Source organism: Corynebacterium sp. Marseille-Q2823, from assembly GCF_903645345.1.
Taxonomy (GTDB): Bacteria; Actinomycetota; Actinomycetes; order Mycobacteriales; family Mycobacteriaceae; genus Corynebacterium; species Corynebacterium hiratae.
The window spans coordinates 171637-228649 of record NZ_CAHJXS010000003.1 but is presented as its reverse complement, the minus strand read 5'-3'; the positions used below and the strand labels follow the sequence as shown (position 1 = coordinate 228649).

Sequence of the window (57013 nt, the reverse complement as noted above, 5' to 3'; positions counted from 1 at the left end):
CTTCAGCCCGCATCCGCGCCATCAATTGGAACCGGGTGAGCGATGACAAGGATCTTGAAGTGTGGAACCGTCTCACCGCCAATTTTTGGTTGCCAGAGAAGGTCCCGCTTTCTAATGATCTCCCGGCGTGGCAGAAGATGACACCCGAGGAACGCAACCTCACCATGCGGGTGTTCACGGGACTCACCACCCTGGATACTGTCCAGGCCACTGTGGGAGAAATCTGTCAGATTCAAGATGCCCGCACCGAACACGAGGAGGCCGTGTATACCAACATCGCCTTCATGCAGTCAGTCCATGCCCGTTCTTACTCTTCAGTGTTTTCTACCCTGAGCAGTACAAAGGAAATTGATGAAGCATACCGCTGGGCGGTGAATAACGACCTTCTCCAGGCACGCGCCAAGAAAGTGCTCGCGCACTATTTTGGGCCGGATCCACTCAAACGCAAGGTGTCATCGACGCTGCTTTCCTCGCTGCTTCTCTACGCGGGTTTCTATCTTCCCTTGCACTTTTCTGTCCACGCCACCCTGACAAATACGGCAGACATGATTCGCCTCATTCTGCGTGACAAGGCAGTGCACGGCTACTACTCGGGTTACAAATATCAGCGCGGTCTGGAATCCACGACCCCGCTACGGCAGAAGGAGATGCATGATTTCACCATTTCTTTGCTCGAAGAGCTTTATGCACTAGAGCTGGACTATTCCGGCGAGCTATATGAGCCTTTGGGACTCATGGATGATGTAGCCGTGTTCGTTCGCTATAACGCCAATAAGGCGCTCATGAATTTGGGCTACCCGGATTATTTCCCGCCCGAAGAAACGGAAGTGAACCCAGAAATCCTCGCCGCCCTAGCCCCCGGAGCAGATGAGAACCATGACTTCTTCTCTGGATCTGGTTCCTCCTATGTCATTGGTACTGCTGAAGAAACGAGTGATGATGACTGGGATTTCTAAACCTTTTCCGCGACCGGACCAAGGAAGCTGGCTTGAGACCATCGCGCTGTTTGAAGCCATCCGCGAAGGAAACCAACCCGCAGCCATGCGGCTGTTGAATACATCCGCCGCACGAGAGGCCGTCCTCGGGGGGCTTCTAGGGCTCATCGAACTGTACTTCCGCCATGAAGAAGGAGACAAAGTAGATGGCTTCCTCACTGCCGCCCACGCTGCCGGCCCACCACCGGCCTTTGGCTGCAAGCCTTTTCTCCCTTGACCACGTCTCCCTACACCCAACTAAGAAAGAAGGTTTACCATGACCACCCCACGTATCAGCGTTATCGTCGGCAGCCTGCGCCGAGAGTCATTTGCACGCAAGATTGCACACGAGGTGCTCACGATGATCCCTGAAGACTACGAGGCAAACATTGTGGAAATCCGTGACTTGCCGCTCTATGACTTCGACTACGATGACCCCGCCGTCACGGACAAGCCCACTCCGGCTGAGTACACCAGCTTTCGCGAGACCATCAAGAACTCGAGCGGGATCCTCTTCATTACGCCAGAGAACAACCGCACTATCCCTGCCTGCCTCAAAAACGCAGTGGACATCGGCTCTAAACCCAACTCAGATGTGGCGTGGAAGAACCTTCCCGCAGGTATCATTAGCCACTCTGTAGGCCGCATGGGCGGCTACAGTTCACAGAAGAACCTTCGCCTCGCCCTGTCCTACTTTGATATGCCGCTCCCTGGTCAGCCCGAAGTATTTCTGGGCCAATCCCCCACCCTTTTCGAAGAGTCCGGACATCTCAATCAACGCACCGCAGACTTTGTCAAGGATTACGTTATGCGCTTCCTGCAGTTGACCGACGACGCCTTTAGAGCCACGAACGGCTAGCGGTATCCCTAGCCAACACCCATCACGCCCTCTACGAAGTACTCAAAGACTCCTAGAGGGCGTTCACAATGACACAAACCCCGGATTCAGGCTCATCCTTGAGTTACCTGAATCCGGGGTTTCATGCGCGCTCGCCACCACACATGTGGCAGCAGCGCGTTACAAGCGGGAGACTACTTCTCCTCGGAAGCTTCAGCAGCGTCCTCTTCTTCGATCTCACCGAAGTACTGGTCAACGTCAACCTTGTTGCCCTCTTCATCGCTGACCTCGGCACGGCAGATAGCCATAGCCAGGGCCTTGCCGCGGCGCACGTCGGAGAAGAGGTTGCCCAGCTGGTTGCTGGACTGCAGCTGCTGGATGAACTGGTTCGGGTCCATGCCGTAAGACTGCGCGGTGAACAGGATGTGGTCAGTCAGCTCCTGCTGGGACACCTCCGGCTCCTCAATCTCAGCCAGGGCGTCGAGGAAGAGCTGGGTGCGGACGGACTCCTCAGCAGACTTGCGAGCATCAGCGTCGAACTCCTCGCGGGTCGTGCCTTGTGCCTCAAGCAGCTGGGCCAGAGCCTTCTCGTCGTGAGCCAGCTGACCCATGACCTGGTGCAGCTGAGCGTGAACCTGCTCATCAACGATGGAGGACGGCAGCTCGAAGGAAACCTCTGCCAGAGCGGCCTTCAGGACCTCATCGCGGATGGCGGCAGCCTGCTCGGACTTCTTGGACTCTTCGACGCGGGTCTTAGTGTCCTCACGCAGCTCGTCGATGGTGTCAAACTCGGAGGCCATCTGTGCGAACTCGTCGTCGAGATCCGGCAGCTTGCGCTCCTTGGTCTGCTGGACGTGGACCTTCACGGTGGCCTCGTCGCCCTCGTGCTCACCGGACTGGATGGTGGTGGTGAACTCGTTGTCCTCATCGGTCTTCATGCCGCGCAGTGCGGTATCGAGACCCTTAATCAGGTTGTCGTCACCGATGCGGTAGGTCATACCCTCGTGGGAAGCCTCATCGAGCTTGGTGCCATCAACCTCAGTGGTGATGTCGATGATGGCGTAGTCACCGGTCTTCATCTTGCGCTTGGTGTCCTTGAGCTCACCGAAGCGGGAAGCCAGATCCTCAAGCGCCTTGTCGACGTCCTCTTCGGAGGTCTCCAGCGCCGGCACCTTAACGGAGATCTTGGAGAAGTCCGGTACCTCAAACTCGGGGCGGATATCTACCTCAGCGGTGAACTCGACAAAATCGTTGTCCTCCAGCTTGGCAATGTCGATCTCCGGCTGACCAATGACCTTGAGATCGTTTTCGGTAACAGCCTGCTCGTAGCGGGACGGCAACATGTCATTGACTACCTGCTCGAGGATGGGGCCACGACCAAAGCGGGCGTCGATAAGCTGGCGCGGAGCCTTGCCCTTACGGAAGCCCGGGATGGAAACCTGCTGCGCGATCGCCGCGTAGGCCTGATCGATTTCCTTGTCCAGCTCAGCGAACGGAACGTTGACGGTGAGCTTGACGCGGGTATCGCTCAGCTTGTCTACGGTGGTCTTCACGAGAAACTCTCCTGATTGTGATCGTTCAAAGATGAAATTAAGGGGCCTGGATGAGTGTCCAGGCCCCCATACGTCGGGGCGACAGGATTTGAACCTGCGACCCCCTGCTCCCAAAGCAGGTGCGCTACCAAGCTGCGCCACGCCCCGTATGGAAAGCCTCTGCGCCCGGAAGTTCCGCACGCAGCTGCGCTTCATACTGGGGCTAGTGTACCGATAGCCGCTTGACTATCCCAACACCGGCCCCAATTAAACTTTGTTTCCGCATGTCAGAGGCGACTTTAGCTTTAGAAGTCGAAGTCGAAATCAAACATTCCACCATCGCCTCCGTCGCCACCAAAGAGGCCATCGAAGAAGCCGCCTTCCTCACCTCCCCCAGCCTCACCGGCACCCATGTCTCCGGCTCCATCCATGGCGCCGCCGTCCATGCCGTCGGCGCCGCCCATGTCTCCGCCCCAGTCGCCGCTTTCAGCCGCCGCCGCGGAGTAGCCGACGCCGGACATACCCGCGAACATCGCATTGAACATCATGGAGTAGCCCACCATCCACACGCCGGTGGTCAGCGCATCGGCCCACCACGGGCGGGAGTACCAGCCGGCCGGGACCGGGCGTCCAGCCACGACACCACCCGGGTAGTAGTTGGGGGTTTCTGCAGATGCGCTTGGCGACGCCGTCAGCGTCTCCCCGTTGGCCTCCACCGTACGGGTCTCCGTCACCTTGCCGGCCTGGCGCTGACCTTCCAGCGGCGGCAGCTCAGGACCCGGGTCCATGCCCATAATCTCGCGGGCGGCCGCAACATAGTAAAGACCCTCCAGCGCAGATTCGCGCGCTAGGTGCGCTTGCTTGACCGTCGTGGCCTGGGAAATCGCGGAGTTAGCGGCGGTAAAACGCTCGGACGCATCCGCCATGGCCTGCTGGGAGGCGGTGTCCGTTCCGCTTAAGTTCATGACCTGGCCACCAAGGCGCTCGGTCCAGCGGCGCGCATCCGCCATCGCGTCCTCAAAACGCTGGGATTCACGCAGCTCTTGCTGCTTCTTCCCGTTGCGCGAGGACAGGAACCATGCGCCGCCACCGACGACGAGGATAAGGAGCAATAACGAGCTCACGAAAGCACCACTTTCATCTCAGAGTTGAATTGCGTGTTGAACTATGTGTTGTTTTGCTTGTACACCTACTCAAAGTAACGCGCTTTACCCCGCTTAAGTTCCCATTTTCCTTTCAGCGACCACGTGCGCTAAAGTAATCGGCACGCCGATTCAACGGCTTTCAAAGTCAAGGCCTTGAAAGTTGAAGATTGCCGGTTGTGGGAATGTCGTATAGTGGCTAATACCTCAGCCTTCCAAGCTGAAGACGCGGGTTCGATTCCCGTCATTCCCTCCAAGAAAAGCTGCACTGAGTACCTCTTTTAGGTAGCCGGTGCAGCTTTAGTCGTTTTCGCACCCGCTGGGGATGACCGCTCGGATTGCCGCCGCATCATGCCTGGCCATGCATCTTTTCTGTCAGAATGCGCCGCCCCTACGTAGAGTGGGCCGCATGACTGTACCCATTATTGAACTCAACGACGGCAACACCATCCCCCAGCTCGGCTACGGTGTCTTCAAGGTAGAACCCGACAAGACCGAGGAACTGGTCCTCGAAGCCCTCAAGGTGGGCTACCGCCACATCGACACCGCTGCCATCTACGGCAACGAGGAAGGTGTGGGCCGCGCGATTGCCAAGTCCGGCATCCCCCGCGAGGAGCTGTTCATCACCACGAAGCTGTGGAACGACCGCCAGACTGATGCGGCCGCAGCTCTCGACGAGTCTTTGGAGAAGCTAGGTCTCGATTACGTGGACCTCTACCTCATCCACTGGCCCTGCCCAGATAACGGCCACTACGTCGAGGCATGGAAGCAGCTCATTGAACTAAAGAAGGCCGGCAAGGCCAAGTCCATCGGTGTTTCCAACTTCGAACTCGAGCACCTGGACCAGCTAGAAACCCAGACTGATGAGACCCCCGTGGTCAACCAGGTGGAGCTGCACCCCTACCTACAGCGCTGGCGTGAGCTCGATGCCTTCCGCGCCCACCAGGTGCACATCGAAGCCTGGGGCCCACTAGGCCAGGGTAAGACGGACCTTTTCGAGCAGCCGGAAATCACCGAGCCTGCCGAAAAGTATGGCGTCTCCCCCGCCCAGGTGATCATCCGCTGGCACCTGCAAAATGGCGTCATCGTGTTCCCGAAGTCCGAAAACCCGGAGCGCATCGCGCAGAACTTCGATGTATTCGGCTTCGAACTCGATGAATCCGAGATGGCTGCGATTACTGATCTTGACCTCGGGGAAGAGGGCCGCGGCGGCACTCACCCCAAGGACATGAACTAGGCCTCCGGAAGCTCCGGCGGAATGTTGGTGCGCTCGTACTCAGCAAGAATGTCGATGCGGCGCTGGTGGCGCTCAGCACGGGACCATTCCTGATCCAGGAAGGCATCCACGATCGCGAGTGCCTCCTCCTCGGAGTGCATGCGGCCACCGATACCGATGAGCTGGGCGTTGTTGTGCTCGCGGGCCAGGCGTGCGGTCTCCGGGGACCACGCCAGGGCGCAGCGCGCGCCCTTCACCTTATTCGCGGCGATCTGCTCGCCGTTGCCGGAACCGCCCAGTACGATGCCGAGCGAGCCCGGATCGTTGACGGTTCGCAGCGCGGCCTCAATGCAAAATGCCGGGTAGTCATCCTCGGCGTCGTACTCGTGGGCACCGCAGTCAATGACGTCGTGGCCCTGCTTCTTCAGGTGCTCGGCGATGATGTTTTTCATCTCGAACCCTGCGTGGTCTGCTCCTAAATAAACGCGCATGGCCCACATCCTACCGGCCTGTGGGCCATCCCACGCACTAAACCTGCGGGGATTCGGTGCGGGAGCGCTTGAGTTCGAAGAAGTACGGGAACTTGGCGAGGCGCACGGAGGCGTCGAAAAGCTCGCCGGCTTCCTCGCCGGTGGGAACGCGGGTAATGACCGGGCCGAAGAAAGCGGTATCGCCGAACTTCACCACCGGGGTGCCGACCTCATCGCCAACCTCAGAGATGCCGCGGTTGTGGAACTCGGTGAGCTTCTCATCCATCTCTTCGGTGTTGGCCACGGAGGCGAAGGTGGAGGGGAGGGAGACGTCGTCAAGCGCCTGCTTGATGATGTCGTCGTAGGCGCCGTAACCCTTCTTGCCGCCCTGGCCCTCCGTGTGGATGCGGGTGCCCATGGCGGTGTAGAAGGCGTCGACCTTGTCCGGGGCCTCCACGGCAATCTTGGCTGCTACGCGGGCAGGGCCCCAGTTGGCCTCCATCATCTTCATGTACTCCGGGTCCAAGTCGCGGCCCTTGTTGAGCACCGAGAGGGACATCGGCTGGAAGGTCACCTCGATATCGCGGACCTTCTCCACCTCTTTAATCCAGCGCGAGGTCAGCCATGCGAAGGGGCAGGAGCAGTCGAACCAGAAGGTTACTTGTTGGGCCACAGTAAATCTCCTTTGCTTGTGTAGTCTGTGGCACCCCACCCTAGGCGTGTGACTACGCTGGTGCAGAGACTTAATCACCGACGAAGAGGAGTAACCTACATGACCTCGATTAACCTCACCCGCGAGGAAGCCCAACAGCGCTCCGGCATGCTGGAGGTAAGCCACTATGACGTTGCCCTCGACCTCACCGGGGAGGAGTTTTTCACCTCCACCACGGTGGTGACGTTCCGCGTGAAGGAAGCTGGCTCGACATTTATTGATCTGCGCGGTGACGAGCTTCTCGAGGTCCGCCTCAACGGCGCTCCCCTGCCCACCAGTGCTTATGACCCGACCTACGGCATCCCCCTGTCGGGTCTGCAGGTGGCGGAGTATGAGCTGAAGGTCGTGGCGAAAATCCGCTATTCGCGCACCGGCGAGGGCCTGCACCGCTTCGTTGACCCGGTCGACGGTGAAGCTTACCTCTACACCCAGTTCGAGACTGCCGACGCCAAGCGCGTCTTCGCCTGCTTTGACCAGCCGGATCTGAAGGCTACGTACTCGCTGGCTTTTGAGGTCCCAGAGCACTGGACGGTGATTACCAACTCCCCCATCAGGCGTTCAGGCAACACCGTGCGCGCGGCGGTGGATTACCCGCTGTCGACGTACCTGATTGCTCTGTGTGCGGGCCCGTATGTGGGCGTGACGGATACGTGGACGGGCACGCTGGCGGAGCACCCGGAGGGCTCGCCTGCTAAAACCGTTGAGGTGCCGTTGGGTATTTATTGCCGCCCCTCGCTGCTGGATTCGCTCGACGCCGAGCGCCTGTTCACGGAGACCAAGCAGGGTTTTGATTTCTACCACCGCAACTTCGGCTTTGCCTACCCCTTTGGCAAGTACGACCAGATTTTCGTTCCGGAGTTCAACGCCGGCGCAATGGAGAACGCCGGCTGCGTGACCATCCGCGACGAGTATGTTTTTACGTCGCAAGCCTCGCACTACAAGTACGAGCGCCGCGCGGACACCATTCTGCACGAGCTGGCGCACATGTGGTTCGGTGACCTCGTGACCATGCAGTGGTGGGATGACCTGTGGCTCAACGAGTCCTTCGCCACCTGGTCGGCGGCGATTTCCCAGGCGGAGGAGACCCAGTACGACACCGCGTGGGTGACCTTTGCCAACGTGGAGAAAGCCTGGGCCTACCAGCAGGACCAGCTGCCCACGACGCACCCGATTTCCACGGATGCCTCCGATATTGAGACTGTGGAGCAGAACTTCGACGGCATCACCTACGCCAAGGGGGCGTCGGTGCTGAAGCAGTTGCAGGCGTACGTGGGCCGCGAGAATTTCTTCGCTGGCGTGCGCCGCCACTTCCAGGAGCACCAGTGGGCCAACGCTACTTTCGGGGATTTGCTGCGCCACCTCGAGGAGGCCTCGGGGCGCGACCTGTCCTTCTGGGCACAGCAGTGGCTGAAGACCACGGGAGTGAACACTCTGGGTGTGGCGTTGGAGACGGACGAGTCCGGCACCATCACACAGGCCTATCTCACCCAACGTGGCGATACTCTGCGCACCCACCGCGTCGCCGTCGGCGTCTACGCCCTGCAAGGAGAGAAGGTGGTGCGCACCGAGCGCATCGAGATGGATATCGATGGCGCCTTTACCGAGATTCCGGAACTCATTGGCCGCAAGCAGGCGGACATCGACTTTGTGCTGCCTAACGACGATGACCTGACCTACTGCCTCATCGAGCTGGACGCCGGTTCCTTGCAGTTCCTATTGGAGAATGTCGACAAGTTCGAAGACCCCATGGCCCGCACTTTGTGCTGGTCCACCGCCTGGGAGATGACCCGGGCAGGTACCATGCGCGCCCGCGATTTCGTGGCGCTCGTGGCCCGCGGTGCGGCGGCGGAGACGGAGCTCGCCGTGCTGGAGCGAATCCTCTCCCAAGCTGCCATGGCCCAGTCCACCTATACGGACCCCGAGTGGGCACAGGAGGACACGCAGCTTGCCGACGCTCTCCTTGACGGCGCCCGCTCCGATAACGCCGAGCGCTCCATCGTCTTCACCCAGGCGCTGGCCGGCATCAAGCTTCACGACGCCTCCCGCACCTTCTTCCAAGAGCTCCTTAAGACCTCCTCGGATGCGGGCCTGCGCTGGAAGGCACTCACTGCGCTCATCGCCGATGGCTCGCTTGCCGACGTCACCGGCCCCGAAGCCGCCGGCGCCGCCATGACGGCGGTGGCTGAGGAACTCAACCGCGATAACACCGCGACGGGTTACCAGGCCTCGCTTAAGGCGTTGGCCGCCGTAAACACCGAGGACAACAAGCGCGCGGTGTGGGACGAGATTGTCGCCGGTGAGCTGGGCAACCGCGACTTGGAGTCGAAGCTGGCGGGCCTGACGTTCGTAGGCGCCGACGAGCTCCTGCCGAGTGCAGAGTTCTTCGACGTGGCGGAAAAGATCTGGTCCGCGCAGTCCAACGAGATTGCCTTGACCACGGTGACCGGCTTGTTCCCGCGCTGGGATGTCAGCCAGGAGACCCTCGACCGCGCCGACGAGTTCCTCTCCCGCGACCTGGCCGGTGGCCTGCGCCGCGCCGTGACCGAGCAGCGTGACCGCCTCGCCCGCGCCCTGCGCAACCGCGCCGTCGACCGCGGTTAACACCGCGTCTAGCCCCTCCTGTTGAGGGGCTTTTCTCGTACCAGCCCCATTACCCTTTTACCCAGGGATTTTGTTCCTCCGGTTGCGGGGTTGCGGGTGCTGGTTTAATCTTCGTGCCCATGGGGGATATTGAAACCTACCTCCGCCTCCGCAACTCGGGGATTGCGCTGGTGGAACACATACCTGGCACACCCGATGAGCTCCGCGCGCTCGGCGCTGACCCAGCCGACGCCACCGAACTTGCCGGTCTGCACCAGGTGTACTTCGGCCCCACCCGCTACACCGGCAAACAGAAAAAGGCACGCGCTGCCGCCATTCAACAACGCCACAGCCTAGGCACCCTCACACTCATTGAAACCTACGTTTCAAAAGTAAAGAAAACCCTCGACGCCTGGAACCTGAGAGTCAGACTTACCGCCACACCCGCACACCGCATCCCCACCGTCGCCGCCACACGCCTGAAAGAACTGCGTTCCAAACGCATAGCCAAACCAGGGGTGCGCATCACCTACCGCGCACAAGGCCCCAACACCCTTTCCATTACTGACGATGCCACCACGATTGCCAACATGCGCGGTGTCCTCGAATCCACCAACACCACCGACCTGCTTCAAGCCGCCAACGACGTCTTCTTCAAAGAGGGCACCGGTTCCAAGCCTGCGGTGCGTACCCAAGTCATCGTCACGTTAAACGAGTTGGACCAGATCATCAACGGCGACGGGGACGAAATAGAGCTCAACCTGACCAACGGTGGGCGCATGACAGGGGCCGAGTTCTTAACCCACAAGTTTGCCGAAATAGGCTACGCCACCATCGTTCACCCCATTGAAGGGCCCATTAACACCTGGCGGCTAGAACGAGGGGCAAACTTCAAACAGCGCCTTACCCTGCACGCTGAATTCCACACGTGTTCAAGACCTGGGTGTAATAAGCCAGCTGATTACTGCCAAATCCATCACCTCATCCCCTGGCAAGCAGGCGGCTACACCAACATTAAGAACCTGACCTTCCTGTGCGCCTACCACAACGGTATTAACGATGATGACCCTTTAAAACCCACCGGGCGCGGCTACATGTACCGGCTGAATACCGGGGTTAGTTTCATCCCACCCTGGGGAACACCGATAACCGCGATGCCCGAATACCAGGAAGCAGTCGCCAGACTCAACACCGAACAAGCAGGACAACCACCAGAGGAACCACCCGACAGCAGCTAACACCCACAGCCACCACACGCAGCAACGGCAGAAAGGAAACAGCTAACCACCAGTGACAACACTGCCACCCGCAGACCACATCAAGGCACGCGGGCATATCGGCGATCCTTGAGCACGATTCACGCGCTTCCCGCTGAGGGTTAAGCCCTTAAAGAACGAAACCCGCCAACCGAAAGATGGCTGACGAGTTGGCGTGCTTTAACGCCTCCCCAAAGGGACACACCTAATGACGGCTGCCCCCGCAGGGTCGCAGACTCATAGTGATTAGTCGAGGGTCGGCGTGGGGTCCTCGCCGATGACAACTTCCACCGTGACCGCATCGGGGCGCAGGGTCTCTTCCAACTGGGCAGCTACGACACCGCCCTCTGCCTTGACGGTTCGCGTAATGCGCAAGACCGGTTGGTTGCGTCCAACGCCCAGGGCTTTCTGCTCCTCCGTGCGCGCGGTGGCGGCCACGAGAGAATCCCGCTTAAATACGGGTGCCAGGTCAAGCTCCGTCAATAATTCAGTCAGCGGCTTCTGCATTTCCTCTTCCGTGAGGCGCGGTGCCAAGGCCTGCGGGATAAGAAGCGTGGAGGCCATGATGGGCGATCCTTCAGTCATCTGCACCGTGCGGCATTCCCACACGGCATCGCCTTCTTCAATCCCAAAGGTGGAGGCGAGGTGCCCGGGTGTTTCAATAAGCGTCAGCGACAGCACCCGCACCTCAACCTCAAGACCATGCTCCCGTAATTGGTCAAGCGCGCTGCGCCCGCTCGTCAGGCTCAACGTCGGCGGGGTGGCACGCACGAAGGTGCCGCCGGTGCGCCCGCGCTTGCGGTCGATAAGTCCCTCGATCTGGACGATGTCCAGGGCGTGGCGCACTGTCATGCGCGCCACCTTGTATTCCTGAACCAATTCCCGCTCCGTGGGGAAGCGATCACCCGGCTTCAGTTCGCCGGATTCAATCTTGCTCCGCAGCGAATCCGCGATCACCAAATAGGCGGGGCGGCGGCGTTGAGAGGTGGACACGCCTCATAACTGTACCGTGTGCTGGGTTTTTCGCATCTTGAGAGAAAACGCGCCACCTACTTGCGCTGGTTTAGCTCAATGCGTGGGCGCACGCGGATCTCAGTGAGCTGCGTGGTAGGGCCGGCATCAACGGTGGCGCGGATAGCCTTCGCCACCTCGACTGGGGCGATGACATGCTCCGGGTTGTAGTCCTGCAGGCCCTGCAGCATCGGGGTATCCGTCGGGCCCGGCGCGACGGTGGACACGCGGATGCCGAGCTCGCCGAGGCGCAAGCCGTCGGCAAGCGCGTACAAAGCATGCTTCGTGGCGGCGTAAATGACGTTGTCACCATAGGAGTGAATGCCGGCACCGGAGTTAATGAACACCACAAGCCCTTCCGCCGCACGCAGCGCGGGCAGAAGCTGGCGGGTCAGCTCGGCTGGCACGTGCACGTTGAGGTCCATCTGCGCGCGCCAATCCTCTGGCCTAGCGCTTTCCACAGAGCGCTTATCCGCCCGCGCCGCCGCATGCACGAGCACGTCGACGCGTTCAAGCGAAGCCAGTTCGGTGGGGAGCGCTGCGCCGTCGAGAAGCGACAGCAAGTCGATTTCCACCGGCACGATGTTCTCCGCCTCCGGCAGCTCCCCGGCGCGCCGGCCCAGGGCATACACGCGGTGGTCCCGGGCAAGATCCTTGATGATCTCCGCGCCCATTCCACCCGTCGCACCAGTTACAACGGCAGTTTTCACCATGGTTGTTCCTCCTTCTCGTTAGCGGAAACGCTTCGGTACATCCGGCTCCCCCAGCGTCAGCATCAGGCGGTTGGCCCAGTTGAAGAACGCGGAGGAATTGATGACATCGATGATGGCTAGGGTATCGAATCCCACGGCCTCGAGGCGCTCAACGTGGGAGGCGTCGAACGCAAAGGGAGACTCGGTCAGGGCCAGAGCGGCATCGCGGATGGCAGACCACTGCGCCGAGCCCAGGTCAGCATCTACGCCTTCCTCGAGCAGGCGGTCAATCGCCGCGGCGTCACCGCCCTCCTCCTTCGCGCGCTGCTGGTGCACCGACGCGCAGTACTCGCAACCGTTGAGGCGCGAGACTACCGTGGCGGCCAGCTCACGCTCGGCGCGGCCGAGGCCGCCGTCGGTGTTGTAGAAGATGTCCAGGTCCGTGAGCGTGCGCGCCTTGAGCGCTGCTGGGTCGCGGGCTAGCAGGCGGAAGTACTCCATGTCGATGCGCTCGGGCTTAATCAGCGCATCACGCTGCGCGTCCGTGAACTCCTCCTTCGGCTGCGGCGGCACCCAGGGCTTCCAGCCCAGCGAGTGCGCCACGAAGCCCTGCGGCTTGGCGACGTCCGGCACCAACGTCCCCTCCCCCGGCACCCACTCCGGGGTCTGGGTGGGGCGCGGCGCCTCAGTCACGGGCGCGGGCTGCGCGGCACCGGCAAGCACGGAGAGGCCGTACACCACGCGCAGCTGGAAGGATAGGAAGCTGACCAGCTGCGCCAGCGTCACGATGTCATCGTTGGACCACCCGGCCGCCTGCAGGTGACCAATCGCAGCCGGGGAGGCGTCCTTGGGGTGGAAGACCAGCAGGTGGGCGAAGTCAAGGGCGGCGGCGAGGCGCGGTGGGCCCTCGAAAAGCGTGAAACCGCCCTCGATGTACGGGCCGGTGGTGATGCCGTGCTCCACCGCGCGGGCTATCGCGGCGGCGAGCTCCTCCGACTCCTCCGCCAGCAGGTCAGAATAAAAGGCGACGGCAGGAGCCGCCTGATACACGCCTGCAACGAAGGTGGCGATGGCGTAGCGCTCCGCATAGCTGAACGTGCCGGGCGCTGAAGGCTCGAGGAGCGCGGCGAAGGAGGCCTGTGCGTTCTCCTTTGCTTCGGGCCGGCGCTCGCGCAGCTGAGCCACATCTCCTTCAACACCCGCCAACAGGTTAATGATGTCTGCCATGAATGAATCCTTTCTTGTGTTCGCCCCAGGCTACAGACCCAGGTTGAGGTCGCCGGCGCGGTAGCGAGAGCCGGGGATGGCCTCGATGAGCTTCCGGGTAAACGGTGACTGCGGGTTGCTAAATACCTCTGCCGTAGGCCCGCACTCCACCTGCTGGCCTTTGGAGAGCACCGAGACGGTATCGGAAATCTGGTTGACCACCGCGAGGTCGTGCGAGATGAAAATGTAGGTCAGGCCGAGCTCCTCCTGCAGCCGCGCCAGCAGCCGCAGGATCTGGGCCTGCACGGTGACGTCGAGGGCGGATACTGCCTCGTCGAGGATGACCAGCTCCGGTTCCACGATCATGGCGCGCGCAATGGCCACGCGTTGGCGCTGGCCGCCGGAGAGCTCGCGCGGGCGGCGGTCGTAGTAGTCCGGGTTCAGCGCCACCAGGTCCAAGAACTCCTTAGCCTTTTCCTTGGCCGCACTTGCACGCGCCCCCTTCAAGTTCCTCAGCGGCTCCGCTACCGTCTGGCCGATGGACTGCTTGGGGTCCAGGGAGCCGTAGGGGTTCTGGTAGACCAGCTGGATGTTGTTACGCTCTTCACGCAAGGCCTTGCCGCGCAGGCCCACGATGTCACGCCCGCCCACGGTGATGCTGCCCGATGTCGGGGTGTTGAACATGGCGATGCTGCGCCCAGTCGTGGTCTTGCCGGAGCCGGACTCGCCCACGATGGCGTGGGTCGAGCCCTTGGCCACGGTGAAGGAGATGTCATCGACCGCGGTGAAGTCGCCGAAGCGCTGGGTCAGGCCTTCCACGCGCACCAGTGGTTCGCCGGCATCCCGAGCAGTCGCCGCGACGTGGGGAACAGAAGAAGCGCGTTCAGCGGTTGCGCCAGCCTTCGCAACAGCGCCGGTGGTTGCTGTGCGGGCGTCGGCGACGGTGAGGGAGGGGGCGTCGGCAAGCAGGCGTTTGGTGTAGTCGTGGCGCGGGTTCGTCAGCACCGTGGCGGCCAGGCCCTCCTCGCGCAGCTGGCCGGACTCCATGACCACGACGCGGTCGGCGCGGTCACCGGCCACGGCGAGGTCGTGGGTAATGAAGAGGATGCCCATGCCGAGCTCTGCGCGCATGTCGTCGAGGAGGTCGAGGATGATCTTCTGCACGGTGACATCCAGCGCGGAGGTGGGCTCATCGGCGATGATGAGGTCGGGCTCCAGCGCCACGGCGGCGGCGATGAGCACGCGCTGCTTCATGCCGCCGGACAGCTCGTGCGGGTACTGGTGATAGCGGCGCGCAGGGTCATCGATGCCGACGCGCTCCAGCAACTCCAACGCCTTAGCCTTGCGCTCGGCCGCAGTACCAACCTTGTGGATGCGCAGCCCCTCCTCCACCGAGGCGCCGATGGTCTGGACTGGGTTGAGGGAGTTGTTCGGGTCCTGCGGGATCAGCCCGATGCGTCGCCCTCGCAACTCACGCCACTGGCGCCGGCGCAGCGAGGTGATATCGCGTCCATCGAAGGTGATGGTTCCGGCATCGATCGTGGCATTCGAGGGCAGCAAACCGATGGCTGCCATAGCCGAGGTGGTCTTGCCGGAACCCGATTCGCCCACGATGGCGGTCATCTGCCCCGGGTGCACCTCGAGGTTGACGCCTTGCACGGCGGAAACGTCACCACCTGCGGTCGAATAGGACACGTTCAGATCCCGCACGCTGAGCAGGGGCTGCGCTGCATTTTTTATAACAGTCATGTTAGGCCTCCACGGGGAAGTTCTGGGACAGGCGGTTGGCGGACATCACCACGGCGACCAGCGCAATGCCGGGCAAGATGATGAGCCACCAGGCGGTGGCCATGAAGTCGCGGCCCTCGGCGATAATGAGGCCCCATTCCGGAGTGGGTGGCGGGGCGCCGTAGCCCAGGAAGCCGAGGATGGACAGCTGCAGGATCGCGGTGCCGAACTGCAGGGTAGCCAGGGCGATAACCGGAGTGAGTGAATTGGGAAGGATGTGGCGGAAGAGCACGGTGGCGTGGGTGGCGCCAGCGCCGTATGCGGCCTCGATGTAGTCCGAGCTGGCCACGGTGATCACCTGGGAGCGAGCTAGGCGCGCGAAGGTCGCGACCGAGGTCGCGCCGACGGCCACAGCCGCTTGCACGGAGCCGAAGCCCAGCACGATGATGATCGACAGCGACAGCAGGATGCCGGGGATGGACAGCAGCACGTCGACGACGCGCATGAGCACGCTATCCACCGCTCCTCGCAGGGAGCCGGCGAGAAGACCGATCAGCGTGCCGACGACGAGGCCAACAGCCACGGCGATCAGCGCGCCAAGCAGCGACTGGCGGGCACCGTAGACGATGCGCGCATACAGGTCGCGGCCCACCGCGTCCGTGCCCATCAGGTGGCCGGACTCCCCCGGCGCCAACAGGGCTACGTCGGTGCCCGCGTACGGGTCAGCCGAGGTAAACAGGCTCGGGAACAGGGCGGCCAAGAACGCCACCGCGAGGACGATAATGGCGATGACGGAACCCGGCGCGAGCCATGGGTTGGCCTGCCCCGCGGGAGCGCGGCGCGAGGTTCGCAGGGGTTTGGTGAACGTCACACTCATGAGCGCACCGTCCTTTCTTCAGTGGCGGCAGCGCGGCGTTTCGGGGAACCGGCGCGCAGGCGGGGATCCAGTACCGGGTAGAGCAGATCCACGACGAGGTTGATGATGATGTAGGAAGTTGCGGCGATGAGAACCACCGCCAGCAGCACCGGGGTATCGCGGTTAGCCACCGCTTGGGCCACCATGTAGCCCAAGCCGGTACGGCCGAAGACGGTTTCGGTCACCACGGCACCGCCGACGAGCTCACCAAAGAGCAGGCCCGCCATGGTCAAGGTAGGCAGCAGCGAATTACGCAGGACGGTGCGCCAGAAGATCCAGGACTCCGAGGCACCACGAGAGCGCACCGCCTGGACGAAGGGCCGCGACTGCGTCTCATCAATGGAGCGAATCAGAACCTGGATGAGCGGTGCGGCCATGGGCACGGACAGCGTCAAGGTCGGCAGGATGAGGCCTTCGACAGACCCAGGTTCGATAACGCGCACCCAGCCCAGCTGGAAGGAAAAGAACTGGATGAGCAGGATCGCGATCCAGAAGCCGGGCAGCGAGACCATGAAGGAAGGCAGACCCCGGAAGAAGGAGCCGATGGCGCCGAGACCGGGCAGCGTGGCAAGGAAGGCGACGAATACGGCCACGATGAGTGCCAAGCCGATGGCGCTGATGGCCAGGATGAGGGTGTGGGGAAGGGCGTCGGCAAGCAGCGTAGCCACCGGGGCGCCGGACTGCGTGGAGTTACCAAAGTGCCCGGTGAGGAAGCCGCCCAGGGAGGTGAAGTACTGCACTACAAGCGGCTTGTCGACGCCCATCTCCTCCCGAATAGCCTCAATCTCCGCCTGGGATAGGCCCAGGGCGGGATCGCCGAATCGCGACTGCACGGCATCCGACGGCAGCGCCGACAGAAGCAGGAAGGCCACGGTGTAAGTAATGAGCAGCACGAGGAGAGCCTGCCCAATGCGGCTGAAGATCTGGCGGGTTGTCATCTATTTTTCCTCCTCATCCGATGGCGCGGCGTCGATGCTGACCTCGTAGAACCACGGGCGCGCTACCGATTCCGGGCTAAAGCCAGTGATGCCCGGTCGCACGGCGTAGACCACAGGTTCCTCGAAGAGCGGGAGCACGTAGGCCTGCTCGGTGAGGTAGTCCTGGACCTCTTCCGTGGCCTTGATGCGGCCTTCTTTGTCGGGGGTGTCGAGGACGGCGTCGAGAAGCTCCTGCAGGTGCTCGTCGATGGGATTGCCCTCCGCGTCCTGGTTGAGGAAGGCATCGCGGTTGTTGATCCCGTAGAGCGAGGTGATGACGTCGTAGTCGGCGCGGCCCACCATCGAGTGGTAGATCTGCACCTTGTTGATGTCCTTGGCATCGGCGTTCTGGGTGGCCTGGTCGCCGGCGTTGACCTGGATGCCAATGCCCAGGGCGCGCAGCTGGTCCTGGACCATGGTCATGACTTCCTTGGAGCGCGGCTGTGGCAAGGCGGTGTTGGTGCGCAGGACGAGTCGCTGGCCGTCCTTGACGCGGATGCCGTCGGGGCCGGGCTCCCAGCCGGCCTCGTCGAGGAGGCGCTTGGATTCCTCGGGGTCGAAGGTGTAGGCGGCGGACTGGTCCTTGTAAGCCAGGCCGGTCTCCGCCACGGAGGAGGTGGCCAGCGGGTAAGACCCGGAGAAGAGCACACGGAGGATTTCCTCGCGGTCCACGCCGTGGATGATGGCCTCGCGCACGCGCTTATCTTGCAGCAGCGGGTGGTCGAAACGGAAGGCGAATTGGTTGTTCATGGAGTTGGTACCGCGCGAGACGATGTCAACGCCTTGTTCTTTCAGCAGCGACTCCTGCGGGGCGGAGATCTGGCGGGCGATATCGGCCTGACCGGAGAGAATAGCGCCGGTGCGCACGGATTCCTCGGCGGCGAGGATGTAGTGGACGCCGTCGATCTCCGCGCGCCCCTGGTGCTTGACCGCTGGCGGGGCCCAGTCGTAGTCCTCGCGGGTCTTGAGCTTGAGGTCAGTGCCGATTTCTTCCGATTCCACCACGAAGGGCCCAGAGCCGATGACGTTGATCGCGTTGCCGGGGCCGAAGCCCTCGTTGTCCAAAGCCAGGGTGGAATCGGAGAGCAGCCCGGCGTTGTAGGCGGAGGTGGCCTGGAGGAAACCCGGAGAAGGCTGGGTGAAGTAGAACTTCACGGTGTCCTCGTCCACGACCTCGCCGTGGTCATAGTTGGCGATCTGCTCGGAGCTGGTCAGCGTGCGGGACTTGTCGCCACGACCGAAAAGATCGAAGTTGGCCACGACGTTCTCGGCGGTGAGCGGGGAGCCATCGGAGTAAGTGACGTCGGTGCGAATGTTAAACGTGTATTCCGTGGCATCCTCGTTGACCTCGGGCATCTCCGTGGCGATCCACGGCGAGAGCTCGAGGGTTTCGGGGTCTTGGTAGAGGAGGCGGTCGGTCAGCTGGTTGACCACGCCGCCGTTGGGATAAAAGCCCGCGGCTGGCGGATAGAGCGTGCGGAAGAATTGCGGCTCGAGGTAGGTAAGGACGTTGTCCTCACCGTCCGGCCGGTCCGCAGCAGAGCAGCCCGCTAGGGCCAGGGCTGCTGCCAAGGTGGCGGCGAGTGCGCGTAAGGTTTTCACGGTATTGCTTTCAGAAAGTAGATAGTCGGTGTGCAGTGCGTCTCTGGATTTAACACAACGCATACTGAGCGGTATTATTCCACTAGACAGCACAGTCTAAAAGTTTGAGGTTGATTTATATGCCCGCCATCGCCATCGTCGGGGCCGGCCCGCGTGGTATCTCGCTGGTCGAGCGCCTTGCAGCCCACCTGCGCGCGACCCCCCTTCATTCACCCCTGCGGCTCCACATCATCGACGATGCCCCGCTGGGCGCTGGCCGCATTTGGGATACCGAGCAGACCCGCACGCTGTGCATGAACACCTTGGCCGGCGCGGTCACGTTGTTTACCGAGCCCGGCTCCACGACCACCGCGCCGGTACTTGAAGGCCCCATCCTCTATGAGTGGATCCAGCTTCTGCGCGGCGAGCGCCCCTCCATCTCCCCCGCCAAGCTGGAGCTCTACGATTCCCACCCGCCGCGCGAGGGGCTTGCTGCCTCTTTTGCCGAAGAACTCGCGCAGACCCGCCCGGAATCCAACCCCTCCCGCGCGCTCTACGGCGCCTACCTGGAGTGGGTCTTCGAGGTGGCGCTGGCTCAGCTGCCGGAGAGCGTAGACGTCGTCCAGCACCGCGCCCGCGCACTGTCCGTGGAGGAGCACGGTGAGCAGGACGCCATCGAGCTTTCCGACGGCACCACCGTCACCGCCGACGCCACCGTCCTGGCCTATGGCTGGCAGGTGCCTGCGTTGAACGAATCCGAGCGCGCACTGGCGGAGGCTGCGGATTCCGGCCTGCACTGGGTGCGCCCGGATAACCCCGTGGAGCAGCCGGTATCTGAGGTCCCTGCGGGCGAGAAGGTCCTGGTCCGCGGCCTGGGCATGGGCTTCTTCGATGTCATGGCGCTGCTCACCATCGACCGTGGCGGCGAATTTGTAGAGGATCCCTCCACCCGCTCCGGCCTGCGCTACGAGCCGAACGGCGAGGAACCGCACTTCATCGTCTCCTCCGGCCGCGGCTACCCCTATATCCCGAAGTCGGAGTACCACGCGCTGCCACCGCAGGCCGCGCTGACCCGCTTCCGCGCCGCGGTCGCCGCGCTCGATCCGGAGGCGGAGCTGGACTTCGGCACGCAGCTGCTGCCGCACATCCTGCGCGATGCCTACGCCGAGTACTACGAGAACCAAGCGCGGGTGGCACCGGATGCTCTGCAGCGCCCGCTCGAGGATATCCTCACCACGATCGATTCCACGGAGCTCACCGCCCCGGATCTTCGGGGCATGGCGGACCAGCTGCGCGTCGCGCTCGACGGCGCATCGACTGAGCCGCTCGACCTAGCGCACTGGGCGCACCCGCTGGCGGACTTCGACGGCACTGAGAACACCGAGCTCACCGAGTACATCGCCGAGGGCCTCGCCCACGATATCCGGGAGGCCGTCGCCGCCGCCGATTCCCCGCTGAAGTCCGCGCTGTGGGTCATCTCGGCCGCGCGCAAGCCTTCCTCCATCGCCGGCTCGGAAGGCCGGATGACGTGGGAGTCCCGCACCAGCACCTACAAGGAGTTCATGGCCTTCGGGCAGATGGTGGGCTCCGGCCCGCCACTCTTCCGCACCCGTCAGCTGCTCGCGCTTGTCGACGCCGGCCTCGTCACCTTCCTAGGCCAGCGCCCCCAGCTGGAGATCGGCGAGAAGTTCACGCTGCGCACCGCGCACGGTGAGGCTTCCTCCACCTGGCTTATCGACGCCTGGATGCACTCCCCCGATGTCCGCCGCGCCGGCGATCCACTCGCAGTGTCCCTCAATGGGCGCGTGCGCGCCTTCGTCGATCATGGCCAGGCCACCGGCTCGCCGGAGACGACGTGGAGCCGCCGCGCGGTCAACCCCGGTGGCACCGAGGACCCGCGCCTGCACATCGTGGGCATCCCCACCTATTCGCAGTGGCCGGATACCACCATCTCCCCCATGCCCGGCACGGATCCGCTCATGCTGCAGGAGACCGACCGCACGGCCGGCTCCCTGCTCACTTCCCTCTAATCACGCGGCGGTTTAATCCAGAGCGTCGAGGGCCTGCTCCAAGTCCGCGAGCAGGTCATCGATGGACTCGATGCCCACAGAGATGCGCACGAGGTCTGCCGGCGGCACGAGCTCGGAGCCCTCCGCGGAGATGTGCGTCATGTTCTGTGGGTGCTCGATGAGGGACTCCACGCCGCCGAGGGACTCCGCCAGCGAGATGAGCTTAGTGTTGAGGCAAATCTGGCGGGCATGCTCCTCGCTGTGGAAGCGCACGGACATCATGCCGCCGAAGCCACGCATCTGCTTCTTAGCCAGCTCATGGCCCGGGTGCGAGGGCAGGCCCGGGTAGAGCACCTGCTTGACCTCCGGACGGGATTCCAAGAACTCAGCCACGGCCTGCGCATTGGAACAGTGGCGATCCATGCGGACTTCCAAGGTCTTGATACCGCGGGCGGTGAGGTAGGCGTCGAAAGGCGAGGACACCGCACCGACATTGCCTTGGAAGTACAGCAGGCGCTCGTCCATCTCCGCGGAGTTGGTCACGACCGCGCCGCCCAGCACATCCGAGTGGCCGCCCAGGTACTTCGTAGTGGAATGCAGCACGTGATCCGCGCCCAGCTCCAAAGGATTTTGCAAGTAGGGCGTGGCGAAGGTGTTGTCGACGACGATCTGGGCGTCGCCAGCCTCCTTGACTGCCTTAGCGACCGCAGCGATATCCGTGATTGTTGTCGCCGGGTTGGTCGGGGTCTCCAGCCAAATCAGCTTGGTGTTCTCCTGCAGCGCCGCCTCTACCGCCGCGGTATCGGCGGTGTTGACGATGGACAGCTCGATGCCCCACTGGCCATAGTCGTGGTGCAGCAAGCGGTACATGCCGCCGTAGGCATCGTTGCCCAGAATCACGTGGTCCTCCGGGCGCACGAGGATGCGGATGAGGGTATCGACTGCCGCCATGCCCGTGGCGAAACAGCGGGCGTATTCAGCGTTCTCTAGCGCCGCGAGGGTCTTCTCGAGGGAGTGAACGGTGGGGTTGGCCACACGGCCATACTCATAGCCGCCGCGCAGCTGCGCGAGGCCATCCTGCTGGAACGTGGTGGAAGCGTAGATCGGTACGTTGATGGATCCCATGTGAGGATCCGGCTGGTAACCGGCATGGATGGAACGGGAGGAAAAGCCAAGGGTGCGGTTGTCAGTCATGAGGCACAAGTCTAGACCAAGCTGTTCAGTTGGGAGAAAGACGAGCTTTTTATATTCAGTTCTCTTCCCTACCATCGGTAGACGTCAGTCGTGAGCGACAGTAGAAAGGACACACGTGACCAGACCTACCGCATACCTCAGCGCTTCCGCCGAGCAGACCAACGGGGCCGTCGACGCGGTCACCCGTTGGTGGCAGACCGAGAACATGCAATCCTGGCTCATCGACAAACCCATCGGCATCGCGCTCATCCTCATCGTCGCCGTCATCGGCAACTGGCTGCTGCGCCGGCTTATCAGCAAGCTGGCGGATAACAGCATCAAAAAGGGCAAGCTCAGCTCGCCGCTTTCCCCGCGGAAGGTGCACCGCGAGACCGACAAGGTTCTCGCGCAAACACAAGAGGCACGGCGCACCTCCCGCATCCAAACGCTCGCCGGCGTAGGCCGCTCCGCGGTCTCCATCTTCGTCTGGGTCTGGGCCGTGCTCGCCATCCTGGACAAGCTCGGCGTCAACGTCGCCCCGCTCGTGGCCTCTGCCGGTGTGGTTGGTGTCGCCCTTGGTTTCGGCGCGCAAGCGCTGGTCAAGGACTTCCTCTCCGGCATCTTCATGCTCATGGAGGACCAGTACGGCATCGGTGACACCATCGACCTCGGCAACGGGGTCTTCGGTGATGTCGAGTCCATCTCCCTGCGCATTACCACCGTCCGCGATATCGACGGCGCGCTGTGGTACGTACGCAACGGCGAAATCCTGCAGGTGGCCAACCATTCCGACCGCTACTCCGTGGCCCGCGTCCAGGTCCCGATTGCGCTGAGCAACGATCCCACGCGAGCAGTCGACGTCATCACGTCCGCAGCCGAGGAGGCCGCCCGCGATCCCGAAATCAAGGACTACATCCTGGCCACGCCCACGGTCAACGGCATGTCCGGCTTGGAGGTCGACCACATGTCCTACCGCGTGTCCGTCAAGACGCTGCCAGGCAAGCAATGGGATGTGCAGCGCGCGATGCAGGCGAAGATCCTCACAGCCATGCACGAAGAGGGGATCACCACCCCCTACCCGCGCGGGATGGCTATCTTTGATCTGGAAGAACCCGGCCTGACGCGAAAGGAAGACTAGACGTGCAACCAACGAGCGTGTACGAAGCCGTCGGCGGAATGGAGACCTTTGAGAAACTCGTCGGCGGCTTCTACGCCCAGGTGCGCGAAGACGATCTCATCGGGCCGATGTACCCCCAGCAGGACTGGGAAGGCGCACAGCAACGCTTGACCTGGTTCCTCGTGCAGTATTGGGGAGGTCCGCAGCTCTTCTCCGAGCAGCGCGGCCACCCGCGTCTGCGCATGCGCCACGCGCCCTACCCCATCGACATAGCTGCCCATGATCGCTGGCTCGAACTCATGGGCAACTCCCTGGCGCAGATCGACGAAGACACCATCCCGCCCGCCTACCGCGCCATGATCTGGGACCACATGGAGCGAGTAGCAGCGATGCTCATCAACCGCGCCCCCTAAAGCCCGAAGGCCTCCTTCACCGGCTGGGAGACCAGTTCTCCCCCGCGGGTCATAAGCCCATCGGCCAATCCCGAGAAGCGCTCCACCGCACCGTCGAAGCCATCGGCAGCCACTGCGCGAATGTAGGGCAGAGTGGCAGAACCCAGCGCACGGGCAGAGGTGTTCGCCACCGCGCCGGGCATATTGGCCACGCAATAGAAGATGGTGTCGTGCACCTTGAAGGTGGGATCGTCGTGGGACGTCTTGCGGGAGTTTTCGAAGCAACCGCCTTGGTCAATGGCGACGTCGACAAGCACTGCACCCTTCTTCATCCGCTGTACCACGTCTTCGCGCACCAGCTTCGGGGCCGCCGCGCCCGGAACCAGGACTGCGCCGATGACCAGATCTGCCTCCAGCAGCTCGGACTCCAGCGCCGCGGGGTCCGAGACAATCGTGCGCACGTTGCCATGGTACTGCTCATCGAAGCGCTGCAGCACGTGCGGGTCAAGGTCCAGCACGGTTACCTCCGCGCGCAATCCTTGCGCCATCGCCACCGCCGAAGCTCCCACCTGGCCACCACCGATGACGACAACGCGGGCCGGGCGCGTGCCCGGCACACCGGCTACCAGCAATCCGCGCCCGCCCTCAGTAGACAGCAGGTGGTGCGCGCCCTCAGTAACCGCCAGGCGGCCAGCCACCTGGGACATCGGTGTCAGCAGCGGCAGCGTGCCCCGGGAATCGGTCACGGTTTCATAGGCCACGGCCGTCGTACCGGCCTTCATGAGCGCTTCCGTCAGCGGGCGATCCGCAGCCAGGTGCAGGTAAGTAAACAGCAGGAGGTCTTCGCGCAGGTAGCCGTACTCGGATTCGAGAGGCTCCTTGACCTTGACCACCATATCCGCCGCCCAAGCCTCCGCAGCGGAAGGGACAATGGTCGCGCCGACGGCTTCATAGTCGGAGTCCGGAAATGAGGCGCCTTCCCCGGCCGCTGTTTCCACCAGGACCTCGTGACCGTCCTTGATCAAGATGTCCGCGGCACTAGGAGTAAGGGCGACGCGGTTTTCGTTGTTCATGATTTCTTTGGGTACAGCAATACGCATGGTGAGAGCCATCTCCTTTTGTTGAAGAAAACTGAATTCGACCCCTTCAGAGTAACGCAGATCACCTCCTGTGTGCGTCGCTCTTGTTCACCGAGCGGGGTGATTCTTGAAGAATTAGTATGCGGAGCATGAGCACACTAGGCGATATACGGCGCTCCTTCCTCCCCCTCGGGTGGACTGCGTTCGGCGGACCGGCTGCCCACCTGGGTTATTTCCGCGCTGAGTTTGTCAGCCGCCGGAAGTGGCTCAGCGATTCCGCCTATGCCGATCTCGTGGCCATGTCCCAGTTTCTCCCCGGCCCGGCTAGCTCGAAGGTCGGGATGGCGCTGGGCTACGGGCGCGCGGGCCTACTCGGCCTCATCTACTCATGGTTCCTGTTCACCTTCCCCTCCGCACTCATCCTCACCCTGTTTGGCCTCCTCGTTGCACCCAACAATGGGTGGATCCAGGGCATCTTAGGGGGACTCCTCGCTGCCGCCGCCGGTGTGGTGATCCACGCCATCGTGGGGATGGCAAAGAAGCTCCTGCTTACCCCCACCGCGTGGGCGCTTGCGCTCATCAGCGCCGCTGTGCTGCTCGTCGCCGGGTCCGCGTGGCAGCTGGCTGTCCTCGCCGTGGCTGGAGTGCTTGGGGCAACCGTGTTGAGAACATGGCTGCCGACGACCTCGGCGCCCGCCGCCGATAGTGGCCCGCGCGCGGTGCCCGCCCGCCTGGCGTGGGGCTGTGTAGCAGCGTTCTTCCTCCTGTTGGGCGGGTTGGCGGTGGGGGCACAGCTTAGCGACGCCTACCTCATCACCCGCGCCAACGCCTTCTACCAGTCCGGCGCCCTGGTCTTTGGCGGCGGGCACGTGGTCCTGCCACTGCTGGAGGAACAATTCGTCGGCGCGGGCTGGCTCAGCCAGCAGGAGTTTCTCGCGGGCTACTCGGTAGCCCAGGGCGTGCCGGGGCCGCTGTTTACCTTCGCGTCTTACCTTGGGGCGGTCGACGGCGGGATCGGCGGAGCGCTCCTGGGGACCGTTCTTATCTTCGTGCCGGGCGCCTTACTCACGCTCGCGGCTTTGCATTTGTGGGCGCGCTGGAATCATCTCGGTTGGCTGCGCGGCGCGTTCTCGGCCATCAACGCGGCCGTGGTCGGCCTGCTCATCGCGGCGCTCTGGGATCCCATCATCACCCACGGGGTGACAGGGTGGGCTTCGGCGCTCATTGCAGTCGGCGCGGGCATAGCCCTCTTCTGCAAGGCCCCGCCGTGGACGGTCGCCGTCGGCGCCGCACTGGCGGGATTCGTACTGCTCTAGAACAGTGACAGGCGCGTCGAGTGGTAGACGCTGCCATAGGGCGCGTCTAGGCGAACCCAGCGCCCCTTGCCGGACACGCGCAAGTGACGGGGGATCTTGAGTGATGCGGCAAACCCCGGAATGAGGCCGAGGCTGGTGCAGGCGAAGATCATCCGCATGGGAATCTCCACCTGCGCCTCCGAGCTCTCCACGGTGAGCACTGTCTGATTCAACAGGCTTTTTGGCGGGCCCATCGGCCCTGAAAACTGGCGGGCCAGCTGGCGGCCCTTATCGGCGAGCTCGCGAACGACGTCGACCGGCAAGGAATCGATCTCGCGGAATCCCTGCGCCGGCGGCAACGCGCCTGGCCACGATGGATCGCGCGCCGGCCCCAGCGAAAGCTCCACTCCGTCCTCCGCAAGGACAGGGTCGGGGGCGGTGTGGAGGGCGTCGGCAAGCGCTTGCGCGGACACCACTGCCCCGTCGCGGCCCACGGTGCCTCCGCACCGCCGTGCCACAACGACATCGAAGGGCGTCGTGACAAAGACCTCGACCTGGTTGGCGTCATGCTGGCGCAGACGCACCGAGGCTGAGGCATCGAGCCCCGTCGCGCGGGCGAGGAGAGCACGCAGCCCTCCCCCACCGCTGCGCACCCGGAGAGTTTCACTCTCCATGATCGCGCTGCTCATCCAGCTCGACGACGGCGTGTTCCAGGATGATGTTGCGCTCCTCCTCAGTAACCTCGCGCGGCATCTGTGTACCCGGGTCGATGGCGACCTGCACGCAGTCGATGACGCAAGCCACCTGGCCCTGGGCGTCCTTAATCTTTTGGCGGGTGGTGAAGGAGGTGGTGCCAAGACGCACCACCGTGGTTTCCACCGTCACCGTGCCGTGGCGTCCATCCCACTTGATGGGGCGGACATAGTCCGCGTCGATATGGCGGACGAATGCCACCATGTTGACACCGCGGGCGTAGAAGTTGTGCATGGCAAAAGCCAAGCGCGCCTCCTGCGCCAGCTCGATGAAATTGGAGTTCATCATGTGGCCGTACATGTCGAAGTCCGACCAGCGCACACCTACGGTGAGCGCATGGACATTGTCCGTGGTCTTTTCCGACACAACCTTTTGAGCGGACATTCCAGGTTCCTTTCGGAGTTCTTCCTCTGAGTGTTAGGGCCAGTTCGCCCTAACGGCTGAGCTTGCGGTGGGTAACGCGAGACGGGCGGGCAGCTTCCTCACCGAGGCGCTCAACCTTGTTCTTCTCGTAGTCACCGAAGTTGCCCTCGAACCAGAACCACTGACCTTCTGCCACGTTGCCCTCCCAGGCCAGGATGTGAGTACAGGTGCGGTCGAGGAACCAGCGGTCGTGAGAAATAACCACGGCACAGCCGGGGAACTTCTCCAGGGCGTTTTCCAGCGAGCCCAGGGTTTCCACGTCCAAGTCGTTCGTCGGCTCATCGAGGAGGATCAGGTTGCCGCCCTCTTTAAGGGTCAGGGCCAGGTTCAAGCGGTTGCGCTCACCGCCGGAGAGAACCTTGGAAGGCTTCTGCTGATCGGCACCCTTGAAACCGAAAGCGGAGAGGTAGGCGCGGGACGGCATTTCGTTCTGGCCGACGTGAATGTAATCCAGCCCGTCGGAGACTACCTCCCACACGGTGGCCTCGGGGTCGATGTTCTCGCGGCCCTGGTCAACATAGGACAGCTTGACGGTCTCGCCGACGTCCACGCTGCCGGAATCCGGCTGCTCCAGACCCACGATGGTCTTGAACAGCGTGGACTTACCAACACCGTTCGGGCCGATCACGCCGACAATGCCGTTGCGCGGCAGGGTGAAGGACAAGTCCTTGATGAGCACACGATCATCGAAGCCCTTGGTCAGGTTCTTGACCTCTACCACCTTGTTGCCCAGGCGCGGCGGGGTCGGAATCTGGATCTCCTCAAAGTCCAGCTTCTTGTACTTCTCGGCTTCCGCAGCCATCTCCTCGTAGCGCTGGAGACGGGCCTTGTTCTTGGCCTGGCGGGCCTTCGCACCGGAGCGAACCCATGCGAGCTCGTCCTTGAGGCGCTTCTGCAGCTTCTTGTCCTTGGCACCGGCAATTTCCAGACGCTCAGCCTTCTTCTCCAGGTAGGTGGAGTAGTTGCCCTCGTAGGGATAGAGCTTGCCGCGGTCAACCTCACAGATCCAGCCCGCGACGTGGTCGAGGAAGTAACGGTCGTGGGTCACGGCCAGGACCGCACCCGGGTAAGACTCGAGGTGCTTCTCCAGCCACTGGACAGACTCGGCGTCCAGGTGGTTCGTGGGCTCGTCGAGCAGCAGCAGGTCGGGCTCACTCAGCAACAGCTTGGCCAGCGCGACGCGGCGGCGCTCACCACCGGAGAGGTTGGTTACCGGGGCATCGGACGGCGGGCAGCGCAGTGCTTCCATAGCCTGCTCGATCTTGGAATCGACCTCCCAGGCATCGGCAGCGTCGAGCTCCTCCTGCAGCTTGCCCATTTCCTCCATGAGTTCGTCGGAGTAGTTGGTGGCCATCTCCTCCGCGATCTCCTCGAAGCGCTGCTTCTTCTGGAAGATTTCACCGAGGCCTTCTTCGACGTTTTCGCGGACCGTCTTCTCCTCATTGAGCGGCGGCTCCTGGAGGAGGATGCCGACCGTCTTGCCCGGATCCAGGAAAGCCTCACCGTTGGAAGGCTGATCAAGGCCGGCCATGATCTTCAGGATCGAGGACTTACCTGCACCGTTGGGGCCCACGACGCCAATCTTGGCGCCCGGGTAGAAAGCCATGGTGACGTTATCCAAAATAACCTTGTCACCGATGGCCTTACGCACGTTTTTCATCGTGTAGATGAATTCGCCCATGTTTCACCCTTTGCTTCTGTCAGGATTGGTAAATAACAGTACAAAGACTACATCACATGGGCGGCGGTGGTCCTCTGTCCTTAGACCATCGCGTCCTCAGGTTCCGGTTCGACGTGTGACTCGGCCGCGGACTGCGCTTGCTGACGGTCCGCCGCGGTGTCCTGCGGAGTATCTCCCGACTGCAGGGCAGCCGGCATTGCTTCATTCTCCGTGGTGCTGGGTGGCGCCGTGTAATCTACGTCCGGCACCGGTGGATTCTCCCCCAGCCAGAGGGCTTCACTGCCCTCCTCACCGTAGGAGGTGCCAATTTTGGTGGAGGTAATGCAGAAGCGGTTGAGGTCGAGCCCCACGTGCGCAATCTTGATATAGGTCCTGGAGCGCTTCGCTCCGTGCTGATCCTCCCATCGATCCGTGACGATGGAGCCCATAACAAAGACCGGCATGCCCTTAAACAGGGACTTCTTGACGTTGATGGCACACTGGCCCCACACCTCGCCGTCGATATAGTTGAGGTCCAGCTCTCGCCACACCGTCTTGCCTTCTTCATCCTTTTCCGGAACGCTGCGGGAGGAGGCAAAGCGCAGGCGGGCTTTGTACATGGTGTCGCTAATCTTGGTCAGGTGCGGGTCATGGGTCAGACGCCCAGTGAGTGAGATTGGGTATTGAGACATTGCGTGATTCCTTTGCCATGTGTGGTTGGTGATCTTCTTGAGTGCGAGGAAGCAATACGCCTCCCTTACCTCGCATCATCGCCACCGATCACCGCACCCGCAATGGCGTCACCGCCAACCTGTGGATAACTCGTTGAAAGAATCAACAAAATATCCATTCGCACAGTTCAAAGACCCTTTTCCATCACCCTGGACGCGCCAGCTCTCTAGTGCTGGCGCCCCTAGTGCTGGCGGAAGCTGGAATCGTCGCCTTCGTTCATCTGCTTGAGCATGGCGTTGTAGCTTGCCAAGTCGGCATCGCCGTCAACATCCGCCTTAGCATCGTGGCGGCGAGCAGTGGCGCGATCCTCTCGCAGCCAATCCAGGAATAGTGAACCAAACACGATCACCAGCGGGAACTGGCCAAAGCCCCACGAAATGCCACCGCCGGTCCGCTGATCCGTGACAAAATCCGGGTTCCACGGCAGGTTCAAGGATTCATAGAAATCCAAGCCCAGAATAACCTGCATCTGCATGAGGTAGACACCGGCGAACAGGTGCAGAGGCATCGACACAAACAGGATCAGTAGGCGAACGCCAGTGGGCGCGCGCCACGGCAACGGATCCGGGCCAATAACCTCCCAGTAGTAGATGTAGCCGGAAATCAGGAAGACCCAGTTCATGATGACGTGCCCGGCATGTTCCGAAATGGCAACCTCGTAGAAGCTCGGAAAGAGGTAGAGCACGTAGAGAATGGCCAGAAACTGCAGGACATTGACCGCCGGATGCGTCAGGACGCGCAGCGTGGTGGATTTGGTGAGGGCGACAGCGGCGTCGTGAAGCGTGGGCTTGCCCGGCTCACCCGGTTCAAACGCCTCCATAACCAAGGTCACTGGGGCACCCAACACGAGGCAGAGCGGAATCGCCATGGACAAAATCATGTGCACGAGCATGTGCATGGAGTACAGCGCCGGCATGTACAGGCCAATACCGTTGCTCATGATGATGGTCATGCCCAACGAGCCCACCAGGAACCAGGTCGTACGCCCCGCCGACCACGTCAGCCCACGCCGCTTCAGACGCCAGAGCGCGTACAAGTAGAAGCCGGCTAGCACGAGTCCGAGCGAGCCAAACATGAGGTCGAAGCGGAACATGGTCCACACGTTGGTGGCTGTCGGGGCGTCGAAAAGCTCGTAGCCCACCAGAATCTGCATGGCGTTGAGGTTCGGATCCCGCGGCGGCGGGGGCGGTGTACGGCCCATCGAGATGGCCACGCCGACTGTGGCCGCCATGATGAGAACCTCCACCACAGACACTCGAACAAACAGGCGCGGTGCGCGTTTCAGCTGGGGAATGGTGACTCGGCGATGCACAAAGCCTATGGCCGCGAGCACCACCGTGAGCACCGCTTTGCTCAACACCAGCAAGCCATAGCGAGTGGTGAATAAATCCCCTAACTCAACGCGGATGAGCGCGTTGACCACACCGGTCGCCGCCAACCCCAAGATGGACAGCAGCGCAACCGTAGAATAGCGGCGAACCGCCACGCCCATGTCAGGCCCTAGGCGGCGGCCATGCGCAATGAGGCCCATGAGCCCACCGACCCACAGCATGATGAAGAACAGGTGCAAAAGCAGTGAGTTCGTGCCGTAGTCATGGTCGCCGCCGGAGGCCGAGTGCCCCTCCATCCCGAGGGGCACCGTGAGCAACAGGGACAGGAAGAACGTAGCGACCTGTCCCGCCCACGTGCGCGCAACAAACCCCGCTACGGCGACGAGCGCTGCGATCCCCGCGGTAAGGAGCCAGACCTGTGACGCCGCAATCTGGCCCACCGCCATGCCCATCAGCTCCGGGTTAAGAACCTGGCGCAACGGGGTACCGGTGAGATCCGACATGACAAGGGGAACCTCGAGCAAGGACACCACCGCGGCCCCCACAGCGGCCCAGGCACCGGTCCGCGCAGCGATGTGCCCGTCGACGGTGAGGCGCGCCTTGATCAAACGCTCGTTGTCCTTATCTGGCACGGCCGGGTAAATCAAGAATGCGCTGGACATGAATGAGCCGATGGACAGGGCCATCAGCATCCAGGCGACGGCACGGAAGAAGGGCAGACCAAAGGTCGTGACGCGCCCTGGGTCGGGGATACCGAGGGCAGCGAGCGAATCTGCAAGGAAGAACAGGGAAATGATCCCGCCCACAAGACCGGCGAAGACGACGAAAGAAAGATTCAACAAACGGGAGGGCCGCGCTCCCGACGCCGAGTGCGCCAGCCCCGGCGAGTACTGTGAGCTGGTGTTTTCCTTCTCAGTGTGCATGGTGGGCAGTCTACCGCCACACATGTTCTCTTACCTAAAAGGTAGACAACTCTCAGCTTTCGGGTAGTCTTCACTTATGGACTCACGCCAGCTTCATCACTTTCGAACCGTCGTGGACCACGGTTCGTTTACGCAGGCCGCGGAATCGCTGCAGCTCACACAACCTTCCCTGAGCCTTACCGTGCGCAAACTCGAAAAAGATCTCAACGTGAAGCTGCTCTCCCGCGGGCGCGGCGGAGTCCAAACAACGGAGGCTGGGGATTACCTCTATGGTGTCGCGACCTCGATCGATTCCCTCCTCAACACCGCTGCCGTGCGCCTAGCCGAGATTGCGTCGGGCAGTGCCGGGTCAGTCACACTGTGCTCCGCGCCCGAGTTCAATTGGCTGTATATGCCGGCGGTTCTGCGCCGCATGCGGCAACGGGCGCCAGAGGTAAGCGTTTCCTTAAAGGACTTAGAACCTACCGCCACGCTCAAGCAGGTCCTGGATGGCTCCGTGGAGATCGGTATCATCCTCACCACCAACCCACAGCGGTTCCGCCAAGACTACGGCACACAGCTCACCATTGACTGCGCCGCCGAGATGGACCTGCGCGTCGCACTCCCCCAACGCCTGGCGGACCTACCCGACCCCGTCCAGCTCTCCGATCTTGCCGCCGAAACGTGGCTCCTGCCGCCGCGCTGTCCGGAGCTCAGCAGCCTGCCCGAAGTGTTGGACCAGGTATGGGCCGCGGCCCCGCTCAGCAAACCTATGGGTGTCCAGGAAATTTCCACGCTGCAAACAGGCTTGCCGCTCGTTGCCGGCGACTATGGCATCAGCCTCATGCCGCACACCGCGCAGGCCTTGGGCCAAAGCGGCGTTCATTTCCGCCGCGTTGCGGAAACGCTGCCTACTATGCAGGCGCTTCTCATCCACCGTACGGACCGTGCATTGAGCCCGGCAGCGCGCACGTTGGTCTCCACCCTCCTCAGCACCAGCACCGAATCAACGCCAGCAGTAGCCCGATAGTCTGACTTCGCTCTCCGGTGCGTTATGATGGCTCGGTACGCCTCCATAGCTCAGTGGATTAGAGCAGTGGGTTTCTACCCCATGTGTCGCGGGTTCGAATCCTGCTGGGGGCACGCAGTTCAGAGCCACTTTTTGAGATTTGCCATAACGTCAAAAAGTGGCCTTTAGGCACCTTTTGGGCACACTCCTATGGACATTACTCTCGCCACTTTTGACTACGCCCCGGAATCCGCGCTGCGCGGACTGCGTTTCAGTAACGCCTGGGTGCCGTCGCCAAGCTATGCGGAATCGCGCCGCGGGGTGCTCACAGGACAATACCCGCAGCGCGGCGCCACCACCCGCATCACGGAGATTTTCGCGGCCGCCGGCTTCGAAGTCCGAGAAGACGCCCTCCCCGCGTCCGCACCGGTCTTTCGCCTCCTCGAGCAGCCGCATCCCCAGCTGCTGGGTGACCTGGAGGGCGTCGTGGCGGTCTGTTCCCTACAGGGCGAGAAGTCCGCGATGTCCCTCCTATGGCCCGGCGTAGCGGAGTCTGGGGTCTGCGCAGAACTCGTCTCCCCTCTCGACCTAGCGCCCACGCTCGCGGCAATCGCGGGGCTGGATGTGCGCCCCAACGCCCCGCTGTCCTTCGACGGTCTCAATCTGGTTCCGGTGCTCCGCTACGGCGCCTCCGGGCACACAGCACTCTTCTTCGACAACGGCGTACGTATGCAGGACGCCGTGCTTGTCGACGCCTCCGCCACCCCGCCCAGCGCCTTGCCGCGTCTGCAGGAGGAGTGGGAAACGTGGAAGAGGTTTATGGCTTTCGGCCCGCTGCAGTAGCTACTCCACCGGGATAACAACCCAGAGGATGAGATAGAGCAGGATTCCTGAGAAGCCCAGCAGAGTCGCAACAACGAAGAGAATGCGCACCAGGGTCGGATCGAGGTTGTAGGTCTGTGCGATGCCGCCGCAGACGCCGCCGAGCATCGTGTCAGTAGTGGAACGAGTTAAACGTTGGTTGGTCATGATGTCTCCTTTCGCTTTCTATTATCCAGAGTTGGGGCCGAGGAGACATCAGTGTTTACCCTGATTTAGACCCTGAGTGCTCTACGCTGGGTGGAGACTTCCCACCCCTGAGAGAAAGGACGCCGTTTCATGGCTCACTCCCCTGGGCTGCCCGCCCCTACCCGCTCCTCGTATGCACTGCTGACTGGTGCCAGCCAGGGCATTGGCGCTGCGATGGCCAAAGATCTGGCCGCTCGCGGCTACAACGTCATTCTCGTTGCTCGCCGTGAAGAGGTCCTCGAATCCATCGCTGCGGACCTACGCTCCCGTCACGAGGTTGATGCCATTGCGCTGGCTGCGGATCTCTCCGAGGCGGCGGACGTTGACCGCGTTATCGAATTCATGGCGGGCAAGGAAATCTCCATCATCGTTAACTCGGCGGGCATCGCCAGCTTTGGCAAGTTCATGGATCAGGACTGGGATTATGAAACCCGGCAGTTCGATCTCAACGGCAAGGCCGTTCACCGTCTGACCCGTGCCGCACTGGAGCAGATGCTGCCGCGGCGCAGCGGCGCTATTTGTAACGTGGGCTCGGCTGCGGGCAACGTCTCCATTCCGAACAACGCCACCTATGTTTTCACCAAGGCAGGTGTCAATGCCTTTACTGAGGCCCTGCACTATGAGCTCAAGGGCTCGGGCGTGACCTGCACTCTGCTGGCTCCTGGCCCAGTGCGCGATGCTGTTATTCCCGAGGAGGAGCAGTCCATCGTGGATAAGGTCGTCCCGGACTTCTTGTGGACCACCTACGAGTCCTGCTCCGAAGAAACCCTCGAGGCCATGGCCCGCAACCAGCGGCGCGTGGTCCCCGGCCCGCTCTCCAAGGTAATGAATGCACTGGGCAAGATTGTGCCGACCCCGATTGTTGCGCCGATCATCGGCAGTTTCTATTCCAAGATGGCCTAGGACACGACAAAGCCCGCTCTCTTTGGGAGAGCGGGCTTTTGCGTTACTTAACCCTGGAGCGGCGAGTCCTGCGCAATGGCTTTCTGCGCGGCCTCCTGGCGGGCGAGCTTGCGCTCTACCCAGAATTCAGCGTTCTTGATTCCCAGCGCCTCTGGGTCAAACTGCGGGTCCTTGCCGGCAGCCTTCTGTGCGCTGTAGTCCTTGAGGCACTTGAGAGCCGGGACCTGCAGGAAAAGAATGGCGATGATGTTGAGCCATGCCGTTGCACCAACACCGATGTCACCCAGCGCCCAAGCAGAACCCGGAGTCGTCGTCGCGCCAACGACCACGGACACTACGAGGAGAATACGCAGAATCCAGACGAGCACGCGGCGGGTGGTCTTGTTGCTGATCCAGCGGTTGAAGTAGGTCAGGTTGACCTCCGCCATGTAGTAGTACGCCAGGACGGTGGTGAAGGCGAAGAAGGCAATGGCGATGGCGACGAAGCTCGGGCCGAAACCTGCCAGCAAAGTGTCGAGGCCGTGCTGGACAAAGCCCGGTCCAACCTCAACGCCATCCGGGAGGGAGCCAGCGTAGCGCACAGGGCCTTCCTCCGACTCGCCCTCGAAGACCTTGTACATGTCAGTGGAGATGATGATGAACGCGGTAGCGGAGCACACGAAGAGGGTGTCAATGTACACCGAGAAAGCCTGCACGAAGCCCTGCTTCGCTGGGTGGGAAACCTCTGCCGCCGCGGCCGACTGCGGGCCGGTACCCTGGCCTGCCTCGTTGGAGTAAATACCGCGCTTCACGCCCCACATGATGGCCGAGCCCAACAGGCCAGAGAAGGCCTGCTCGGCGCCGAAGGCGGACTTGAAGATCATGCCGAAGACCTCAGGGATCTGGTTGAAGTTCATGATCAGAATGATGATGGCGAAGAGAATGTACGCAGCCGCCATGAACGGAACCACGAGGGACGCGAAGTTAGCGATACGCTTGACGCCACCGATAATGATGATGGCCAGAATTCCGCCCAGAACCAGCGCAGACCAGCCAACTTCGATGCCCCAAGCATTCTTAACGGCGGCGGCCACACCGTTTGCCTGGATACCAGGCAGGAAGTAGCTGGTAGCAAGAATCATTGCGACGGCGAAGACGATGCCATAGACCACCATGAACGGGCCGGCCTTGGTGTGCTTATAGGCCTTCTCGATGTAGTAAGCCGGGCCACCGCGGTACTCGCCGGTGTCCTGATCCTTCTCCTTGTAGACCTGCGCCAAGGTACATTCCACGAAGGACGTTGCGGAACCCAGCAGCGCCACCGCCCACATCCAGAACACAGCGCCCGGGCCACCGAAGGCGATAGCCGTCGCAACGCCGGCGATGTTGCCTACGCCGACGCGGCCGGCCAAGGAAATCATGAGCGATTGGAAGGAAGAGACACCCGCCTCGGAGCTCTCGCCGTCCTTGAGCTGTTTAATCATGTCCGGAATGCAGCGTATCTGCAGAAACTTAGTCGCTAGCGTGAAGTAAATGCCCGCGCCGAGACATAGAAAGACCAGCGCTGGTGACCAGATAAGGGCATTGAGGGTGTCGAGAAAGGCTGACATCGGTGGGGTACCATCCTTCGCAATATGTGAGTGCCATCACGTTAAAGGCTGTCCTAATAATGTCCCATCAACTAAGGCTTTCGTGAGCGAAATCATGAAAAAGTTGCGAAAAGGGCATACCTCAACCTCCGCAATCACCCCAAATCACCAGTTCACATCGTTTAAGGAGCGCCTCCCTTACCAACAGATCTGGCCTACCCCCATCTACCCCCGCGCTGGCACCTCCCGAACCTCACCCAAGGAGAAACTATGGTGGAACCCATGAGTGATATCCCCGCTAAGAATGATCGCCTTGTCTGGATCGATCTGGAAATGACCGGACTGGAACCACAGCGCCACGTCATCGTGGAAGTTGCCGCCGTGATAACCGACGCCGAGCTGAACATCCTTGACGAAGGCATCGACCTCGTCGTGCACGCCACGGAGGAACAGCTCGCGGAGATGGACGACTTCGTCACCACAATGCACGCAAACTCGGGACTGGACAAGGAAATTCGGGAATCCACGCTCACCATCGAAGAAGCAGAGGACGCAGTGCTGAAGCTCGTCGAAAAGCACTGCGATCCGAGCCACCCTGCTCCCCTGGCGGGCAATTCAATCGCCACAGACCGCGCCTTCATCCGCGCTTACATGCCACGTCTGGATGCCGCGCTGCACTACCGAATGATTGATGTTTCCACTATTAAAGAGCTCGCCCGCCGCTGGCACCCGCGGGCTTATTACAACCAACCGGAAAAGGGAATGGCGCACCGGGCACTGCAAGACATTATCGAGTCCATCCGCGAGCTTGATTTTTACCGCCGCAGCGTTTTTCGCACCGACGACGGCCCCTCCCCCACGGAAGCCGAGGAATTAAAGGCTGCTACAACCGCCGATTACCAGGCGTTTTTGTAAAACCGACGACGTGGGTTAACCTGTATCTCGTTGCTTTCGGGCAACGATGGTGGCTGTAGTTCAGCTGGTAGAGCACCAGGTTGTGATCCTGGGTGTCGCGGGTTCGAGCCCCGTCAGCCACCCCGAATAGACCCCGCATTCTGCTTGAGCAGGATGCGGGGTTAACTTTTTGCACCGAACCACCCTAGCCTTGGATATGTTAGCCTTACCTAATCTAGTATTGTGTAGGCTCCCGCCCTCACAGCAACTCAAGTATCCCGAAGGACAGTGATAACAATGGCTGCCCAAACTAAAGAAGCGGCGCCGAAGCGCAAGCCCCGCAAGGCGCATGAAGCGACCGTGACTGGTCGTCACCAGGCCTCACCGGATTTGGTTCGGTTGAGCATGAACTCCCCGGCTTTTGTGGGCAAAGAGCTGGAGTTTACGGATCACTACATCAAGCTGTTGTTCGTACCACAAAGCGCTGACTACTCTTGGCCGTTTGATGTCCAGCAGATTCGTGAAGAGCAGCCGCGTGATAAACAACCGATTCTCCGCACCTATACCCTGATCAACCTGAACCCGGAAACCGGGGACTTCGACGTTGACTTTGTCACCCACGGTGATTCCGGCTTGGCCGGTCCCTGGGCACGAGTAGCTGAGGTCGGAGAGAAAATCGGTTTCCTCGGCCCAGGTGGCGCCTGGGGACCCACCGAAGAGTATGCGCACTTTGTGTTCGCCGGTGATGAATCCGCAGCACCGGCCATCGGTGCCGGCTTGAAGCGTCTCCCCGAAGGCGCGACTGCAACTGCATACATCGAGATCGCGGCCGAAGACCGCACGTTTGAACTCCCCACCCGCGAGGGCGTGGAGGTCATCTGGGTGGTCCGCAATGGCGCTACCCCCGGTACTGAGCTATCCCGCGTGGTGCGCGAAGCTGGTATCCCTACGGGGAAGAAAGCCAGCTGGTTCATCCACGGTGTCGCCGAGATGATCAAAGAGCTGCGTCGCTTCCTTTTCGTGGAATCTGAAATTCCCAAGGAAGACGTTTCTATCTCTGGCTACTGGCGCATCGGCATGACTGAGGACCAGTGGCAGGCCTCCAAGCGCGAATTCAACGCCGAAATTGAAGCCGAAGAAGACAAGGCCAAAGCCTAAATCTCGCTCGCACGTTAGACTGCGGCAATGATCGATTTCACCGCCTCCGCAGACATCGTCGCTCCCCAACTGCTGGGAATGGTGCTGACGCACAACGGCGTCTCCATTCGCATCACAGAGGTGGAGGCCTACCTCGGCTCAGGCGATGAGGCCTCGCACACCTTTAACGGACGTACCCCACGCAACGCCGCCATGTTCGGTCCGCCCGGCCGCCTCTACGTCTATGTGTCCTACGGCATCCACCGGAACGGCAATATCGTTTGTGCACCCGAGGGGACCGGCGAGGGCTGCCTGCTGCGGGCCGGCGAAGTAATCGACGGTATAGACCTCGCGTACCAGCGGAGGGGCGACACGGAGTTTCATAATCTCGCCCGCGGCCCTGGCAATGTGGGCAAGGCCCTTGGTTTCAGCATCGCGGACAACGGCACGCCCGTCCTCCTCAGCGAGCGCGAGAGCGAGCCGGAGTGGGTCCGCGGGCCGCGCATCGGAATCTCGAAGAACCAAGACGCAGCCTTACGCTTTTGGATTCCCTTCGACAAGACGGTGTCGCGACGCCGCGGTCTCCCCCGCTAGTTCTTATGTGAGGGGCATGGGGCGAACAGCACCCATGCCTCACGCAGCTATGCCAAGGCTGCTCGCACCAACTCTGCCGCTTGGGACGGGGTCTTTCCTACCTTTACACCGGCGGCCTCCAGTGCTGCCTTCTTTCCTTCTGCCGTACCGGAACCGCCCGAGACGATGGCACCGGCGTGGCCCATCGTCTTGCCTTCTGGTGCGGTAAATCCAGCGATGTAGGCAATGACCGGCTTCGTCACGTGGTCCTTGATATAAGCCGCAGCGTGCTCTTCTGCATCGCCGCCAATCTCACCGATCATGATGATTGCCTCGGTGTCCGGGTCATTCTGGAATGCCTCGATCGCAGAAATATGCGTCGTACCGATGATCGGGTCACCACCGATTCCCACGCACGTGCTAAAGCCGATGTCAGAGAGCTCGTACATCATCTGGTACGTCAACGTGCCCGACTTCGACACCAAGCCAATCTTTCCCGGGTTCGGAGCGGTCTCCGCCGGGATAATGCCCGCATTGGATTCACCCGGCGTGTACAGCCCTGGGCAATTGGGGCCGATGATGCGCGTCTTGGACTCTCGCCCCAACGCATAGAGCTCCGCAGTGTCCTTCACGGGGATTCCCTCGGTGATGATCACGACGAGCTCAATGCCAGCGCGGATCGCCTCCTCCGCCGCATCCTTGGTGAACTTTGCCGGCACGAAGATGACGGTGACGTTAGCGCCTGTCGCCTGCATAGCCTCGCGCACGCTGCCAAACACAGGGATCTCGCGCCCATCAATGTCCACGCGTTCGCCTGCCTTGCGCGGGTTGACGCCACCTACGATGTTGGACCCGGACGCCAGCATGCGGCGCGTGTGCTTCATGCCTTCCGAACCCGTCATGCCCTGCACAATGATCCGCGAGTCTTTGTTGAGAAAAATCGACATATCTACTCCTAGTTCGCCAGCTCAGCAGCCCTGCGGGCAGCAGCATCCATGGTTTCAACCTGCTCCAGTTTGGGCAGGTGTGCGTCATTAAGAATCGAGCGTCCCAGCTCGGCGTTGTTGCCGTCGAGGCGCACCACGAGCGGCTTGGGTTCGATCCCCTCAGAATCCAAAATCTTGTACGCCTGCACGATGCCCTTGGCAACCTCGTCGCACGCGGTAATGCCACCGAAGACGTTAACGAAGACAGATTTCACTTGCGGGTCGCTGAGAATCACCTCAAGCCCGTTAGCCATCACTTCCGCATTGGCACCACCGCCGATATCGAGGAAGTTCGCGGGCTTCGGCTGCGATGCAAGATCCTCGCCGGCGTAGGCCACGACGTCGAGCGTTGACATCACCAAGCCAGCGCCGTTGCCGATGACACCCACCGAACCATCGAGCTTGACATAGTTCAACCCCATCTTCTGTGCCTTGAGCTCCAGCGGGTCGGTCGCACCGTGGTCTTGCAGGTCGCGGTGCTCGGGGTGGCGGAACTGCGCGTTATCATCCAGCGTGACCTTGCCATCGAGCGCAATAATTTCGCCGCTTGACGTCTTGACCAGCGGATTAACTTCCACCAGCGTGGCGTCTTCCTCGGTATAGACCGTGTAAAGCTTCTTGAACACGGGCACGAGCTTGGCGACGTCCCCCTCATCAAACCCCGCCTCATATGCCATGTCCCTAGCGAGGGTGTCCGTCATGCCGTCGAGCGGGGAGAAGCTGCGCTTAATCAGAGCGTCTGGGCGCTCCTCGGCCAGCTTTTCAATCTCCACGCCACCTTCCTTGGAGAGCATGGCCAGGTAACGGCGCTTGGTGCGATCGAGGAGGATCGAGAAGTAGTATTCCTCAGCGATGTCTGCGCCTTCTGCCACCATCACCTTGCGCACGGTGTGGCCCTTGATTTTCAGGCCCAGGATCTCGTTGGCCTTCTCCGCGGCTTCCGCGGGGCTGTGCGCTAGCTTGACTCCCCCAGCTTTGCCGCGACCACCGGTTTTGATTTGTGCCTTGACCACAACCACCGGCGTGCCCAGCTTCGTGGCTGCTTCCTCAGCCTGCACGGCCGAGGTCGCAACAATGCCCTTCAGGGTGGGAACCCCATGAGCTTCAAAGAGGTCTCGAGCTTGGTACTCGTAGAGATCCACTTCTGCCTCCATCTTTGCAGTGAATAACTAGTTCTCCACAAGATTCACCAAAACCAAGACGTGATGCAAACCACTTAACATTTGCGCCTGCGCAGTGCTTCACAAAGTGCGCAGGCATGACACAACGCCGCCCGTTGCGGGGCCACAGTATGCCAATAATGAATTAACTGACTTTACTTTCGGGGGCACCCTAGACGGTAACCCTAGGCAACGCTGTCAATAATCGCGGCCAATTCCTTCGATGCGCTCTTCATATCTTCCACGTCCTTCGCATCACCCATCGAATGCCGGAACATGTAGTTAATCACTTCCGCATTACCCACGGTGGTCACGCAAAAGAACTGCCGCAGGTCCACCTCCGGATGCTTCGCGCAGGCAAAGTAGCGTCCACCCTCAGTGAAGTCGAGGTCCTCAAAAGGTTTGACTTCTTCGCCGTTCTCTCGCTCCTGACGCTGATAGTCCTCGGCGATGAACGAGCGCACGTCTCGCGCGGCCTGCTCATTGTCCTTCGGGCAAGGATCGGTTTCTTTCTCATCTAGATAGCTGGAACCGACCATAAACTGCAGCCCATCCGCCTGATAGAAGCGCCCCCAGCCATCAGGCTCACCCGCGTCATATGTGGGGTCGTGCGCCAGGCCAGCGAATTCCTCCGGCATCGCCTCCAACAGCGCCGGGATATCGAATTCAGTCGCGCACGTACCTTCCTCAGCTGGAGCGGCAGCGCTAACGCTTGATACAAACGGGCTTGCGCTTTCGCTTTCCTCATGCGTGCTACCACCTTCCGAGGAGCACGCCACCAACGCCAACGGCGCTAGTAGCACTATCGCAGCTCGCTTATACCAGTTCATCCGGGGCCCTTTCCTTGGCAGTTTTTCCGCAAGGCTACCCCGGCAATCAACCGGGCTACTGGTTAGCGGTAGCGTTCCCCGCAGACCACGTCTCCCAGTCCATGTTCCAATCCCCCAGGCCGTCGAGCGGGCTCAACACGCCACCGCCGGTGTTGGAAACCCTCACGATATCGCCGCGCTTGACCGTGTTTTGGAACCACTGAGCAGCCTCAGTAGTCACGTTGATGCAGCCGTGGGACTGGTTGTAACTGCCCATCGCACCCACAGCCCAGGGCGCCGCGTGGACATAGATTCCGGAGTAAGACATCTGGGTCGCCCACTGAACGTCGGTCTTATAACCGCCGGCGTCGAGAGCCAGGCCAAAGGTAGTCGAGTCCATAGTGAGGGACGGGTACTGGTCACCGATGATGTAGGCGCCATTCGGGGTGTCCCACTGACCATCCCTGCCCATCGACACCGGAATGCGGCGCAGCACCTCCCCATTCTTGAACACCGACATCATCTTCGTGTTGTTATCGACCAGCGTGATGACGCGGTCACCGATAGTGAAGTTGGTGGAGGCATCCTCGCCGCCGTAAACACCGCCGCCGAGGTTGCGACCGTACAGGTCGACGTCGACAGTCACTTTCGTGCCCGTCTCCCAGTAGTTCTGCGGGCGCCAGCGCACCTCCTGGTTATTTACCCAGTAGAACGCCCCCTCAACGGCGGGCTCGGTCTTGACCGTGATGGCCTTCTCGGCCGCCTTGCGGTCGGTGACGTAGTTGCCGAAACGCACGCCGATAACCTGGCCCACTCCTACTTCGGAGTCCGGCAGCGGGCTCAACGCCACCTCAGACACCGCCGCGGCCTGCGGAGTGGTGAAGGTGATGGTCTTGTGGGTGCCATTCTTGTCTGTGGCATCGATGGTGTAGGTGCGGTTGTACCCCAGAACCTCGGCACTCTTCCACGTGGTCGAATCACTCGACAGCTCGTCCTCCACCACTTTGCCGGCCTCGTTGGTCATCGTCACCGACTTCAGACCCGCAGGAGAAGTGACCTCGACCGGTTCGGAAGGATCGACATCACTAGCGCCGTCTTTGACAGAAAACTTTAGTTGCTTCGCCTTAGCGGCTGCCGAGGCCGAAGCATCCGCCGCCGCACTCGCTTGGGCGTCTGCCTCAGAGTGACTATCGGCCGGGCTGGAATTCTCGGCCCCGCCAATGGTGCAGGCAGTCAGAAGGGAGGCAGTCGCAATGAGACTCGAGAGAAGCACTGCGGGACGTGCAGAAGGGAATAGAGAGTGCACACAAACCCCTAGCTCATAAAAGGACAGACAAGGACAAGAGTGCACTAAGCCTAACCGCCCGCACGGCCTTCTAACTAGTTAGCGCCACCGCCCTTAACCGTTTCGTTACCGGTCTTCCCCACTCCCACACTCCACACTTTCAAAGAAGAGACAAGTAGCCGCAACCTTAGGAGCTCAAAAACCTTTATTCACCTGGCGATTTTACCTTTTCAGGAAGAGGGTGTTAAAGTTACATCTCGTTGCACGGCAGGCACTGAGGAAATCAGAGCCAGCTAGGTAAACACCAGCGCCATTAGCTCAATTGGCAGAGCAACTGACTCTTAATCAGTGGGTTCGGGGTTCGATTCCCTGATGGCGCACAATATCACCCCCGCCCGGGTTAGCCGGAGCGGGGGTTTCCTGTTTCTTAATCCCCGGATTCGCGCTCGCGACCGACGGCCACAGACCCGCCAAAGATGTCGAGGCGCTGTGTCTTAGGCCGCCACCACGCGGCATAGTCAGCCCTAAACTCTTTATGCTCCGGCCCGGCGATTTCATCGAGTGCGCGCATATAGTCGGGCACGAGCGCTCTAGGCAGGCGCAGCCCCATCGTCAGGTGCGGGGTCCATCGCGGCCCGCGGCCTTCCGGGTTCGCGGCGCTTAACTGGCGCGCAGCGATCTCCAACTCGTCCGTGGTTTCCAGAAGCCACGCCACGGTCTGCTTGCTTTTCCTCCCGAATACCACCGTCCCGACGCGATGAAACAGCGCCGGCAGTAGCGGCGGCAACAGCGTGCGGGCCTCGTCGACGACTGCGGTCTCGAGCGCCGGCGCAAACGTTACCGTAATGTGCGGGCGCTGGTGCTGCACCGGAAAGCCACGCTGAGCCAGGGCAGCATAGACTTCCCGGATGGTGTTTTCATCCTCCGGGGTGAGGTACAACAGGAGGTTCTCGGGCGAATTTCGGCTCACACGGCCCGAGTCTAACTAACCTCCCGCAGCGCCACGATGGGTTGCCCGCGGTGGTCCAGCACATCCGTCTCTACGCCGTATACCTCGCGCAAGAGCTCCTCCGTGAGCACCTCCCCCGGCGCACCATGGGCGCGGGCCTTGCCGCCATGGAGCACGACGAGCTGGTCGCACATCCGGGCCGCCAGGTTGATGTCATGAATCGCCACCAACGCGAGGCTGCCTTCCTCCCGAGCTTTTGCCCGCACGCGGCCCAAGACGAAGAGCTGCCGGTTGAGGTCGAGGGCGGAGGTGGGTTCGTCGAGAAGCATGAGCCCAGGGGTCCCCACCAGCATCTGCGCCACGGCGACGAGCTGGCGTTGGCCGCCGGAGAGCTCGTTGAGGTAGCGCTGCGCAATGTCGTCGAGCCCCATGGAGTGCAGGACCTCGGCGGTGCGGGTGATTGGGTCCTCGCACGCTTCGCGCCGCGCCGCAATCAACACCGCTTCAAACGCGCGCAGCGCCGCGGTGTGCGGCAGGCCCTGCGGCACATAGCCGATAAGCTGGCGGCGCCGCTGTCCGCGCGGGCTCTGGCCATCGACGCGAAAGTCCACCGTGCCGCCCCGCGCGCGGTGCACGCCGGCAAGCGACTTAATGGTGGTGGTCTTGCCTGACGCGTTCGGCCCCAGCAGTCCCACGACCTGCCCGCCGCGCAGGGTGGGAAGGCTCAGCCCGTCTACCACCGTGCGCGAACCATAACCGGCGGTCAGATCGGAGATGGTGAGATCTACGTCCACAATGCCCTCCTCCGGGTCATGACGATGGCGATGAAGAATGGCACGCCCAGAAGCGAGGTGACGATGCCGATGGGGATGGCCAGTCCGGGCTTAATCAGGAGGCTTAGCGCGTGGGCGGCGCACATCACCGCTGCGCCCGCGGCCATGGAGGCCGGCACGAAGTAACGCTGGTCCTCCCCCACCAACATGCGCGCGATGTGCGGGCCCACCAGGCCGATAAAACCGATGATGCCGGCGAAAGCCACGGTGGTGGCCGCGACGAGCGAGACCACAACGAGAACAATCACGCGTAGGCGGGAGGTGTTGATACCGAGGGCGGTGGCGCGAGCGTCGCCAAGCCGCAGCGCCGTCAGCCGCCACGACAGCGCGCCCAGGATGGGCAACGCCACCGCAAGCACGCCGGCCAGCACGGCGTTAGCCTGCCAGCTGGCGCGGGTGAGGGAACCCATGGACCAGAAAACGATCTGTTGGAGAGCCTCGCTGGAGGAACGATATTGAATGAGCGCCAGCATGGCTTGGAAGAAGAAGACGAGGCCGATGCCGAGCAGCACCATCGTCTCGGACTTCGCACCGCGAATAACGGCGGCGACGACGATAATGGCCGTGGCCAGCGCCGCCGACAGCCACGCGATGAGCGCGAGGTTGAACTGCGGCTGGGCCAGAAGCTGCCAACGCAACACGATGGCGCTGGCTCCGCCGAAGGCAGCCGCCGCGGAGATGCCGAGGGTAAAGGGCTCTGCCAGCGGATTATCCAGGATGGTCTGCATCTGCGCGCCAGCCAGCGACAGGCTGGCGCCGATAAGCAGCGCCATGACTGCCATAGGCAGGCGCAGGCTCCACAGGACTGTACGCGTTTGCTTGTCGACGCCTCCCGGATCCACCATCCCCCGCAGCACCTGGCCCGGGGTGAGGTCGATGGCGCCAACGATCACGCTAAGAACGAATGCGGCGAGCGCTACACCGATAAGCCCGGCGACGATGGCGATGCGGCGGCGGGTCACTCGGGAGTGTTCGCGTGCGAGGGCCTCCACGGGAAGCACCGCGGTTTCTGCGCGCGTGGTCCGTTCAGGGCTTGCCGAGCGCGCGGTTGAGGTGAGAATGCTCATGACTAGTTGGTGCTGAAGAAGGTTCCGTCGCCGGGGACGGGCGAGTATTTCTCTTGGGCTTCGGCCCATTCTTGCTGAACGTCGACGTCTGCGTAGTCCTCTGGGTGGAGCCACGCGGCGATCTGGAGGAGTGCCAGGTAGTTGAAGGGCGAGTTGTAGAACTGGTGCCACAGGCCGTGGAGGTTGTGCTCCTTGACGGCGGAGAGGTCCTCAAAACCAGGTTGGACGCCGGCCAGCGAAGCGGCGCTGTCGTGGGCGTCCTTATCGCTGATGCCATAGCCGGCGGCAGCGAAGCCGGTGTGCCCCTTTGCGCTATCTACCTTGGCGGACCAGTCGCCGCCGGTGGCGATGATCATGTCGGGATTGGCGTCGATGACCTTCTCCGGGGTCAGCGCGCCGGACTCACCCTCGATGATGCCGTCTGCCACGTTCTTTCCGCCGGCGACGTTGACCAGCTCAGAAATGTTGGAGTCATTCCACGAGCCGCAACAGTCGGAGACACCCGCTGCGCGCCACACGAAGGTGGAGGGCTTGTCCTGCGCTTTCGTGGCGCGCTCGGTCACCAGGTCCACGTTCTTTTGCCAGTCCGCGATGAACTCCTCCGCGCGGTCCTCGTGGCCAAAGATATCGGCGAATATTTCCATGGTGGGGACGGTGTTCTCCAAGGGCTTGGCGCGGAAGTCTGTGACGGCATAGGTCAGGCCGGCCTGGTCCAGCTTGTCAGTGAGCCCAGCGGTCTGGGAGGCTTCGTACTGATCCTTGGAGAGCACGATGAGGTCCGGGTCGAGGCTGATGAGCTCCTCCACGGTGACGTCGCCCTTGGTGAAGCCGCCGATTTCGGGCAGCTCGTTGACTTTGGGCGTGGCCTTTTCCAGCTCGTGGTAGTAGTCGGGCACGTTCTGCTTCAGGTCCGATCCGATGGCCACGACCTTGTCCAGCGGATCTTCCTTGTTAAGGATGCCGGTGGCAAAGACGCTGCGGCCCTCTCCCAGGATTACGCGTTCTGGCTCGTGGTCCAGCTCCACTTGGCGGCCGGCAAGGTCTGTGAAACTCACAGCGGCGGTCCCTTGCGCTCCCGTTGACTGCTCGCTGCCGGCATCGGCATTGTCGGAAGCACAGCCTGCCAGCGCGCCAGCCAGCGCCGTCACAATGGCACACGCTCCTACCACTCGCCCGGCGCGGTGACGGGATGCCTGAGCTGCAGGCGTCGATACGTGAAGCACGATTTCTCCTTCAAACTTTCGTCTTGTGGTCTGCACGGAGGCTCATACTACACCGGTAGGTAAGGCTACCCACAGCTTAGATAGGATAGGCAATACTTCTACTAACGCATACCGAGCGCAAAAATGCCCCACCCCGGACATTTCCCAAGGCAGGGCTTCTACGCGCGCAATCGCGCCCAATGGCGCTAGCCGGCGTTAGCGGCGCTCAGCAAGCAGGCGCTGCAGCTCCTTGATGTCGGACTTACGACGCTTGGAGCGGAAGACAGAAAAAGCGATGAGGCCTACGAAAGCCGCGCCAACGCCGGCGAGCGCCATCTGCACATTGCGCTCCTGCAGCTTCTGGGTTGCCGCGCCCTTAGCGTCCTCAACGAAGTTCTGCGGCTTGCTGCGATCAGCGAGCTCATCCAAGGTGCTAGCCAGCTGACGGCGGGTGCGCTCGATGTCGCGCTGGATATCATCAATGTTGCGTGCCACGTGAATCTCCTGAATTTTGGCTTCGTTCGGTGTTGTTGCGGTTAGTGTCTTTCTAACCGTTGAGGTTCTAACGTGGACATTCTACATTGACCACCAGCTCCCCTGCAGAGTTGGCCAAGTTTTGTCTCAGCTGTGCTGCGGCGAGCGAACTGAGATTCACCAAAGAGTCCTAAGGGAGAGCACGGTAGGCTATACACCATGACTGAAGCACAACGACTGTCCGTGGGTGACAAAGCCCCCGCTTTTTCCCTCAGCGATGATGCCGGCAACACCGTAAGCCTGAGTGACTATGCCGGCCAGCGCGTGGTGGTCTACTTCTACCCGCGCGCCAACACCCCTGGCTGCACGAAGGAAGCTTGCGACTTCCGCGATAGCTTGGAGCAGCTCAATGGCATGAACATCGCCGTGGTGGGCATCTCTCCCGACAAGCCCGAGGCCCTAGCTAAGTTCCGGGAGGACCACGAGCTGAACTTCCCGCTGCTCTCTGACCCCGACAAGGAGGTCATGACTGCGTACGGCGCTTTCGGTGAGAAGAAGAACTACGGCAAGGTAGTCCAGGGTGTTATCCGCTCCACGTTCCTCGTCGAGGAAGACGGCACCATTGGCCAAGCCATGTACAACGTCAAAGCCACCGGCCACGTCGCCCGCGTGCTCAAGGGGCTCAACTAAACCGTGGAATCCAGCTCGAAGTCACCGGAGATTCTAGTCCCGAGGCGTCGCCCAGCGCAGGCACGCAGCCGGGCCAAGTATGACCGGATTTTGTCCTGCGCGCGTCAGACGCTCGTGGACCATGGCTTCGAGTCTTTCACTTTCGACGAGGTCTCGCGCCGTGCGGAAGTGCCGATTGGCACGCTGTATCAATACTTCGCCAACAAGTACGTGCTGATCTGCGAGCTCGACCGCCAAGACACCGCCGAAATGCTGGCGGAGGTTGAGCGTTTTTCCCAGCGCGTGCCGGCCCTGCAGTGGCCGGACTTTCTCGAGGAGTTCATTGATCGCATGGCGCGGGTCTGGCGCGAGGACCGCTCGCGCCGCGCGGTGTGGCATGCCGTGCAGTCCACGCCGGCCACCCGCGCCACGGCCGCTGATACGGAGCTTTCTCTGCTCAAACCCATCGCCGAGATCATCGAACCACTTGCCCAAGGCATGGACGAGTCCGCCCGGGTGGAGATTGCGGCCTTCCTCGTCCACACCGTGGTCTCGCTGCTTAACTACAGCACCATGCGCTCGGAGGAGAGCTTCGATGGCGTGGTGGAAGAAGTTAAGCGCATGCTCATCGCTTATCTCTTCGCCATCGCCACGAGCGCCTAGCCAAACCCAGCGAAGCCAGGCGCGTTTAGCGCGAAAGGTGCACGACAGCGGTGGCGTAATCACCATCGTGGCTGATGGACAGCGCCGGTGAAAAATCCCCCAAGGACTCCCGCGCGAGGCGGGCAATCTCGCCCCGCAGTTCAAGTGCTACGCGGCCCCACGCATCGGGGCGGACCTCAATCTCGGCCCAGTCCACGGCCTCCTCCGCTAGGACCGGCGGATGCCCGTAGAGCGCTTGCGACCACGCCTTGATGAAGGCCTCCTTTGCCGCCCAGCGCCCTGCGAGGTGCTGCGCGCGGGCAGCACCGCTCAGTCCACGGGCCTGCGCCACGCGCAATTCGGAGGCGCTGAAAACCTGCGCGAAGTGCGTGCCGGGAAGCTCCAGCTGCTGGGCAAAGGAGGGGATGTGCACCAGGTCGGTGCCCACGCTCACGCCACTCATAGTCATGCAGGCCAGCTTAGTTACGCCAACTGTGGCCTAGCGCGCCAGCTCCTGTTTGAGCTCCTCCAGCTCGTCGCCGCCGGCCATCCACTGGGTCAGCTCCGGCAGCGTGACCTCCTCCTTGGAGGCATCCAGCGACATCTGCCCCACCGTGAGCACGATGAAATGATCGCCCACGAGGTAGGCGTGCTGCGGGTTGTGCGTAATGAACACCACGCCCATGCCGCGTTCGCGGGCGGCGTCGATAAAGCGCAGCACCATGCCCGACTGCTTCACACCAAGAGCGGCGGTCGGCTCGTCCAAGATGATGTAGCGCGCGCCGAAGTAGATGGCGCGAGCAATGGCGACTACTTGGCGCTGGCCACCGGAGAGGGCAGAGAGTTCCACGGAGACGTCGCCAAGCTCAATGCCCATCTCGGCCAGCTGGTCATGCGTAATCCGCTTCATCTCTTCCTCACGCAAGCTCCCCAGCGCGCCGGTGAGTTCCTGGCCCAGGAAGAAATTGCGCCACACCGACAGCGAGGGCACCAGCGCCAAATCCTGGTACACGGTGGCGATACCGGCATCGAGGGAATCGCGCGGGCTGGCGAAATTCACCTCTTCCCCATCGACGGTGATGGTGCCGCCGGTGGGCTGGTTGAGGCCCGCAAGAATCTTGATCAGCGTGGACTTGCCCGCGCCGTTATCACCCAGCACGCAAGTCACCGCGCCCTCCTTCACGGAGAGGTTGATACCGCGCAGGGCATGGAAGTTGCCGAAGGTTTGGGAAATATCGTGCAGCTCAATCATGGTTATCGCTTCCTCGTAAAGTTGGCCACCGAGGTGTTCGTCAGCACGGCGAAGAGCAGCATGGCGCCGAGGAAGAACTTGAACCAGTCGGGGTTCCAGCCGGCATACACAATGCCCTGGTTGGTCATGCCGAAGATAAGCGCGCCGATGGCGGTGCCCACCGCGGTACCGCGCCCGCCGGTCATGGAGCAGCCGCCAATGACCGCGGCGATGATGTAGAGGAACTCGTTACCAATGCCCTGTCCGGCCTGGATGGAGTCGAAGGCAAAGAGGGTGTGCATGCCCACGAACCACGCCGCGAAGCCGACGAGCATAAACAGCGCCACTTTGACGCGGCGCACGGGAACGCCGACGGCGCGGGCGGCTTCATCATCACCACCCACGGCGAAGATCCAGTTTCCCCAGCGCGTCTTGTACAGCACCCACGAGGCAATGGCGACAAAGAGGATCCACCAGATGACGGTGGCGCGGATGCTCAAGCCGCCGATGTGGATGGTGCCGGCAAAAATGACGCGAGCAGAACCAAAACCTTCCATGTCCGAGATAGTCGGGGTAGCTACCTGGCCGGTCACCAGCTTGGTAATCGCCAGGTTAAGCCCCTGCAGCATGAGGAAAGCCGCCAGCGTAATAAGGAAGGAATCGATCTTGGTGCGCACCACGAGGAAGCCGTTGAGCGCACCGATGGCCAGTGCGGTGATCAGGGACAGCCCCACGCCCACCCACGAGTTGAGGTGGAAGTTGTAGTTAAGCATGGTGGCCACGAGCGCCGCGGAAGTCACCGCCACGCCGGAGGATAGATCAAACTCATTACCAATCATGAGCAGGCCCACCGCCAGGGCCACAATGCCCAGCGTGGAGCTGGCGTAGAGCACCGTGGAGAAGGCCTCCACTGAGCGGAAGGCGGGCGCCACGATCATGAAGAGGACGAAGATGACCACCGCGCCGAGCAAGCTGGCCAACTCTGGGCGGCGGATGAGGCGCGCGAAGCCGCTGCGGCGGGTCAGGCGGGGATCGGAAGGGCTGGATAGCGCCTCGTCTGATGCAGTAGCGCTGTCGCTCATCGCAGACCTGCCTTAGCAGATTCGGAGATGATGTCCACGTTCGTGGAATCCACGAAGGAGGGGCCGGTATACACGGGGCGGCCGCCGCCCATGGTGGAGCCATTGCGGTGTGCCAACCACAGCGAGTCGACAGCGAGGTAGCCCTGCATATAGGGCTGCTGATCGACGGCCCACTCGATGCGGTTGTCCGCGATGGCGTCGACAAGTTCGGCGTTGGTGTCGAAGGTGGAGACCTTGGCCTTGGAGGAGGCGTCGGCAACCGCGTCGGCGGAGCGCATAGCCACGGAGGCCTGCAGCGCCATGATCCAGTCGATGGAAGGATCTTGGCTCAGCTTTGCGTTGATGGTGGATTGCGCTGAGGTCAGATCCTTGCCGTTGACATAGAGGATTTCCACCTTGCCGTTGTCTAGGCCTTCCTTCACACCGGCGCAGCGCGACTCCTGTGAAGAGTTGCCCTGCTCGTGGATAACGCACAAGACATGCTTGGCGCCATCCTCTTTGAGGCGCTCACCAGCCTTTGTACCGGCCACCTTTTCCTCTTGGCCAAAGAAGGCGCTCATGCCGTACTTCTGATAATCATCCATGCCGGCGTTAAGCCCCACGGTGGGGATACCGGCATCCGCGGCCTTCTTGGCTACCGGCCCGATCGCCGCAGAGTTGGGCATGGTTACGGCAATGCCGTCCACACCGGAGTCAATGGCGGATTGCACCAAGTTAGCCTGGTTGGGCGCTTCCGGGTCGGAGGAATAGCGCAGCTCGATATTGTCCTTGCGGGCGGCGTCCTCCGCACCCTTGCGCACGAGATCCCAGTACGTATCACCCGGCGCGCCATGGGAAATCATGGCGACGACAAGGCGCTCGGTGTCGACGCCACCGGCCAGCTCGCCGTCCGCTTCAGGGCGGGGCGCGCCACCGGTGGCGGAGCAGGCGGCAAGCAGAGTGGCGGCGACGACCGAAATAAGGCCTAGTAGAGGCTTCTTAGCTTTATTCACCCTTGCATGGTGCCCCAGATTGGGGGACTTCTCCAACCCATCTGACCTGCTTCTTTATCGTTCCAGAGGGTCCACGCTGGGGATACGTCAACGGAAGCTACCCCCGTTGCGTTGTGTCTCCTCCCTCCGGATTAAGCATGCCGTTGCGAAGCCGCGTGGACTCGCACAGCAAAGCTGTGGCCTCTCGTTCGGTCACCTCGTCGGCTGTTCCGGTCCCCAGGTTGCGGTTCACCGGCCGCTCGTACAGCGCTGCTCCACCTCGCATGGCTTCTTCCAAGCGCCGCAGACCACGACGCTCGCGTTCGGTAGCGGCTGCCCGCCAGGCTTCGGCCACTCCCTCACCCTGCTCCCGGGCCAACGCGGCATAAAACGCACCGGGGTGCACAAGCGCGATGAGGGCGGAGACATGCCCGAAGCCCAGGGAGGTCACCAGGCCCGCCTTCGGCGGGGTGCGGCGAAGGTCCAGCGGCTGGCGCAGCCACACCAGGTGCGCGTGGCGGCGCAGCACGGGGTCGACGCAATCAAGCGACCGGTTCGGCGGGAGAACCCCACTGCGCAGCACCTGAGTCAGGCCGACGAGTTGGAAGGCGGCAGCACCGCCCTTGGCGTGCCCGGTAAGGCTCTTCTGCGAAATCACATACAGCGGGTTGCCGGGGCTGCGGCCGAGTGCGGCGGCGATGCGCTCGTGCAGATCCGATTCGTTGGGGTCGTTGGCGTTGGTGGACGTATCGTGCTTCGACACCACCGCAATATCGTCGGGGTCCACGCCGAGGGCCTCCAGCGAGCAGGCCAGGCGGGAGTCCCGCCCACCCCGCGCCGCGGAGAGTGCACCCAGGCCCGGCGCGGGGATGGAGGTGTGCGCGCCGTCGGCGAAAGACTCAGCAAAGCCCACCACGCCGAGGACCGGCAGCCCCATCTCCGCCGCAAAGGTTCCCCGCGCAAGCAGGATGGTCCCGCCGCCTTCGGATTCCACGAAGCCGCTGCGGCGGCGGTCGTTGGCGCGGGAGAAGAAGCGATGCTCAATCCCCTTCGCCGCCATCTCCGCGCTATCGGCCGTGGCCGCCATGTCACCGAACCCGGTGATTCCCTCAATCGACAGGGCGTCGATGCCGCCGGCCACGACGAAGTCCGCCTTGTGCAGGCGCAGCTTGTCGACGCCCTCCTCCACCGACACCGCCGCCGTGGCACACGCGGCCACGGGGTGCACCATCTGGCCATAGCCGCCGACATAGGACTGCATCACGTGCGCGGCAATAACGTTGGGCAGCGCTTCCTGGAGGATGTCATTGGGGCGCGGCTGGGCCAAGAGCTTATCGACGTACAGCGAGCGCAGCGCCTCCTGGCCGGCCATGCCGGTGCCCTGGGTGGAGCTGACGCGCGCCGGGTGGACATGGGCCAGGAGCTCGGCCGGGCTGAAGCCTGCGGAGAGGAAGGCATCCACGGTGCACACCAGGTTCCACAGGGCGAGGCGATCGAGGTTATCCACCATGTCCGCGGGGATGCCGTAGACCTGTGGGGCGAAGCCCTCCGGTATCTGGCCGCCCACGAAGCGGGTCATGGCCACGCGCCGCGGAACCCGCACTGCAGAGCCGGCGGGCCGGGTGATCTGCCATTCAACCTCGCCAGTCTGATCAGTAACGCGCCGCAACGTGGCGCCCTCGCAGCTGTCGACGAAACTGCGCGCTGTCGCCTCATCCCCCACGGTGAAGCTCAGCGGCTTCTCCAAGTAGATGGTGGTCAGCTCGGGCGCGAGGTTATCCACCATAGGCAGGTGCGGGCCGAAGTCATCATGGAAGCGGCGCACGCCAATCCCGGCGAGGACCTCGTCGTGGAAGCGCGCGTAGACGTCTTCCTCCGCTATCTCCTCACCTTCGGCCGTTAGCCATCCAGCTGTGCGCTCATCCCACCTGATGAGCCCGCGGCTCCACGCCAGCTCCAACACTCCGGCGGCGGACAGGTCTCCGCCGACCTCCACCTCATAGCGGGTGCGTGCTGAGCCCATCGGACCGAGCTCGCCCGCTCCGACGATGACCACCATGTCTTCCAGGGACTGCGTCGCCCCGCTGAAATCGGGGCTGGTCCACTCAGCAGGCCTGAGAACGTTCGGCAGGGCCTTTACCGTGCGCGGAGCTTGCGCTCCAAGAGCGCCCCTTTCGGGATGGTCAGCAGCATCGGGGGTGTCACCAAAACCGGTCCCAGCGTTGTCGGCACGCGCCGCGCGGGCCAGCGCGGCTAGGTCCAGCTCGGCCTCGGCCAGCCCGCCGGTGAGATCGACGCTCAGCGGCGCCCGTGCTGCTTCGGCGCGGACGTCGGGGGAGGCGGTGGCGTCGAGAAGCTGCACCGCCATCTCCTTCGCTGAGAAGGTCCGCACGCCGCGGGCCTCCACCCGCGCAACCAGCGGATCGTTGCCGCCCATCAGGCCGGTGCCGCGCACCCACCCGATGTGGGCGTGTACCAGCGAGGTGCGCGCTCCCCAGCTGGATTGCTCGGAAGACCAGCGGTTGACCAAGGCATCGAGGGCGGCCTTAGCCTCGCCATATGCGCCATCGCCGCCGAAGCGCCCGCGGTTCGGCGAGCCCGGCAGAACCACGTGCAGCCGGTGACCAACGTGGGTATCCGCGCCCACGGCGGAAAGCGACGCAATGAGCTTTTCTACCGACCACAGCAGCAGGCGCATCTGGGACTCCGCCCCCGCACCGGCATCCTGGAGGGTGCCCGCCACGCGCGGCGCGGCGAAGGGCAAGAGGAGAGCCGGCACGTAGGCCGGCTTCAGTTGCACGGACTCGCCACCCACGGTGGCGGTGTGCTCCGCCGCAATCCATTCCACGAGCGCATCCACGTCCGCGAAGGAACTGAGGTTTGCTGGAACTACCCACAGCGCGGCCGCGCCGACAGCTCGCCTGCGGTAGAGCTCCTTATAAAACTCCAGGCGCTCGTGACTTAGCTGGGAGGTTGTGGCAATCACGGTTGCGCCCTCCGCAAGCAACTCACCGATGAGTTCGGCGGCAATCGAACCCGGCGAGCCACCCGTCACCACCGCCACCTGGTCAGCGAAGAGCAACCCATCGGCCGGGGTGCGGGCATCGCGGGCCAGTTCCTCGTAGCCGAAGTACTCGGCCAGGAGCGCAACCTCCTCGCCGGCGCCCAACACGTCTAACTCGGGATCTGCTTCTCCGGCGGCGGCCGCGCGGGCGATGTCCTCGCGGGCGCTGGCCCAGCGGTCGTCGAGAAGCACTGCCTTGCGCGCATCAAAAGCGGGTGCGACGCGCTGCTGCCAGTCCGGCCCCAGCTCCGTGGCAACGAGTTGCTCCAGCTCCGTGTGTGCTGCGCTGTCCCCCTGCTCAATCGGGGTCTCCTCACGGCCGAGGGCGGCGAGTGCGGCGCGAGCGGAGTCCTCCAGCGCCGATTCAAGGCGCTCGGTATAGGCGCGCACCGCTTCCGGGTCCACGGTCTCGTGTGGCGTTGCCGCTGCGGCCTTCTGCAGCGCGACTCCTTCGCACTCGCCGGCAGCGCGCACCGCGGCGTCGATCAGTTCATCGAGCTCAGCTACCGACACCACGGCAGTCATGGGCAAGCTAGCCAAATCCCCGCCGCGCAGCGAGGAGCCCTCGCGCGTGCCCATGACCAGCTGCACGATCGCGCGATCGGCCCAGCCCGGGCCCAATCCCCAGGTACGGCTCACGCGCTCGGCTACGTAGCTCGGCTTTTTGCCTGCTGGTCCCGTGAGCCGGGTGAGCGCCTGCGCGACGTGCTCCGCGAGGACCTCCCCGAAGGTTGCATAGCCCGGCGCGCGCTGAGCCACGCTCTCCACCAGCTGGGGAATGGGTTCGTCCGCGGCATTCTCGATGGCGCTGATGCCGAACTCCCCGCCGAGGTCAACGAGTAACTGGTTGCGGCGGGAGGACACGCCTTCCACGAGGGTTTCGATGGAATCGGTCGCCGCCATCTGGTCAGGCCGGACCTTGGTCCACAACGCAATAAGCATCTCCAGAGCCTGGTGCACGCTCAGCGGGAGGTCATCGACGACGGCCGGCGCCTCCTCACGTGGTGCCTGCACGGTTTCTTCCTGGTGTGCCCTGTCGACTGCCTGCCTCGACTCAGATTCTGCCGGTTCCGCTTCGGCGGTGTCCGGCTGCCCAGCCACCTGCGCTGCTGCCTTGGGCGCCGACTCGGCGTCTTCGGCAAAGACCCGCCCGCGGTCGCGCTCGTAGTTGAGCACCTCGATGTCGGTGCTGCCCGCGTACTGGGGCAGGCGCAGGGTTTGGCCCAGCATGTTGGTCAGCGTCGGCGCGGCACCAACGCCGACCTCGATGAAACGCTCCACGCCAAGCTGCCCGAGGAGCAAATCCTGGGTCTCTATCCAGCGCACGGGGGAAGCAAACTGCCAAGCCAAAAGCTCGATGAGCAGGGTGCGGCCCAGGCGCGCCGGGCTCGCCACGGCACCATCGAAGTCCACGAGGATTTCCTCGATGGGCTCCGAATCCACCACTTCTGCGATGGCCTCCACGAACTCGCGGCTGAGCGCGAAGGGCCGTGCCACGAGGTTAGGGATATAGCTCCCCACCAGCGCATCGAGGTTGTTCTCTTCAGGGATGAGTGCGTCGAGGTGCGTGCGGAAATCCGCCACGCCGCCCACCAGGTGGGAGGAGTGGAAGGGCACATCAATCCCCGGGATGGGGATGACGGCACGCTGCCCAGGGGCGCGGCGCTCGGCGTCGCGGCTCAGCGCATCCAGGCCCGCCTTCGTGCCGGCAACTGCATATTGGCGCCCGGCAATATTGTG

The 57013-nt window shown here is 62.4% G+C and carries 52 protein-coding genes and 5 tRNA genes (2 of these 57 running past the window's edge); 22 read left to right on the top strand and 35 right to left on the bottom strand.

Features of this window, described 5'->3' with window-relative positions:
- The 3 genes in view from nrdF to HWX44_RS04925 are tightly spaced (at most 39 nt apart) and all read left to right on the top strand, a layout consistent with a single transcriptional unit that may run on beyond the window.
- Positions 1 to 956: the 3' portion of a class 1b ribonucleoside-diphosphate reductase subunit beta gene (nrdF, locus tag HWX44_RS04935; protein ID WP_023020918.1), read on the top strand. Its footprint begins 70 nt before the window's first position; 956 of the gene's 1026 nt are visible here — the last part of the coding sequence; its start codon lies off the left edge, out of view; the stop codon is at positions 954 to 956.
- Positions 907 to 1212, top strand: coding sequence for a hypothetical protein (locus HWX44_RS04930; protein ID WP_023020917.1), 306 nt, complete (start codon positions 907 to 909; stop codon positions 1210 to 1212). Before nrdF ends, HWX44_RS04930 begins: the two co-directional genes overlap by 50 nt.
- 39 nt (positions 1213 to 1251) lie before the next feature.
- Positions 1252 to 1833, top strand: coding sequence for an NADPH-dependent FMN reductase (locus HWX44_RS04925; protein WP_175973429.1), 582 nt, complete (start codon positions 1252 to 1254; stop codon positions 1831 to 1833).
- A gap of 173 nt (positions 1834 to 2006) precedes the next feature.
- Here the strand turns inward: HWX44_RS04925 and tig are convergent, their stop codons facing one another.
- The 3 genes from tig to HWX44_RS04910 all read right to left on the bottom strand — a co-directional run bounded on the left by tig (position 2007) and on the right by HWX44_RS04910 (position 4468).
- On the bottom strand, positions 2007 to 3365 hold the full coding sequence (gene tig / locus HWX44_RS04920) for a trigger factor (RefSeq protein WP_175973427.1): 1359 nt from the start codon (positions 3363 to 3365) through the stop codon (positions 2007 to 2009).
- A gap of 73 nt (positions 3366 to 3438) precedes the next feature.
- Positions 3439 to 3512 (bottom strand) — tRNA-Pro (locus HWX44_RS04915).
- A 137-nt stretch (positions 3513 to 3649) separates the two neighbouring features.
- Entirely contained in the window at positions 3650 to 4468 is an 819-nt protein-coding gene (locus HWX44_RS04910) for a DUF1542 domain-containing protein (protein ID WP_175973424.1), read from the bottom strand.
- A gap of 199 nt (positions 4469 to 4667) precedes the next feature.
- Here HWX44_RS04910 and HWX44_RS04905 point away from each other — a divergent pair.
- Positions 4668 to 4742, top strand: a tRNA-Gly gene (locus tag HWX44_RS04905).
- A gap of 153 nt (positions 4743 to 4895) precedes the next feature.
- Complete coding sequence (locus HWX44_RS04900; protein WP_070680848.1) at positions 4896 to 5723, top strand: aldo/keto reductase; 828 nt, start codon at positions 4896 to 4898, stop codon at positions 5721 to 5723.
- Here HWX44_RS04900 and HWX44_RS04895 read toward each other — a convergent pair.
- Both HWX44_RS04895 and HWX44_RS04890 read right to left on the bottom strand, forming a co-directional pair.
- Complete coding sequence (locus HWX44_RS04895; protein ID WP_046647313.1) at positions 5720 to 6193, bottom strand: ribose-5-phosphate isomerase; 474 nt, start codon at positions 6191 to 6193, stop codon at positions 5720 to 5722. The genes HWX44_RS04900 and HWX44_RS04895 overlap by 4 nt on opposite strands.
- Before the next feature lie 37 nt (positions 6194 to 6230).
- Positions 6231 to 6845: a mycothiol-dependent nitroreductase Rv2466c family protein gene (locus HWX44_RS04890; protein ID WP_070511991.1), complete on the bottom strand. Its 615-nt coding sequence runs from the start codon at positions 6843 to 6845 to the stop codon at positions 6231 to 6233.
- A 99-nt stretch (positions 6846 to 6944) separates the two neighbouring features.
- On the opposite strand from HWX44_RS04890, the gene pepN reads away from it, so the two are divergent.
- Together pepN and HWX44_RS04880 are read left to right on the top strand one after the other, a co-directional pair.
- On the top strand, positions 6945 to 9485 hold the full coding sequence (gene pepN, locus HWX44_RS04885) for an aminopeptidase N (protein WP_175973423.1): 2541 nt from the start codon (positions 6945 to 6947) through the stop codon (positions 9483 to 9485).
- 119 nt (positions 9486 to 9604) lie between these two features.
- Positions 9605 to 10702 carry an HNH endonuclease signature motif containing protein gene (locus HWX44_RS04880; RefSeq protein ID WP_052750509.1) on the top strand — a complete coding sequence of 366 codons (1098 nt, stop codon included), beginning with the start codon at positions 9605 to 9607 and terminating at the stop codon, positions 10700 to 10702.
- Between the two features lie 264 nt (positions 10703 to 10966).
- Here the strand turns inward: HWX44_RS04880 and HWX44_RS04875 are convergent, their stop codons facing one another.
- Genes HWX44_RS04875 through HWX44_RS04845 form a run of 7 tightly spaced genes read right to left on the bottom strand, consistent with a single transcriptional unit; the run spans position 10967 to position 18915 of the window.
- A complete protein-coding gene (locus tag HWX44_RS04875; protein ID WP_046647316.1) occupies positions 10967 to 11713 on the bottom strand; it encodes a GntR family transcriptional regulator in 747 nt (248 codons plus the stop codon).
- A gap of 56 nt (positions 11714 to 11769) precedes the next feature.
- Positions 11770 to 12444, bottom strand: coding sequence for an SDR family oxidoreductase (locus tag HWX44_RS04870; protein ID WP_070511984.1), 675 nt, complete (start codon positions 12442 to 12444; stop codon positions 11770 to 11772).
- 18 nt (positions 12445 to 12462) lie between these two features.
- Positions 12463 to 13650 carry an alkylhydroperoxidase domain protein gene (locus HWX44_RS04865; RefSeq protein ID WP_175973421.1) on the bottom strand — a complete coding sequence of 396 codons (1188 nt, stop codon included), beginning with the start codon at positions 13648 to 13650 and terminating at the stop codon, positions 12463 to 12465.
- A gap of 30 nt (positions 13651 to 13680) precedes the next feature.
- Positions 13681 to 15378, bottom strand: coding sequence for a dipeptide ABC transporter ATP-binding protein (locus HWX44_RS04860; protein ID WP_175973419.1), 1698 nt, complete (start codon positions 15376 to 15378; stop codon positions 13681 to 13683).
- A gap of 1 nt (position 15379) precedes the next feature.
- On the bottom strand, positions 15380 to 16234 hold the full coding sequence (locus HWX44_RS04855) for an ABC transporter permease (protein ID WP_046647321.1): 855 nt from the start codon (positions 16232 to 16234) through the stop codon (positions 15380 to 15382).
- Positions 16231 to 17211, bottom strand: coding sequence for an ABC transporter permease (locus HWX44_RS04850; protein ID WP_070511974.1), 981 nt, complete (start codon positions 17209 to 17211; stop codon positions 16231 to 16233). Before HWX44_RS04850 ends, HWX44_RS04855 begins: the two co-directional genes overlap by 4 nt.
- Positions 17212 to 18915 carry a TIGR04028 family ABC transporter substrate-binding protein gene (locus HWX44_RS04845; protein WP_254868109.1) on the bottom strand — a complete coding sequence of 568 codons (1704 nt, stop codon included), beginning with the start codon at positions 18913 to 18915 and terminating at the stop codon, positions 17212 to 17214. It abuts the gene before it with no gap.
- Between the two features lie 56 nt (positions 18916 to 18971).
- Here HWX44_RS04845 and HWX44_RS04840 point away from each other — a divergent pair, with 56 nt between their 5' ends.
- Positions 18972 to 20861 (top strand): FAD/NAD(P)-binding protein, encoded by a 1890-nt coding sequence (locus tag HWX44_RS04840; RefSeq protein WP_175973415.1) that lies wholly within the window; start codon positions 18972 to 18974, stop codon positions 20859 to 20861.
- 12 nt (positions 20862 to 20873) lie between these two features.
- Here the strand turns inward: HWX44_RS04840 and HWX44_RS04835 are convergent, their stop codons facing one another.
- The gene (locus HWX44_RS04835; protein WP_175973413.1) at positions 20874 to 22034 is read right to left on the bottom strand and encodes a cystathionine gamma-synthase; all 1161 of its coding nucleotides are present in this window, start codon (positions 22032 to 22034) and stop codon (positions 20874 to 20876) included.
- Between the two features lie 115 nt (positions 22035 to 22149).
- Here HWX44_RS04835 and HWX44_RS04830 point away from each other — a divergent pair, with 115 nt between their 5' ends.
- Both HWX44_RS04830 and HWX44_RS04825 read left to right on the top strand, forming a co-directional pair.
- Entirely contained in the window at positions 22150 to 23151 is a 1002-nt protein-coding gene (locus tag HWX44_RS04830; RefSeq protein WP_175973411.1) for a mechanosensitive ion channel family protein, read from the top strand.
- A gap of 2 nt (positions 23152 to 23153) precedes the next feature.
- On the top strand, positions 23154 to 23543 hold the full coding sequence (locus tag HWX44_RS04825; protein ID WP_046647325.1) for a globin: 390 nt from the start codon (positions 23154 to 23156) through the stop codon (positions 23541 to 23543).
- Here HWX44_RS04825 and ald read toward each other — a convergent pair.
- Positions 23540 to 24622, bottom strand: coding sequence for an alanine dehydrogenase (gene ald / locus HWX44_RS04820; protein WP_049155868.1), 1083 nt, complete (start codon positions 24620 to 24622; stop codon positions 23540 to 23542). The two genes, HWX44_RS04825 and ald, sit on opposite strands and share 4 nt — an antisense overlap.
- A 128-nt stretch (positions 24623 to 24750) precedes the next feature.
- Here ald and chrA point away from each other — a divergent pair, with 128 nt between their 5' ends.
- Positions 24751 to 25917 (top strand): chromate efflux transporter, encoded by a 1167-nt coding sequence (chrA, locus tag HWX44_RS04815; RefSeq protein ID WP_175973409.1) that lies wholly within the window; start codon positions 24751 to 24753, stop codon positions 25915 to 25917.
- Here the strand turns inward: chrA and HWX44_RS04810 are convergent.
- The 5 genes from HWX44_RS04810 to HWX44_RS04790 all read right to left on the bottom strand — a co-directional run bounded on the left by HWX44_RS04810 (position 25914) and on the right by HWX44_RS04790 (position 31718).
- Positions 25914 to 26570 carry a hypothetical protein gene (locus HWX44_RS04810; protein ID WP_070702307.1) on the bottom strand — a complete coding sequence of 219 codons (657 nt, stop codon included), beginning with the start codon at positions 26568 to 26570 and terminating at the stop codon, positions 25914 to 25916. The genes chrA and HWX44_RS04810 overlap by 4 nt on opposite strands.
- Positions 26560 to 27033: an acyl-CoA thioesterase gene (locus HWX44_RS04805; protein WP_046647327.1), complete on the bottom strand. Its 474-nt coding sequence runs from the start codon at positions 27031 to 27033 to the stop codon at positions 26560 to 26562. The genes HWX44_RS04810 and HWX44_RS04805 overlap by 11 nt, the downstream gene beginning before the upstream one ends.
- Before the next feature lie 49 nt (positions 27034 to 27082).
- The gene (ettA, locus tag HWX44_RS04800) at positions 27083 to 28753 is read right to left on the bottom strand and encodes an energy-dependent translational throttle protein EttA (protein WP_070516054.1); all 1671 of its coding nucleotides are present in this window, start codon (positions 28751 to 28753) and stop codon (positions 27083 to 27085) included.
- A gap of 80 nt (positions 28754 to 28833) precedes the next feature.
- Positions 28834 to 29424, bottom strand: coding sequence for a single-stranded DNA-binding protein (locus tag HWX44_RS04795; RefSeq protein ID WP_046647328.1), 591 nt, complete (start codon positions 29422 to 29424; stop codon positions 28834 to 28836).
- A gap of 221 nt (positions 29425 to 29645) precedes the next feature.
- A complete protein-coding gene (locus HWX44_RS04790; RefSeq protein WP_046647330.1) occupies positions 29646 to 31718 on the bottom strand; it encodes a cytochrome c oxidase assembly protein in 2073 nt (690 codons plus the stop codon).
- A gap of 76 nt (positions 31719 to 31794) precedes the next feature.
- Here HWX44_RS04790 and HWX44_RS04785 point away from each other — a divergent pair, with 76 nt between their 5' ends.
- The 3 genes from HWX44_RS04785 to HWX44_RS04775 all read left to right on the top strand — a co-directional run bounded on the left by HWX44_RS04785 (position 31795) and on the right by HWX44_RS04775 (position 33549).
- Positions 31795 to 32727: a LysR family transcriptional regulator gene (locus HWX44_RS04785; protein ID WP_070546595.1), complete on the top strand. Its 933-nt coding sequence runs from the start codon at positions 31795 to 31797 to the stop codon at positions 32725 to 32727.
- A gap of 39 nt (positions 32728 to 32766) precedes the next feature.
- A tRNA-Arg gene (locus tag HWX44_RS04780) sits at positions 32767 to 32840 on the top strand.
- Positions 32841 to 32916: 76 nt separating this feature from the next.
- Positions 32917 to 33549 (top strand): hypothetical protein, encoded by a 633-nt coding sequence (locus HWX44_RS04775; protein WP_070511953.1) that lies wholly within the window; start codon positions 32917 to 32919, stop codon positions 33547 to 33549.
- Here the strand turns inward: HWX44_RS04775 and HWX44_RS04770 are convergent, their stop codons facing one another.
- Positions 33550 to 33735, bottom strand: coding sequence for a PspC domain-containing protein (locus HWX44_RS04770; RefSeq protein ID WP_046647333.1), 186 nt, complete (start codon positions 33733 to 33735; stop codon positions 33550 to 33552).
- A gap of 129 nt (positions 33736 to 33864) precedes the next feature.
- Between HWX44_RS04770 and cmrA the strand changes: the two genes are divergently transcribed.
- Complete coding sequence (gene cmrA / locus HWX44_RS04765; RefSeq protein ID WP_049155810.1) at positions 33865 to 34677, top strand: mycolate reductase; 813 nt, start codon at positions 33865 to 33867, stop codon at positions 34675 to 34677.
- A gap of 47 nt (positions 34678 to 34724) precedes the next feature.
- Here the strand turns inward: cmrA and HWX44_RS04760 are convergent, their stop codons facing one another.
- A complete protein-coding gene (locus HWX44_RS04760) occupies positions 34725 to 36266 on the bottom strand; it encodes an alanine/glycine:cation symporter family protein (protein WP_046647335.1) in 1542 nt (513 codons plus the stop codon).
- Between the two features lie 261 nt (positions 36267 to 36527).
- On the opposite strand from HWX44_RS04760, the gene orn reads away from it, so the two are divergent.
- From orn to HWX44_RS04740, 4 genes are all read left to right on the top strand, one after another.
- Positions 36528 to 37160 carry an oligoribonuclease gene (gene orn, locus HWX44_RS04755; RefSeq protein WP_175973406.1) on the top strand — a complete coding sequence of 211 codons (633 nt, stop codon included), beginning with the start codon at positions 36528 to 36530 and terminating at the stop codon, positions 37158 to 37160.
- Positions 37161 to 37209: 49 nt separating this feature from the next.
- Positions 37210 to 37282: transfer RNA gene (locus HWX44_RS04750), tRNA-His, on the top strand.
- A gap of 154 nt (positions 37283 to 37436) precedes the next feature.
- Positions 37437 to 38297, top strand: coding sequence for a siderophore-interacting protein (locus tag HWX44_RS04745; protein WP_175973404.1), 861 nt, complete (start codon positions 37437 to 37439; stop codon positions 38295 to 38297).
- Positions 38298 to 38324: 27 nt separating this feature from the next.
- Positions 38325 to 38870 carry a DNA-3-methyladenine glycosylase gene (locus tag HWX44_RS04740; protein ID WP_070754700.1) on the top strand — a complete coding sequence of 182 codons (546 nt, stop codon included), beginning with the start codon at positions 38325 to 38327 and terminating at the stop codon, positions 38868 to 38870.
- Between the two features lie 47 nt (positions 38871 to 38917).
- On the opposite strand, the gene sucD is transcribed toward HWX44_RS04740, so the two are convergent.
- From sucD to HWX44_RS04720, 4 genes are all read right to left on the bottom strand, one after another.
- On the bottom strand, positions 38918 to 39796 hold the full coding sequence (gene sucD, locus HWX44_RS04735; RefSeq protein ID WP_070509719.1) for a succinate--CoA ligase subunit alpha: 879 nt from the start codon (positions 39794 to 39796) through the stop codon (positions 38918 to 38920).
- 8 nt (positions 39797 to 39804) lie between these two features.
- On the bottom strand, positions 39805 to 40977 hold the full coding sequence (gene sucC, locus HWX44_RS04730) for an ADP-forming succinate--CoA ligase subunit beta (RefSeq protein ID WP_175973599.1): 1173 nt from the start codon (positions 40975 to 40977) through the stop codon (positions 39805 to 39807).
- Positions 40978 to 41180: 203 nt separating this feature from the next.
- Positions 41181 to 41825, bottom strand: a complete 645-nt coding sequence (locus HWX44_RS04725; RefSeq protein WP_070509723.1) for a hypothetical protein — start codon at positions 41823 to 41825, stop codon at positions 41181 to 41183.
- 55 nt (positions 41826 to 41880) lie between these two features.
- Positions 41881 to 43110 carry a L,D-transpeptidase gene (locus HWX44_RS04720; protein WP_175973402.1) on the bottom strand — a complete coding sequence of 410 codons (1230 nt, stop codon included), beginning with the start codon at positions 43108 to 43110 and terminating at the stop codon, positions 41881 to 41883.
- 286 nt (positions 43111 to 43396) lie between these two features.
- On the opposite strand from HWX44_RS04720, the gene HWX44_RS04715 reads away from it, so the two are divergent.
- Positions 43397 to 43469: transfer RNA gene (locus tag HWX44_RS04715), tRNA-Lys, on the top strand.
- A gap of 47 nt (positions 43470 to 43516) precedes the next feature.
- Here HWX44_RS04715 and HWX44_RS04710 read toward each other — a convergent pair.
- The 5 genes from HWX44_RS04710 to HWX44_RS04690 all read right to left on the bottom strand — a co-directional run bounded on the left by HWX44_RS04710 (position 43517) and on the right by HWX44_RS04690 (position 47635).
- Positions 43517 to 44059, bottom strand: a complete 543-nt coding sequence (locus HWX44_RS04710; RefSeq protein ID WP_175973400.1) for a 2'-5' RNA ligase — start codon at positions 44057 to 44059, stop codon at positions 43517 to 43519.
- Between the two features lie 11 nt (positions 44060 to 44070).
- Positions 44071 to 44832, bottom strand: coding sequence for an ABC transporter ATP-binding protein (locus tag HWX44_RS04705; protein WP_175973398.1), 762 nt, complete (start codon positions 44830 to 44832; stop codon positions 44071 to 44073).
- Positions 44823 to 45938, bottom strand: coding sequence for a FecCD family ABC transporter permease (locus HWX44_RS04700; protein WP_252970564.1), 1116 nt, complete (start codon positions 45936 to 45938; stop codon positions 44823 to 44825). The genes HWX44_RS04705 and HWX44_RS04700 overlap by 10 nt, the downstream gene beginning before the upstream one ends.
- Positions 45939 to 45940: 2 nt before the next feature.
- Positions 45941 to 47161: an ABC transporter substrate-binding protein gene (locus HWX44_RS04695; RefSeq protein WP_254868106.1), complete on the bottom strand. Its 1221-nt coding sequence runs from the start codon at positions 47159 to 47161 to the stop codon at positions 45941 to 45943.
- A gap of 195 nt (positions 47162 to 47356) precedes the next feature.
- Positions 47357 to 47635, bottom strand: a complete 279-nt coding sequence (locus HWX44_RS04690) for a DUF3618 domain-containing protein (RefSeq protein WP_049155789.1) — start codon at positions 47633 to 47635, stop codon at positions 47357 to 47359.
- A gap of 198 nt (positions 47636 to 47833) precedes the next feature.
- Here HWX44_RS04690 and bcp point away from each other — a divergent pair, with 198 nt between their 5' ends.
- Complete coding sequence (bcp, locus tag HWX44_RS04685) at positions 47834 to 48304, top strand: thioredoxin-dependent thiol peroxidase (RefSeq protein ID WP_070509732.1); 471 nt, start codon at positions 47834 to 47836, stop codon at positions 48302 to 48304.
- Between the two features lie 3 nt (positions 48305 to 48307).
- On the top strand, positions 48308 to 48946 hold the full coding sequence (locus HWX44_RS04680) for a TetR family transcriptional regulator (RefSeq protein ID WP_070546609.1): 639 nt from the start codon (positions 48308 to 48310) through the stop codon (positions 48944 to 48946).
- Between the two features lie 25 nt (positions 48947 to 48971).
- On the opposite strand, the gene acpS is transcribed toward HWX44_RS04680, so the two are convergent.
- The 5 genes from acpS to HWX44_RS04655 form a co-directional block, all read right to left on the bottom strand.
- Positions 48972 to 49388, bottom strand: a complete 417-nt coding sequence (acpS, locus tag HWX44_RS04675; protein WP_175973595.1) for a holo-ACP synthase AcpS — start codon at positions 49386 to 49388, stop codon at positions 48972 to 48974.
- Between the two features lie 36 nt (positions 49389 to 49424).
- Positions 49425 to 50177 (bottom strand): ATP-binding cassette domain-containing protein, encoded by a 753-nt coding sequence (locus HWX44_RS04670; protein WP_046647351.1) that lies wholly within the window; start codon positions 50175 to 50177, stop codon positions 49425 to 49427.
- Positions 50178 to 50179: 2 nt separating this feature from the next.
- The gene (locus HWX44_RS04665) at positions 50180 to 51238 is read right to left on the bottom strand and encodes an ABC transporter permease (protein ID WP_102234075.1); all 1059 of its coding nucleotides are present in this window, start codon (positions 51236 to 51238) and stop codon (positions 50180 to 50182) included.
- Complete coding sequence (locus HWX44_RS04660; RefSeq protein WP_102234074.1) at positions 51235 to 52230, bottom strand: substrate-binding domain-containing protein; 996 nt, start codon at positions 52228 to 52230, stop codon at positions 51235 to 51237. The genes HWX44_RS04665 and HWX44_RS04660 overlap by 4 nt, the downstream gene beginning before the upstream one ends.
- A gap of 97 nt (positions 52231 to 52327) precedes the next feature.
- On the bottom strand, positions 52328 to 57013 hold the 3' portion of the coding sequence (locus HWX44_RS04655) for a type I polyketide synthase (protein WP_175973396.1). 4275 nt of this gene lie beyond the right edge of the window; the window shows 4686 of its 8961 coding nt (coding positions 4276-8961); the start codon falls outside the window, past its right edge; it ends in the stop codon at positions 52328 to 52330.

Bases quoted from the DNA above. Each gene is read 5' to 3' on its own strand.
- HWX44_RS04930 (WP_023020917.1), top strand. From the start codon at position 907: ATGTCATTGGTACTGCTGAAGAAACGAGTGATGATGACTGGGATTTCT.
- HWX44_RS04925 (WP_175973429.1), top strand. From the start codon at position 1,252: ATGACCACCCCACGTATCAGCGTTATCGTCGGCAGCCTGCGCCGAGAG.
- HWX44_RS04900 (WP_070680848.1), top strand. From the start codon at position 4,896: ATGACTGTACCCATTATTGAACTCAACGACGGCAACACCATCCCCCAG.
- HWX44_RS04895 (WP_046647313.1), bottom strand. From the start codon at position 6,193: ATGCGCGTTTATTTAGGAGCAGACCACGCAGGGTTCGAGATGAAAAAC.
- pepN (WP_175973423.1), top strand. From the start codon at position 6,945: ATGACCTCGATTAACCTCACCCGCGAGGAAGCCCAACAGCGCTCCGGC.
- HWX44_RS04880 (WP_052750509.1), top strand. From the start codon at position 9,605: ATGGGGGATATTGAAACCTACCTCCGCCTCCGCAACTCGGGGATTGCG.
- HWX44_RS04870 (WP_070511984.1), bottom strand. From the start codon at position 12,444: ATGGTGAAAACTGCCGTTGTAACTGGTGCGACGGGTGGAATGGGCGCG.
- HWX44_RS04865 (WP_175973421.1), bottom strand. From the start codon at position 13,650: ATGGCAGACATCATTAACCTGTTGGCGGGTGTTGAAGGAGATGTGGCT.
- HWX44_RS04860 (WP_175973419.1), bottom strand. From the start codon at position 15,378: ATGACTGTTATAAAAAATGCAGCGCAGCCCCTGCTCAGCGTGCGGGAT.
- HWX44_RS04855 (WP_046647321.1), bottom strand. From the start codon at position 16,234: ATGAGTGTGACGTTCACCAAACCCCTGCGAACCTCGCGCCGCGCTCCC.
- HWX44_RS04850 (WP_070511974.1), bottom strand. From the start codon at position 17,211: ATGACAACCCGCCAGATCTTCAGCCGCATTGGGCAGGCTCTCCTCGTG.
- HWX44_RS04845 (WP_254868109.1), bottom strand. From the start codon at position 18,915: ATGCGTTGTGTTAAATCCAGAGACGCACTGCACACCGACTATCTACTT.
- HWX44_RS04840 (WP_175973415.1), top strand. From the start codon at position 18,972: ATGCCCGCCATCGCCATCGTCGGGGCCGGCCCGCGTGGTATCTCGCTG.
- HWX44_RS04835 (WP_175973413.1), bottom strand. From the start codon at position 22,034: ATGACTGACAACCGCACCCTTGGCTTTTCCTCCCGTTCCATCCATGCC.
- ald (WP_049155868.1), bottom strand. From the start codon at position 24,622: ATGCGTATTGCTGTACCCAAAGAAATCATGAACAACGAAAACCGCGTC.
- chrA (WP_175973409.1), top strand. From the start codon at position 24,751: ATGAGCACACTAGGCGATATACGGCGCTCCTTCCTCCCCCTCGGGTGG.
- HWX44_RS04810 (WP_070702307.1), bottom strand. From the start codon at position 26,570: ATGGAGAGTGAAACTCTCCGGGTGCGCAGCGGTGGGGGAGGGCTGCGT.
- HWX44_RS04805 (WP_046647327.1), bottom strand. From the start codon at position 27,033: ATGTCCGCTCAAAAGGTTGTGTCGGAAAAGACCACGGACAATGTCCAT.
- ettA (WP_070516054.1), bottom strand. From the start codon at position 28,753: ATGGGCGAATTCATCTACACGATGAAAAACGTGCGTAAGGCCATCGGT.
- HWX44_RS04795 (WP_046647328.1), bottom strand. From the start codon at position 29,424: ATGTCTCAATACCCAATCTCACTCACTGGGCGTCTGACCCATGACCCG.
- HWX44_RS04790 (WP_046647330.1), bottom strand. From the start codon at position 31,718: ATGCACACTGAGAAGGAAAACACCAGCTCACAGTACTCGCCGGGGCTG.
- HWX44_RS04785 (WP_070546595.1), top strand. From the start codon at position 31,795: ATGGACTCACGCCAGCTTCATCACTTTCGAACCGTCGTGGACCACGGT.
- HWX44_RS04775 (WP_070511953.1), top strand. From the start codon at position 32,917: ATGGACATTACTCTCGCCACTTTTGACTACGCCCCGGAATCCGCGCTG.
- HWX44_RS04770 (WP_046647333.1), bottom strand. From the start codon at position 33,735: ATGACCAACCAACGTTTAACTCGTTCCACTACTGACACGATGCTCGGC.
- cmrA (WP_049155810.1), top strand. From the start codon at position 33,865: ATGGCTCACTCCCCTGGGCTGCCCGCCCCTACCCGCTCCTCGTATGCA.
- HWX44_RS04760 (WP_046647335.1), bottom strand. From the start codon at position 36,266: ATGTCAGCCTTTCTCGACACCCTCAATGCCCTTATCTGGTCACCAGCG.
- orn (WP_175973406.1), top strand. From the start codon at position 36,528: ATGAGTGATATCCCCGCTAAGAATGATCGCCTTGTCTGGATCGATCTG.
- HWX44_RS04745 (WP_175973404.1), top strand. From the start codon at position 37,437: ATGGCTGCCCAAACTAAAGAAGCGGCGCCGAAGCGCAAGCCCCGCAAG.
- HWX44_RS04740 (WP_070754700.1), top strand. From the start codon at position 38,325: ATGATCGATTTCACCGCCTCCGCAGACATCGTCGCTCCCCAACTGCTG.
- sucD (WP_070509719.1), bottom strand. From the start codon at position 39,796: ATGTCGATTTTTCTCAACAAAGACTCGCGGATCATTGTGCAGGGCATG.
- HWX44_RS04725 (WP_070509723.1), bottom strand. From the start codon at position 41,825: ATGAACTGGTATAAGCGAGCTGCGATAGTGCTACTAGCGCCGTTGGCG.
- HWX44_RS04700 (WP_252970564.1), bottom strand. From the start codon at position 45,938: ATGAGCATTCTCACCTCAACCGCGCGCTCGGCAAGCCCTGAACGGACC.
- bcp (WP_070509732.1), top strand. From the start codon at position 47,834: ATGACTGAAGCACAACGACTGTCCGTGGGTGACAAAGCCCCCGCTTTT.
- acpS (WP_175973595.1), bottom strand. From the start codon at position 49,388: ATGAGTGGCGTGAGCGTGGGCACCGACCTGGTGCACATCCCCTCCTTT.
- HWX44_RS04670 (WP_046647351.1), bottom strand. From the start codon at position 50,177: ATGATTGAGCTGCACGATATTTCCCAAACCTTCGGCAACTTCCATGCC.
- HWX44_RS04665 (WP_102234075.1), bottom strand. From the start codon at position 51,238: ATGAGCGACAGCGCTACTGCATCAGACGAGGCGCTATCCAGCCCTTCC.